Annotated in this window: 49 protein-coding genes and 1 pseudogene (1 of these 50 running past the window's edge); 15 read left to right on the top strand and 35 right to left on the bottom strand. The window is 30.9% G+C overall.

The window, feature by feature from the left end; genetic code table 11:
* Positions 1–219, top strand: the 3' portion of a protein-coding gene (locus tag CCE28_RS19450; RefSeq protein WP_095135512.1) for a sodium:proton antiporter. The gene continues 117 nt to the left of window position 1, outside the view; only the last 219 of its 336 coding nucleotides appear in the window; its start codon lies off the left edge, out of view; the stop codon is at positions 217–219.
* A gap of 1 nt (position 220) precedes the next feature.
* Positions 221–1,819 carry a complex I subunit 5 family protein gene (locus tag CCE28_RS19445; RefSeq protein WP_095135510.1) on the top strand — a complete coding sequence of 533 codons (1,599 nt, stop codon included), beginning with the start codon at positions 221–223 and terminating at the stop codon, positions 1,817–1,819.
* 85 nt (positions 1,820–1,904) lie between these two features.
* Here CCE28_RS19445 and CCE28_RS22380 read toward each other — a convergent pair whose 3' ends face one another.
* The 5 genes from CCE28_RS22380 to CCE28_RS19425 all read right to left on the bottom strand — a co-directional run bounded on the left by CCE28_RS22380 (position 1,905) and on the right by CCE28_RS19425 (position 8,988).
* Positions 1,905–2,078, bottom strand: coding sequence for a hypothetical protein (locus CCE28_RS22380; protein WP_176461928.1), 174 nt, complete (start codon positions 2,076–2,078; stop codon positions 1,905–1,907).
* A gap of 519 nt (positions 2,079–2,597) precedes the next feature.
* Entirely contained in the window at positions 2,598–3,914 is a 1,317-nt protein-coding gene (locus CCE28_RS19440; protein WP_095135508.1) for an ABC transporter permease, read from the bottom strand.
* Complete coding sequence (locus CCE28_RS19435) at positions 3,907–5,883, bottom strand: COG1361 S-layer family protein (RefSeq protein WP_095135507.1); 1,977 nt, start codon at positions 5,881–5,883, stop codon at positions 3,907–3,909. Before CCE28_RS19435 ends, CCE28_RS19440 begins: the two co-directional genes overlap by 8 nt.
* The gene (locus CCE28_RS19430; RefSeq protein ID WP_242973033.1) at positions 5,868–6,584 is read right to left on the bottom strand and encodes an ABC transporter ATP-binding protein; all 717 of its coding nucleotides are present in this window, start codon (positions 6,582–6,584) and stop codon (positions 5,868–5,870) included. The genes CCE28_RS19435 and CCE28_RS19430 overlap by 16 nt, the downstream gene beginning before the upstream one ends.
* 343 nt (positions 6,585–6,927) lie before the next feature.
* Positions 6,928–8,988 carry a YcdB/YcdC domain-containing protein gene (locus tag CCE28_RS19425; RefSeq protein ID WP_176461927.1) on the bottom strand — a complete coding sequence of 687 codons (2,061 nt, stop codon included), beginning with the start codon at positions 8,986–8,988 and terminating at the stop codon, positions 6,928–6,930.
* 291 nt (positions 8,989–9,279) lie between these two features.
* Between CCE28_RS19425 and CCE28_RS19420 the strand changes: the two genes are divergently transcribed.
* Positions 9,280–9,693: a protease complex subunit PrcB family protein gene (locus CCE28_RS19420; protein ID WP_095135503.1), complete on the top strand. Its 414-nt coding sequence runs from the start codon at positions 9,280–9,282 to the stop codon at positions 9,691–9,693.
* A gap of 60 nt (positions 9,694–9,753) precedes the next feature.
* Here the strand turns inward: CCE28_RS19420 and CCE28_RS19415 are convergent, their stop codons facing one another.
* The 3 genes from CCE28_RS19415 to CCE28_RS19405 all read right to left on the bottom strand — a co-directional run bounded on the left by CCE28_RS19415 (position 9,754) and on the right by CCE28_RS19405 (position 15,270).
* Positions 9,754–11,754, bottom strand: coding sequence for a methyl-accepting chemotaxis protein (locus CCE28_RS19415; RefSeq protein WP_095135501.1), 2,001 nt, complete (start codon positions 11,752–11,754; stop codon positions 9,754–9,756).
* Between the two features lie 204 nt (positions 11,755–11,958).
* Positions 11,959–13,956, bottom strand: coding sequence for a methyl-accepting chemotaxis protein (locus CCE28_RS19410; protein WP_095135499.1), 1,998 nt, complete (start codon positions 13,954–13,956; stop codon positions 11,959–11,961).
* Positions 13,957–14,136: 180 nt separating this feature from the next.
* Positions 14,137–15,270 (bottom strand): 3D domain-containing protein, encoded by a 1,134-nt coding sequence (locus CCE28_RS19405; protein WP_095135497.1) that lies wholly within the window; start codon positions 15,268–15,270, stop codon positions 14,137–14,139.
* Positions 15,271–15,456: 186 nt separating this feature from the next.
* Here CCE28_RS19405 and CCE28_RS19400 point away from each other — a divergent pair.
* Positions 15,457–15,747: pseudogene (locus CCE28_RS19400) on the top strand (glutaredoxin family protein); the annotation flags it as partial.
* 191 nt (positions 15,748–15,938) lie between these two features.
* On the opposite strand, the gene CCE28_RS19395 reads toward CCE28_RS19400, so the two are convergent.
* Genes CCE28_RS19395 through CCE28_RS19385 form a run of 3 tightly spaced genes read right to left on the bottom strand, consistent with a single transcriptional unit; the run spans position 15,939 to position 18,987 of the window.
* Complete coding sequence (locus CCE28_RS19395) at positions 15,939–16,772, bottom strand: YjjW family glycine radical enzyme activase (protein WP_095135493.1); 834 nt, start codon at positions 16,770–16,772, stop codon at positions 15,939–15,941.
* The gene (locus CCE28_RS19390; RefSeq protein WP_095135491.1) at positions 16,753–18,249 is read right to left on the bottom strand and encodes a YjjI family glycine radical enzyme; all 1,497 of its coding nucleotides are present in this window, start codon (positions 18,247–18,249) and stop codon (positions 16,753–16,755) included. The genes CCE28_RS19395 and CCE28_RS19390 overlap by 20 nt, the downstream gene beginning before the upstream one ends.
* 51 nt (positions 18,250–18,300) lie before the next feature.
* Positions 18,301–18,987 (bottom strand): DUF2225 domain-containing protein, encoded by a 687-nt coding sequence (locus tag CCE28_RS19385; RefSeq protein ID WP_095135489.1) that lies wholly within the window; start codon positions 18,985–18,987, stop codon positions 18,301–18,303.
* Between the two features lie 932 nt (positions 18,988–19,919).
* Between CCE28_RS19385 and CCE28_RS19380 the strand changes: the two genes are divergently transcribed.
* The 5 genes from CCE28_RS19380 to CCE28_RS19360 all read left to right on the top strand — a co-directional run bounded on the left by CCE28_RS19380 (position 19,920) and on the right by CCE28_RS19360 (position 24,869).
* Positions 19,920–21,029, top strand: a complete 1,110-nt coding sequence (locus tag CCE28_RS19380; protein WP_095135487.1) for an ABC transporter ATP-binding protein — start codon at positions 19,920–19,922, stop codon at positions 21,027–21,029.
* Between the two features lie 20 nt (positions 21,030–21,049).
* A complete protein-coding gene (locus CCE28_RS19375) occupies positions 21,050–21,703 on the top strand; it encodes an ABC transporter permease (protein WP_095135485.1) in 654 nt (217 codons plus the stop codon).
* Between the two features lie 12 nt (positions 21,704–21,715).
* The gene (locus CCE28_RS19370; protein ID WP_095135483.1) at positions 21,716–22,606 is read left to right on the top strand and encodes an ABC transporter substrate-binding protein; all 891 of its coding nucleotides are present in this window, start codon (positions 21,716–21,718) and stop codon (positions 22,604–22,606) included.
* A gap of 168 nt (positions 22,607–22,774) precedes the next feature.
* Positions 22,775–23,449 (top strand): response regulator transcription factor, encoded by a 675-nt coding sequence (locus tag CCE28_RS19365; protein WP_095135481.1) that lies wholly within the window; start codon positions 22,775–22,777, stop codon positions 23,447–23,449.
* Between the two features lies 1 nt (position 23,450).
* Positions 23,451–24,869: a HAMP domain-containing sensor histidine kinase gene (locus CCE28_RS19360; protein WP_095135479.1), complete on the top strand. Its 1,419-nt coding sequence runs from the start codon at positions 23,451–23,453 to the stop codon at positions 24,867–24,869.
* A 55-nt stretch (positions 24,870–24,924) separates the two neighbouring features.
* Here CCE28_RS19360 and CCE28_RS19355 read toward each other — a convergent pair whose 3' ends face one another.
* The 5 genes from CCE28_RS19355 to CCE28_RS19335 all read right to left on the bottom strand — a co-directional run bounded on the left by CCE28_RS19355 (position 24,925) and on the right by CCE28_RS19335 (position 29,754).
* The gene (locus tag CCE28_RS19355; RefSeq protein WP_095135477.1) at positions 24,925–25,602 is read right to left on the bottom strand and encodes an ABC transporter ATP-binding protein; all 678 of its coding nucleotides are present in this window, start codon (positions 25,600–25,602) and stop codon (positions 24,925–24,927) included.
* Positions 25,603–25,609: 7 nt separating this feature from the next.
* Entirely contained in the window at positions 25,610–26,131 is a 522-nt protein-coding gene (locus tag CCE28_RS19350) for a hypothetical protein (RefSeq protein WP_095135475.1), read from the bottom strand.
* A 15-nt stretch (positions 26,132–26,146) separates the two neighbouring features.
* Positions 26,147–27,331 carry an ABC transporter permease gene (locus CCE28_RS19345; RefSeq protein ID WP_095135473.1) on the bottom strand — a complete coding sequence of 395 codons (1,185 nt, stop codon included), beginning with the start codon at positions 27,329–27,331 and terminating at the stop codon, positions 26,147–26,149.
* An 18-nt stretch (positions 27,332–27,349) separates the two neighbouring features.
* Complete coding sequence (locus tag CCE28_RS19340; RefSeq protein WP_176461925.1) at positions 27,350–28,579, bottom strand: efflux RND transporter periplasmic adaptor subunit; 1,230 nt, start codon at positions 28,577–28,579, stop codon at positions 27,350–27,352.
* A 146-nt stretch (positions 28,580–28,725) separates the two neighbouring features.
* Positions 28,726–29,754: an FAD:protein FMN transferase gene (locus CCE28_RS19335; RefSeq protein WP_095135469.1), complete on the bottom strand. Its 1,029-nt coding sequence runs from the start codon at positions 29,752–29,754 to the stop codon at positions 28,726–28,728.
* Between the two features lie 316 nt (positions 29,755–30,070).
* Between CCE28_RS19335 and CCE28_RS19330 the strand changes: the two genes are divergently transcribed.
* The 3 genes from CCE28_RS19330 to CCE28_RS19320 all read left to right on the top strand — a co-directional run bounded on the left by CCE28_RS19330 (position 30,071) and on the right by CCE28_RS19320 (position 33,034).
* Positions 30,071–30,880 carry a motility protein A gene (locus CCE28_RS19330; protein ID WP_095135467.1) on the top strand — a complete coding sequence of 270 codons (810 nt, stop codon included), beginning with the start codon at positions 30,071–30,073 and terminating at the stop codon, positions 30,878–30,880.
* The gene (locus CCE28_RS19325) at positions 30,861–31,556 is read left to right on the top strand and encodes an OmpA/MotB family protein (RefSeq protein ID WP_095135465.1); all 696 of its coding nucleotides are present in this window, start codon (positions 30,861–30,863) and stop codon (positions 31,554–31,556) included. Before CCE28_RS19330 ends, CCE28_RS19325 begins: the two co-directional genes overlap by 20 nt.
* A gap of 77 nt (positions 31,557–31,633) precedes the next feature.
* On the top strand, positions 31,634–33,034 hold the full coding sequence (locus CCE28_RS19320) for a dihydrolipoyl dehydrogenase family protein (RefSeq protein WP_095135463.1): 1,401 nt from the start codon (positions 31,634–31,636) through the stop codon (positions 33,032–33,034).
* A 133-nt stretch (positions 33,035–33,167) separates the two neighbouring features.
* Here the strand turns inward: CCE28_RS19320 and CCE28_RS19315 are convergent, their stop codons facing one another.
* From CCE28_RS19315 to CCE28_RS19275, 9 genes are all read right to left on the bottom strand, one after another.
* Positions 33,168–33,824: a pentapeptide repeat-containing protein gene (locus CCE28_RS19315; protein ID WP_095135461.1), complete on the bottom strand. Its 657-nt coding sequence runs from the start codon at positions 33,822–33,824 to the stop codon at positions 33,168–33,170.
* Between the two features lie 32 nt (positions 33,825–33,856).
* Positions 33,857–34,318, bottom strand: coding sequence for a tRNA adenosine(34) deaminase TadA (tadA, locus tag CCE28_RS19310; protein WP_207652934.1), 462 nt, complete (start codon positions 34,316–34,318; stop codon positions 33,857–33,859).
* Between the two features lie 204 nt (positions 34,319–34,522).
* On the bottom strand, positions 34,523–35,380 hold the full coding sequence (locus tag CCE28_RS19305; protein WP_242973032.1) for a metal ABC transporter permease: 858 nt from the start codon (positions 35,378–35,380) through the stop codon (positions 34,523–34,525).
* The gene (locus tag CCE28_RS19300) at positions 35,340–35,999 is read right to left on the bottom strand and encodes a metal ABC transporter ATP-binding protein (protein ID WP_095135456.1); all 660 of its coding nucleotides are present in this window, start codon (positions 35,997–35,999) and stop codon (positions 35,340–35,342) included. Before CCE28_RS19300 ends, CCE28_RS19305 begins: the two co-directional genes overlap by 41 nt.
* Positions 36,000–36,010: 11 nt before the next feature.
* The gene (locus CCE28_RS19295; RefSeq protein ID WP_095135454.1) at positions 36,011–37,090 is read right to left on the bottom strand and encodes a metal ABC transporter solute-binding protein, Zn/Mn family; all 1,080 of its coding nucleotides are present in this window, start codon (positions 37,088–37,090) and stop codon (positions 36,011–36,013) included.
* 318 nt (positions 37,091–37,408) lie between these two features.
* Positions 37,409–37,612, bottom strand: coding sequence for a cold-shock protein (locus tag CCE28_RS19290; RefSeq protein ID WP_176461924.1), 204 nt, complete (start codon positions 37,610–37,612; stop codon positions 37,409–37,411).
* 281 nt (positions 37,613–37,893) lie between these two features.
* Positions 37,894–39,105 carry an ABC transporter permease gene (locus CCE28_RS19285; protein ID WP_095135452.1) on the bottom strand — a complete coding sequence of 404 codons (1,212 nt, stop codon included), beginning with the start codon at positions 39,103–39,105 and terminating at the stop codon, positions 37,894–37,896.
* Positions 39,106–39,147: 42 nt separating this feature from the next.
* Positions 39,148–39,825 carry an ABC transporter ATP-binding protein gene (locus tag CCE28_RS19280; RefSeq protein WP_095135450.1) on the bottom strand — a complete coding sequence of 226 codons (678 nt, stop codon included), beginning with the start codon at positions 39,823–39,825 and terminating at the stop codon, positions 39,148–39,150.
* Positions 39,826–39,844: 19 nt separating this feature from the next.
* Positions 39,845–41,077, bottom strand: a complete 1,233-nt coding sequence (locus CCE28_RS19275; RefSeq protein WP_095135448.1) for an HlyD family secretion protein — start codon at positions 41,075–41,077, stop codon at positions 39,845–39,847.
* A 155-nt stretch (positions 41,078–41,232) separates the two neighbouring features.
* Between CCE28_RS19275 and CCE28_RS19270 the strand changes: the two genes are divergently transcribed.
* Positions 41,233–41,931 carry a response regulator transcription factor gene (locus tag CCE28_RS19270; RefSeq protein ID WP_095135446.1) on the top strand — a complete coding sequence of 233 codons (699 nt, stop codon included), beginning with the start codon at positions 41,233–41,235 and terminating at the stop codon, positions 41,929–41,931.
* A gap of 3 nt (positions 41,932–41,934) precedes the next feature.
* Complete coding sequence (locus tag CCE28_RS19265) at positions 41,935–43,362, top strand: sensor histidine kinase (protein ID WP_095135444.1); 1,428 nt, start codon at positions 41,935–41,937, stop codon at positions 43,360–43,362.
* Positions 43,363–43,406: 44 nt separating this feature from the next.
* Here the strand turns inward: CCE28_RS19265 and CCE28_RS19260 are convergent, their stop codons facing one another.
* The 5 genes from CCE28_RS19260 to CCE28_RS19245 all read right to left on the bottom strand — a co-directional run bounded on the left by CCE28_RS19260 (position 43,407) and on the right by CCE28_RS19245 (position 50,333).
* Positions 43,407–45,011, bottom strand: coding sequence for a LysM peptidoglycan-binding domain-containing protein (locus CCE28_RS19260; RefSeq protein WP_242973034.1), 1,605 nt, complete (start codon positions 45,009–45,011; stop codon positions 43,407–43,409).
* Between the two features lie 130 nt (positions 45,012–45,141).
* Entirely contained in the window at positions 45,142–47,256 is a 2,115-nt protein-coding gene (locus CCE28_RS19255) for an ATP-binding protein (protein WP_095135440.1), read from the bottom strand.
* A gap of 253 nt (positions 47,257–47,509) precedes the next feature.
* Complete coding sequence (locus tag CCE28_RS19250; protein WP_095135438.1) at positions 47,510–49,018, bottom strand: DUF1846 domain-containing protein; 1,509 nt, start codon at positions 49,016–49,018, stop codon at positions 47,510–47,512.
* Positions 49,019–49,244: 226 nt separating this feature from the next.
* Positions 49,245–49,373 (bottom strand): hypothetical protein, encoded by a 129-nt coding sequence (locus tag CCE28_RS22800; protein WP_278277629.1) that lies wholly within the window; start codon positions 49,371–49,373, stop codon positions 49,245–49,247.
* A 27-nt stretch (positions 49,374–49,400) separates the two neighbouring features.
* On the bottom strand, positions 49,401–50,333 hold the full coding sequence (locus CCE28_RS19245) for a permease (protein WP_095135435.1): 933 nt from the start codon (positions 50,331–50,333) through the stop codon (positions 49,401–49,403).
* Between the two features lie 150 nt (positions 50,334–50,483).
* On the opposite strand from CCE28_RS19245, the gene CCE28_RS19240 reads away from it, so the two are divergent.
* On the top strand, positions 50,484–50,831 hold the full coding sequence (locus tag CCE28_RS19240) for a winged helix-turn-helix transcriptional regulator (RefSeq protein WP_095135432.1): 348 nt from the start codon (positions 50,484–50,486) through the stop codon (positions 50,829–50,831).
* 123 nt (positions 50,832–50,954) lie between these two features.
* On the opposite strand, the gene CCE28_RS19235 is transcribed toward CCE28_RS19240, so the two are convergent.
* The 5 genes from CCE28_RS19235 to CCE28_RS19215 form a co-directional block, all read right to left on the bottom strand.
* Complete coding sequence (locus CCE28_RS19235) at positions 50,955–51,845, bottom strand: DMT family transporter (RefSeq protein ID WP_176461923.1); 891 nt, start codon at positions 51,843–51,845, stop codon at positions 50,955–50,957.
* A 170-nt stretch (positions 51,846–52,015) separates the two neighbouring features.
* Positions 52,016–53,173, bottom strand: coding sequence for a PucR family transcriptional regulator (locus tag CCE28_RS19230; protein ID WP_095135428.1), 1,158 nt, complete (start codon positions 53,171–53,173; stop codon positions 52,016–52,018).
* A gap of 130 nt (positions 53,174–53,303) precedes the next feature.
* A complete protein-coding gene (locus CCE28_RS19225) occupies positions 53,304–54,095 on the bottom strand; it encodes a sugar phosphate isomerase/epimerase family protein (RefSeq protein ID WP_095135426.1) in 792 nt (263 codons plus the stop codon).
* Between the two features lie 383 nt (positions 54,096–54,478).
* Positions 54,479–55,849, bottom strand: a complete 1,371-nt coding sequence (locus CCE28_RS19220) for a transporter permease (protein ID WP_095135424.1) — start codon at positions 55,847–55,849, stop codon at positions 54,479–54,481.
* 186 nt (positions 55,850–56,035) lie between these two features.
* Positions 56,036–57,259 carry a DEAD/DEAH box helicase gene (locus CCE28_RS19215; protein WP_207652933.1) on the bottom strand — a complete coding sequence of 408 codons (1,224 nt, stop codon included), beginning with the start codon at positions 57,257–57,259 and terminating at the stop codon, positions 56,036–56,038.
* Between the last annotated feature and the right edge of the window lie 412 nt (positions 57,260–57,671).

The following is a 57,671-nucleotide window of genomic DNA, read 5'->3' as shown; positions in this document are numbered from 1 at the left end:
ATATTATTATTTTTAAATTTTGGCCATGTTGAGAATGGTTTTATTCCCATACTTTCTGAAGAAACAAAGGTTATGGTAGATCCCCTTCCCCAAGCCTTAATGATTACAACCATAGTAATAGGAGCTTCTATTACTGCCCTATCTCTTATGTTAAGTATAAAAATATTTCATTATTATGGTACTTTAAATTGGAAAGAATTGATAGAGAGGAAAGGTTAGTATGAAGTTTATACCGGTTTATCTAATATTTATTCCTATAATTACCGCAATGTTTATTTATCTAATAAACAATAAATATTTTAACTACTTAGTTTTCATATCCCAATCAATAATCACTATTCTAGCCATTTCATATTATCATGCTTTTAATAAGTTTATTGTGAATAATGTCTTATTACTTGGTGGCTGGGATAAAACAATCGGAATATGTCTAAAAAATGATAAACTATCTATTTCATTTATTTTTCTTTCAATATTTATATGGTGGATGATATTAATTTATTGCTGGGATAAAAGAAAGAAGGATTCTAAGTTTCTATTTTTCTTAATGTTCCTCGAGGGGACCTTTTTAGGATTACTTCAAAGCAATGACTTATTTAATCTATTTATCTTCATTGAGATAACTACCATAATTTCTACTATTCTTATAATATATAAAAAGGATGGCTATTCTGTACGCGCAGGACTATACTACCTATTATTTAATAGTACAGGCATGATCTTTTATTTATTAGGTTTAATATTATTATATGTTGTATCTGGAACATTAAATATGGATATAATATCTGAAAAAATATATCCTATAAAAAATTTTTCTATTATAAAAATATCATATATTTTTATAATAGCTGCTATAGGAGTTAAATCAGCCTTTTTCCCAGTATACAATTGGCTACCTAAAGCTCATGGAGCTGCACCCGCTTCCATATCAGCCTTACTTTCTGGCTTATTAGTTAAAAGTGGTTTATATATATTTATAAGAATGAATCAAATGTTCAAATTAGAAATTTTTTATAATCTATTCTTTTTATTTGGTTTTTTCACAGCCATATCTGGAATTATATTCGCATTAAGTCAGAAAGATATTAAGCAGATTTTAGCTTTTCATACTATATCACAGATAGGAATAATTTTGATGGGACTTAGTAGTATGGATGGAAAAACTTATGTTGGCGGTGTAATGCACATTTTCAATCATGCAATGTTTAAATCCCTATTATTTATGGGAGCTGGAATTATAATTAATAATTATAGAGTAAGAAGAATTACGGAAATAAGGGGGGTATTTAAAAACTTACCATTTACATCTTTATTTATGATTGTGGGTATGCTTTCTATAACTGGCTCACCATTTTTTAACGGCTTCGTAAGTAAAACAATAATAAAACATGGTGTTGCAGACAATAATCTGAAATTTATAATGTTATTTATTGTAAATCTAGGTACAAGTGTATCATTTATAAAAATGTCTCAAATATTTTTTGGAGAATCTACTATAGAGAGAAGTAGACATGCTGGAAGCAACATATCCATGTTTTTATTGTCCATCATGTGTATTATTCTTGGAAACTTCTTTATTCCGTTAACTAGAGAAATCTTTGATATAGACCTTTCACATATTAATATAATGAGTTTTGATAAGTTGTTAAATTATATAATGACTATGGGAATAGGTTATATAATTTATAAAAATTTTATTGCCAAGGATTATAAAATAATAAAAAAGATTAGACATTTTAATGTTTCCTTTGAAACAACAAATGTTATGCTGGTGACTTTTATATGTATTATGATTTTTTATAGTAAATTAGTGTCTTAAAAATTAAAATATGAATAAATGCGAAATAATAAAGGTTATAATTTAACGAAAGGGTTATTAAATATCTAATAACCCTTTCGCTATTTTAGTAATAATAATTATTTAAATTGTGCTTTTCTTCTATGTTTCTTCTTTCTTCTAAAACTTCGTTTATTTTTTCATTTTGTAATATATTCTTCTCTTCTATTAAAAGATTATCATCTTTTTTCTCTAAATCAACATTAATTTTAACTCTTCCTATTCTTAAACAAAAAGTCATTTCTATCCCTCCTATGAAATAAGTTCTCCTCTTTTAACTAAACATTACTTGAAGACTAGAATTTAATCATCCTTATCTACCTCCTTAAAAAACAAAAAAGCCCTAGGATAATCCCATGGCTTTTAACTAATAATTTACCTATTTCATGAAATGGTATATAAAAAAGCCATAAGTTGCAGGTGCACAACTTATGGCTTTAATAACATATATAAAAAATACAATAAATGTATTTAAATACTTCTATTTCCATTAAAGATCCTAAGTCGTGCAATTATTTTTTTTACTTGTAACGTATCTCTATCCACACATGTTACTGATTTAATATTTAACATTTACACGACCTCCTTTTCTTATAATTTAATAATTTATTTTAATCTATACATATAATATACATTAATTCCAAAAATTACAACCCATTTCATAACTCCGTAATGTTTTTGTAAATAAGTGGTAATGTAGTAATACTTATGTATTATTTCCAATAAAAAGACCACTATAATTAGTGGCCTTTAAAATAATTTATTCATTTTTAATTGCTTTAAGAGCACTTAAGTTCATGGCACGTCTTGCAGGTAAATATCCTGCCACAACTCCTATGATAAAAGAAAATACTAAGGCTCCTAGGGCTAGTTCTATAGATATGACAGAAATCTTTGTATCAGATCCACCACCCATCATTCCTCCTGCCACCTTATTCAATATAAAAGATACTAAATAACTGAAAGTCAATCCTGCTAATCCCCCTGTAAGACCTATCATACCAGCCTCTATTAGGAACAATTTTTTAATATCAGAAAGCTTAGCTCCTATTACTTTCATTACACCTATTTCTCTAGTTCTTTCATATATACTCATTATCATAGTATTTGTAATACCAATAGCGGCTACTAGTAAACTTATACCGCCTATACCCCCTAGTATTAACCCTATCTTTTGAGTTGTTTCCTTCATATTATTTACCATATCCGTTAAACTAAAAGTCTCATATCCCATATTCTTTATAATCTCTGCTACACCTTCTACACTTTCCACATCTTTAACTTTAACCTTTATAGTTTCATATTTATTTTCATCTTTATTTCTTCTTCTGTTTGATGAGTCTTTTCTTATTTTTTCGTCTTCTTCTTCTATTTTTAATAACTCTTCTATGCTCATGTAAGCCCTGTAACCATTCCTACCACCTTCTTCTAATACACCTACTCCCTTAGCCATATAATGCTTAGGAGCTTTGTAATCCGAAGGAGGTTTTGCATTTCTTTCTCCAAAGTATCTATCTGATGTTAATGTTAATTTATTTCCTAGTACATCTACAGTGGGAGGTTCTTCTTCATTTCTAACTCTAGGATTTCTAAAATAATTTAAAGTATCTTTACCGAATACTAAAACTTTCTTATCTCCTGAAGCTAATAACCTTCCCTCTTCCGCTTTAAAGCCGAATTCTTTCATAACACTTGGATCTATTCCCACAACACTCATATCAGCTATATATTTTCCTACTCCAATTCTCATATACATTCTTTTCTCAGGAGTTACAGCTTCTACTCCATCTATTTTCTTAAAAGTAGCTATGGCCGTATCATCTAGTTTAACATCTTTCTTGTCTCTACTATTAACTTCATTCATCGGCCTATATCCATCAGCATTAACTTCTATAACTGTTAAATCTCCCATTTGTCCCATACTTTTTTTAAATTCCGTATCTATGGCTATTCCTAGAGATACCATTACTACTATAGAAGTAGTTCCTATAACTACACCTAGTACGGTTAAAAAAGTCCTGGTCTTCTTTCTCCATAAGTTATTAAATGCCATTTTAAAGAGGTCTAAACTATTCATCTATACCCACTTCCTCTGTTTTCTTTTTACGCTTTTTATAGAATAAGAATCCTCCTACTCCTAAAATTACAAGACCTACAATCCACTTCATTTTAGAAGAATCTTTTTCCTCCGGTTCAGGCATTTCAGGCATTTCTATTTCTGGTTCCTTTTGGGCATTTATACTTATTTCCTTTTCTATTATCTGATGATTTCCAACCTCATCATCAAATTCAAATGTTACAGCACCCTTTGCTCCTCCTTCCTTTTCAGGAATAATAGTAGCATCATAATAGTTGTCACTTCCAGCCTCTAAATTTCCCACATATAGTGTTCCATTTTTGATTCTAAAGTCACCCTTTGTATTTATTATAAGGTTCCTAATTTGAGATCTTCCCATGTTATAAAAATCTACAGATATATTTGTTGGTGTATTTGCAAATACCTCATCTGGTAATTCCACATCAGATACTACTAGTCTTGAGTCTTGAATTACTGGTACCCCTATAGTCTCTTCAGCTGTATACTTACTTCCTGACCCATCTTCATACTCCATACTTACAACTATATTATAGTCCTGATATTTTGCATCAGGTTTTGTCTTTAACTTCATTGTCTTGGAAGCTCTGCTTTTACTTCCTATGTTTTCTATAAAGAAGGAGTTACTACTTCCTACCGGGGAGAATATTCCTCCTTCTGGCTTTAATGTTACCTTTATATTCTTAACTGTCTTAGCGGAATTTGTATTAAAGAAAGATAAATCTAAATTAAACTCTTCTCCAGCTTTTATAAAGTCATTTCCATAATTATAATTGTCTATTATTATTTTAGGATTTTGGCTCACACCCTTATCATCTACAAAAATTCCCACGTATTGTTCAAATGTCTGAGTTTTTTCTCCTGATATCTTATATTCTACACTTACTTTAACTGGGTAGTTCTTAGATTCTGCTCCATCCTTAGGAAATAACACAAACTCTAGTGACTGTCCTTTTCCTGCACCTAAAGTACCTACACTTTTAATAGATGATGACTTTGGTAATATGCTTTCTCCTGCATCCACTGTTACTTTCACAGATTTTGCATCATAAGGACTGTTGTTTTTTAAGTTAAAACTTAAACTAAAGTCCTCATTCGGAGAAACTTCCTTAGGGCTAGATATATTTTCTAAAGCTAAATTCAATTCCTGGTCGTCTTCTCCTGATACGGGTAGATATATGTTTTGTTTTTGTTCATACTCTTTATCGTATTTATCCTTATATTTCATTTCCAAAGTTAAACTATAAGTTCCCGATTCAACTTCTGAATCTACTTTTATATTGTATTTTACTTTTGCATATTCTTTAGCTTTTATGCTCTCTACTCTCTGAGTATCCACATAATCAGATAATGTTATCTTGTTATCAAAACCTGTAATTTTCACTTCTAAATCCTTAATATCTAGATCAGATTTATTGTTTAAATCTAATTCTATTCTACTTACTTTTCCTGATGGTATTTCTTTACCTGGAAGTTTCACATCTGCTATCTTAATATTAGGCTGTACCTTATCATTAGTAATTCTTATATAAAGATTTTGAGAATCACTATTAGAACTTCCATTTTCTGTTTCATAATCTACTTTAAAATTTATTGTATAGACCTTATCTTGGGCATTTTCTTTCACCTTGAAATAAAATGGAACTTTTTCACTAGACTGTCCACTAATAGATCCTACACTTCTTTTAATAGTAGCCTTATCTATTTCAAAGGGAAATTCATTTGGATCTTCTATAACTGGATACATTATTATGTGACGAGCCTTCATGGTAGAATCATTATCCAAAGGAATGGCTAATCTTACCTCTTCTCCTGCATTAAATACAGGCGTATCCATTTTCCTTCCTATAACTATTCTTGGTGAACTACTAGTTTCATAGGCAAAAACAGTAGTATTAACACTAACTAGCACTAGTAGTAATACTACTAACGCACTTATTCTTCTGTACATTCTCTTTCCTCCCTAGTTTCTATCTTTTGTATATTTCCATCTAATATATAGACAACCTTATCTGCATATTCTGCAATACTTCTATCATGGGTTACAATAATCAATGTTTGATTATTGTCCTTAGCTATTTTTAATATTAAGTTCATAACTTCCTCAGTAGTCCTAGAATCTAGGTTTCCCGTTGGCTCATCAGCAAAAACTATAGGAGGTTTACTTACAAAAGCGCGAGCGATTCCAACCCTTTGTTGCTGTCCTCCACTCATCTGAGTTGGCTTATGGGTTACATACTTCTCAAGTCCTACTGCCCTTAATATTTCCTTCCCATGCTTTTCCCTTACCTTTTTACTAAACCCTCTAAAAGTCAAAGGCAAGCTCACATTTTCAAGGGCCGTAAGAGAAGTAAGTAAATTATATGATTGGAATACGAATCCTATTTCCTTTTGCCTAAAGATAGCCAATTGCTCTTCCGTCATTTTATCAACTCTACGACCTGCTATACTAATAATACCCTTAGTAGGCTTTTCCAAGCCCGCCATCATATTTAACAAAGTAGACTTACCTGACCCGGATGTACCTAATAAACAACATACTTCCCCAGCTTTAACCTCCAATGACACATCATCTAAGGCCACAACTTTTTCTTCTCCAACTCGAAAAACTTTCCTAACGTTTTTAATATCTATAGCATTAATAAATACCACCCCTCAACTTTAACTTTCAAACTATATTATACCAACACCCTCTGGAAGATAATTAACCTTAAATTAACATATAAATAATATCATATTTACCTTAAAATAAACTTAATTGTTACTAATATGTAAGAAATTCTTACATATATAGACATAAAAAATACATACTTCGTATGCTTCGCTATGGAACCCTATGGTTCCCTTCGACGCAACTGAAGTTGCTGAGCACCCTCCTTTAAAGAGGCAGGGGAATCCTTCCCCTACAACCCCCTTAATTTTTTATCCACAAATTTCATGGTATTATAATTTCCTTAGGGATAAAAAATACGCAGCCAAAGGCTGCGTATCTAATCTATCTTGTTAAATAGTTGTATATCATATAAGCTGATCTTCCATTTGTTAAATCACTATTAGGCTTAAATTCATCCTTAATAATGCTTAACTTGTTAGCTATAGTAATATATCCAATATATTCTTCATCTACTGCATTAGGATTATATGGATACTTAAATATATCTCCTAATTTAGCTATCTCCTCATAGCCTAAAGCCCTTACTATAAACTTGGCTGCTTCTTGTTCTGTTACCATACCTTCTGGATTTTTTTCTTCTTCTTTAATAATGTTCTTATTCATTAACACTCTGTACATTTCATCCATATCATCTTTCTTATAATATTGTCCCACAGCGTTTAATGTTAACTTTAAAAAATCCTTTTGAAGTATTTTACTATCCGGATTAAATCCTTCTTCAATGGATAATATACCGTATTCACTTAACCCATTCATTTCTTTTTCATATTTATGCCCACTTATTGTTTTACTATTTTCTTCATTTTCTATTATTATAGGTTTACCATTATAGTCTAATAATTTGCCTGTTATACCATCATATATAACTGGATAATGACCTTTTATAGAATATACTAAGGCCACATTACAGTTTTTATTAGCAGGCATTAATTTAGGTTTTTCATATCTTCTTCTAAAATTCAGTTCCATACCCATTTCTTTAAACATAATATCATATGCCTCATCTAGAGATATGGTATTTCCTGTTGGGAATTTTACATCAAACCAATTTAAATTATATGACTGAATTTCTCCCGTTACATTGTTAAAGGTAACTCTTATGAAATTATCTCTTACAGGAATATTATTTACTAATCTTCTGTATGTAAAAGTATAGTGACCAGGCATTTCTATGTTTTCATATGATACTTCATCATACTCCTTATAAGCAGTGTTCTTATAATCTATAGAAAACTTTTCTAAGAATTTCTCCACCATCTTTTTAGCTTCTTCTTTTTCATATTTACCCTTTTCATTAGTGTATTCTCTACCTTTATAAAAACTTAATACCTTTCCATCCTTGGCATCTAAACTCACATTTACATAGTCATATTTTTTATCTTCTTCTTTTTTAAAGTATAACTCCCACTTGAATCTTTCATTTTGTGGATAAACTTTATATATGTTTGCATTTTCTAATTTATATTCACTTCCTATATTTAATTCGTCTATACTTCTAGCTATTTTTTCTGCCTTTTCCTTGCTCATTATATCCTTTGAAGAATCTACAGCCTTTTGCTCTTCTGGAGATAGGGAACGTACGGCTGCCTTATCTTCTTTCATAGTAACATTTCCATATCTTGGATAATCAATGTAGTAATAATCAGCTTTTACTACTTTACCCGTATTAGCATCTATGCTATTTTGTCTATCATACTTAAGTACATATGCTAAATAAGGTTTTACCACATCTTCTTCATACTTAAATTTATAAACTAGCTCTAACCCTAGATCTTTTTTAAATATTTCCTTAGCCTTATCTTCACTAATAATATTTTTATTGCTAGGGAATTTCATAGTATCCCACATTTTGTTGTAACTAATTACTTTACCCGTATCTGAATCTACACTTACTTCTATGCCATTTTCATAAAAAGGAATATCATCTATTACTCTATAGAAAAACATACTATATTTTCTAACTGGTAATTTTTCTTTTTTGTCATACTCATATTTCACTTCATCTAATAAGTTAGGATCCATTTCTTTTATGAAATCCTTAGCCTCTTTTATGGCCTCATCCTTACTATATCTAGGTATTTTATTTTCTTTGTTGTACTTTCCATCGTAATATCTATATGACACCATATCCCCATCTTCATTAACGGATACATGAATAGATTCATTAGTTTTTTCATTGACCCAATTCATTCCCCATATTTTTTTATCACTTATGGTGTACACATTGTAGTTAAATTTCTCGTACTGATTTGGTATATTCACTTTTTCTTTAGCTTTATGTATTGCTTCTTCTAAGCCCATATCTTGACCAAATGCCATGGTAGTACCAATACTAGTAAATAAAAGTATTAATACTAAAATCTTACATATTTTCCCCTTCATTTTCATCGCCCCTTCTTATAATTTCTTCACATAACTATCATTGTTCTTTAATACTTTCCACATATTTATGACGTATATTATATAAATAATGTTCCATTTTTTAAAATTATGTTTTTTTTAAATTATTTACCCAACAATTCCAATATTTAATTTTAACATTTTAATTATTGGGTAAATAATTTAGTAATATTTCTATAACATAATTTTAATCTATTTTTAAGTTTTTCCAGGAACTTTTTAAGTTATAATAAGTCTAACATATGAAGACGCAGTATAGGGGGGTACTTTATTATGAAAAAAACATTGTTAATTATAGGTTTAATACTTCTATCTACCGTATTAGTATTTGGTTGTTTTAAAGACAAATCTAAAAATAATCCTCTAGCTTATACACAATTGAAAATGGAAAAGTTATCTAATGAAGAACAATTATCCAAATGGATACTTAATAATAAGGATAAAGAAGGTTTATATTCTGAAGTCATAAATGGACAAACTTATCTATTAATAGTAGGTAGTACGCAAAATACGGTGGGATATAATATCCATTTGAAGGACTTATATAGTGATGATGACTATTTATATGTGGATTACTCCATAATAGAACCACCAAAGGACAGTGTGGTTACTACTGCACTAGATAATCCATTTTTAGTAGCAAAATTAAAAGGAAAACCTGAATTTCAACGTGCTATAAAATTTTAAAAAACTTAAGGGATGATTATTGAAACTTCAATAATCATCCCTTTTATTTTTATTTTAATCCTATATTTTAAATTTATTTACTTCATCTTCTAATTTATGAGCTAATTCCTTTAAGTCCTCTGCATGGGAAGACACTTGTTCCATAGATGCCAATTGTTCTTCCGTAGTAGCAGATACTTCTTGAGTAGATGCAGATGTTTGTTCTGAAGCCGCTGATATATTTTCTATTACATTAACTATGGCGTCCTTGTTAGCCCCTACAGCGTTTCCATTCTCCCTTACATCTTCTATTCTACCTATGAGATTTTCTATAGACTTAGACATTTGATTAAATATGCTATTAGTTTCTTCTACAGCCACGTCTTGTTCCTTCATAATCTCATTTACTTTTCCCACGGCTTCTACTGCATATTTGGACTCCTTTTGTATAGCTCCTATTAAATCCCTAATTTCATTAGCCGCATTAGATGATTCTTCTGCTAATTTTCTCACTTCTTCTGCAACTACAGAGAATCCTCTACCATGTTCTCCAGCTCTAGCCGATTCTATAGCTGCATTTAATGCAAGTAAATTAGTTTGTTCTGCAATTTGAGATATGGCCTCTGTTATCATCCCTATATTTTTAGCCTTTTCATCTACCATTTCAACCACATCATTTACTTTCACAGTTGCATCATAGGTTTCTTTTGATTTTTGAGTTAATTCTTTAACTTTGTTTAAACCTTCCACAGTTAATGAACCAGTCTCATTAGATATATCTTTCATGGTAGCTGTAGATTGGCCTATCATGTCTATTTCTTCTGCTAATTCATTTATCTTTATAACTCCATTTTCCGTATCTTTAGCCTGTTCATTCGCTCCAGTAGCTATTTCTTCTATGGTTCTTGCCACTTCTGTTGCTGCCACTGTAGTTTCATTAGTTATGGTACCTAACGCCATAGAAGATTCTAATACTACCTTAGACGATTCTTGAGTTCCTTTTATTAAATCCCTAATATTTTCAATCATGTCATTAACGGCATCTTCAATTTCACCAAATTCATCATTTCTATTAGTTTGCGCTTTAACCCTTAAATCTCCTGCTGCCACTTGACTAATCGTCTTCTTTAAAGAATTTAGTGGTTTAGAAATACCACTAGCAATCATTAAAGACACTCCAATGGCTAATAATAAGGTTATAGCAATAATAATTAATATAAACGTCTTAATGGCTGCTGTGTCCGATACTAATTCATCCTCATTAAGAGCACCAATAATCTTCCATCCCATTTTTTCGTTAGTTGTGAAGGCTGCAAACTTATCTGCTCCTTGGAATTCATACCTAATGAAATCACTTTTATTACTTTTTATATTATCCCAACATGTTAATTTAGTGGCGTCATCTTTTCCTATTAACTCTTTCTTCTTATGACTTATCATAATACCATCTTTATCTGTTATGTATATATATCCATCTTTCCCTATAGTCTTTTTGGCAACATTTTCAGATAGAGTTTTTAAATTTAAATCTATTCCCACAACTCCAATTACTTGACCATCTTTTTCTAATGCTTTAGTACAGGTTATTACGGTTTCTCCAGTTGTATCATCAATATATGGTTCTGTCCAAACTATTTTCCCTTTATTACTTACTGCATCCTTATACCAAGGTCTCATCCTAGGATCATAACCATCTGATAATTGGTCATTTGGTTCCATATACATATCCCCATTTTTAGTTCCTAGGTATAAAAACATTAAATCTTTATCACTTTGCTTAATATTATCTAACACATTTCTCACACGAGTTTCACCTTCCACACCAGGGTTATCATTGTCTGCTAGTTCATAGAATACTTCATCGTTAGAAATAATCATTACTTCACTTTCAATATTATCTAAATACATGTTTATTTGTTCATTTACAGCTTCAATGGCATATTTAGATGATAACGTAAGGTTATTCTCTAAAACATCTTCCGTTTTGCCATAGGTTAAGAACCCTAATGCAAGTAAAGGTACAATTGCCATAATCATAAGTATAACAATTAATCGATTTTTTACCTTCCCTCTTTTCTTCATATCTCCTACATCCACCTCCACAAAGTATATAAGTAAAGTTTACCATTTTTTTAACTACTTTGTAGCGAATAGTGTATTTTTTTGTAATTTTTTGTTTTTTTAGGTCTTTAGTCCTATCTTGCCGTGACAAGGCAGAATTATACGCACTTGTATATAAAGTGAAAAGAGGATCATTATATCTAATGATCCTCTTTTTGTTAATAATTATATTTTAAATTGTTCTACTGTTTCTTCTAACTTATGAGATAGTTTTTTTAGTTCCTGAGAATGGCTAGATACTTGTTCCATAGAAGCTAGTTGCTCTTCTACTGTGGCAGATACCTGCTGTGTAGCTGCCGATGTTTCTTCTGCTGATGCTGACATACTTCCTATACTCTCTACTATGTGATTTTTATTTAATACCACATTGTTACTATTTTCTTGTATCTCGTCTATAGCCTTTGTCAATCCTTCTATGGAACCATACATATTGTTAAATATTTCACTAGTTTCCCCTACTACTGCATCTTGTTCCTCTATTATTTCACTTACTTTACCCATGGCATTTACGGCATCTTTAGATTCCTTTTGAATGGATTCTATTAAACTCCTTATTTCATTAGCTGCATTAGAAGATTCTTCTGCTAACTTTCTCACTTCTTCTGCTACTACTGAAAATCCTCTTCCATGTTCACCAGCTCTAGCTGATTCTATAGCTGCATTTAAAGCTAATAAATTAGTTTGTTCTGATATCTGAGATATGGTATCTATTATTACTCCAATATTTTTGGCTTTTTCATCTACCATTCCTACTATTTCATTTACTTTCACTGAGCTTTCATAGGAATCTTTAGATTTATTTGTAAGTATTTTTACTTTATTTAAACCAGTTGTAGTTAACTTTTCTGTTTCACTAGATATGCTTTTCATGTTATTAGCTAAATTAGCTATGGAGTCTATTTGTGTACCTAATTCATTTACCTTTACAGCTCCATTTTCTGTATTCATTGCTTGTTCATTTGCACCAAGTGCAATTTCTTCTATGGTTTTAGCTACTTCTGTTACAGCTTGTACAGATTCTTCCGTTATGTTCCCTAAAGATTCAGATGAATCCATTACTACATGGGAGGATTCTTTCATTTCCCCTATTAAGTTTTGAATGCTTTCCACCATATGATTAAAGTCATCTTCAATTTCTCCAAATTCATCATTCTTGTGAGTTTTTACTCTCACAGTTAAATCACCCTTTGAAATCTGTGAAAAAACTCCTTTTAAAGTATTTAATGGTTTAGATATTCCATTTGCTATATGTAGTGATATGAATATACAGACTAATAATGTACCTATTCCAATGTATACCATAAACATTTTAATACCATTAGTACTGTCTAATAACTCCTTTTCACTTAAGACACCTACTATCTTCCACTTAGTTCTTTCAACTGTTTCAAAAGTAGCAAAATTCTTTTGACCATCTTCCTCGTAATCAATAAAATCACTATCATTATTTTGAATAGAATTCCAGGAAGCCCATTTTGTAGCTTCATCAGTTCCTACAATTTCTCCATTTCTATGGCTTATCATTATACCGTTTTTATCGGTTATGTACACATATCCATCTTTTCCTATGGTCTTTTTTGATAATTCCTTTGCTAACCTATTGATTTCTAGGTCTATACCTATAACCCCTACCAATTCACCATTGTATTCCACAGCTTTTGCTGGAGTTATTACTATTTCATCTGTAGTTGCATCAATATATGGTTCTGTCCAAATGACAAAGTCTTTATTTTTTAATGCATCTTGATACCAGCCTCTAGTCCTTGGATCATATCCAGTTAAATCATCTGCTGGATAAAGATACATATCTCCATCTTTAGTACCCATATAAATACTAACTATATTTTCATCGTTTTCCTGCATGTTTTTCAACATTTCCATAACAATTTCTTCATTTAATTCTATTCTTTCCTTTTTCTCTGCTAGTTCTTTAAAGTGTTTGTTGTCTACACCTATGTTTATAATTTCTTCAGTGTTTAATAAAAAATTTGATATACTTTCATTTATCCCTTCTATAGAATTTTTTGAAGATAGAACTAGGTTTTCCTTTAATACTTTTTCTGACTTTCCATATGACATTACACCCAGTAGCATTAAAGGACATAAGGTTATTAGCATAAGCATGGCTATTAACCTATTTCTTATTTTTTTTCTTTTTTTCATATGTATTCACCCCCACACATTTCATAATTTTATCACATTTTGAAAATATATGAAATTTATTATTTTCTTTAATATTGCGAAATAAAATGACATGGAATAATATGTATAAAACATATGAATTCCATGCCATTTAAATTTTTTATTATTATATTAATATAATAATAAAAATGTTTAGCTTATTTAATCTATAATGTATAATTTAACTTTGTAGGCTCTACCAAAATCTCTGACTTCTTTCATTTCTTTATTACCTATATCTCCCAAATATAAATCTACTGTCTTTCCCTTTACTCCACCACCTGTGTCTCCAGCTAAATATACACCATTATATTTCTTTCTCCAATCAGATTCATCAAACATAACTAGCACCTTACTTCCAAGTGGTATTACTCTTGGGTCTACTGCTACTACCATAGCATCTCCCCACTGCTTACCATTTAAATCTATACCTGACCTTGTAATTCCTCTATATTTAGCTCCTATGGCTTTACCACAAGATTTTATGGATAAGTCATAGGCTGTAGCTGTATAATCCTCTCCTAGTAGTCTACTACTTTCTATAATTTCTTTAAATACTTCTTGTGCTGTTAAATTCTTTTTTTCCACTTTGGATACAACAAAAGATTCCTTTATATAATCTTTATGTACAGTCTTAATATCTTCTGTAAGTATCCAACCTTCTTTTTCATCAATTTCTATTTTAAAGTAATTGTCTTCATAATCTTTTATTTTTACTATATCTCCCTTAGAAATATTAAATAGTACTTGTCCATCTGTGGAATTCTTGTCTAATACTTGAACTTGCTCCTCAGTAACCTTTCCCTCTGGATAAGAGGATGTGGTAATCAAATCATCATATTTTGTCCATCCTATGGGCTCATCTCCTAAGGATATATAGGCCCAATCATCTTTCTTATTTAAAACTGTTACCTTACTTAGAAATCCTAGTGTTCCTATCATATTGGAGTCTATATTAGGCTCCTTAAGGACAAATACACTTCCTGTATTCACTGTGGCATCTTCAAATAAAACTTCTTCTTCATTTATAATAGACACATTTTCAGAGTGAACAAATCCCCATCTACCTTCATCTGTAGATACCCTATACCATTTGCCCTCTGCTTTGTCTATATATACTTTGTCGCCTATACCAAGGTTTTCTACAATTTGGGACTTCATATTGGCTTTTAATTGCACTGTAGTTTCATTGTCTATTACAACTCCAACTATAGGGTCTTCCCCATATACAACTACAGTCATACTGAAAATAATTAGAACTATTAGCGGAATAATCCTCTTCAATTTTGATTTCAAGTCAATATCCTCCTTAAATAATACAGTTACATCAATTTTATTACAAATAAAAGGTTTATGTCAAATTTATGTTTTTATTCAAATGACTAGTTTTTATAGTATTTTTTAGGTAAAGTATAATTAGAGGAGGGGATTTTTATGAAAGAAGTATTTATGTTTACTAGCCCAAGCTGACCTCTTTGCAAGCCTGCAAAGGAAAGTCTCTTGGAGAGGGGCATTAATTTTACTGAAAGAGATATTAGCAAGGATATGGACGCTAGACGGGAATTAATGAAAAGAAAAGTAATGGGAGTTCCAGCTTTCATAATTGATGATGAGGTAGTAGTTGGACTTGACATGGATAAAATAGAATCTCTACTGGATTACACAGTAACACCTTGTTCTAATTGTGAAACTAAACTTAGAATCCCAAAGGATAAGGGTAAAATTGCTGTAACTTGTCCAAAGTGTGAAAACAAATTTGAAACAACTACATAATTCCATAAAACAAGCTCCCTTATAGGGAGCTTCAGATTGTAGACAAAGTCTACAAGATGATAGCCTTTTGACAAATTTGAAGTTCGAGGCGTGCTGAAACCGAGAGACCGCAGCGTATATAGACATACGTAAGGGTTCTTGGTTGAAGCAACAACGAAGAAATTCGAGTTTGTCAACAGTCTAAAGCTCCCTTATAGGGAGCTTATTACATTCTTACAACCATTTACCCTGGCCATATCCATTAACTTTTTCATATATTCATCTTCAGGAGTAGATCCTTTTAATTTATCTATTCTCACACCTAATGGTCTATATTTTATTAGCTTATATCTTACATTTTCATCTATATTGCTTATTATCTTGCTAATATTTTTCACATTATTTTCATTATCTAATAATTTCGGTACTATTACGGTTCTAACTTCATATATTTTTTTCTTCTCTAAAAGAATCTTTAAATTTTCTAATACGGAGTCATTCGCCTTTTTAGTTAATGCAACATGTTCTTCACCATTAAAAGACTTAACATCCAGCATAACCTTATCTATATTATCTAACAATTCTCTATCCTTCCAAATTGGCAGATAACCATTAGTATCCACAAACACAGTAAGACCCATAGGTTTCACCTTTTTAGCCAACTCTATTATAAAGTCCCTTTGTAAAGTGCACTCTCCTCCTGATATGGTGATTCCAGACAAAAATGGACCAACTACTTGTATTTGCTCTACAATCTCATCCACGCTCAATTTTGAGGCCTTAGGAGTGCTTCCATGGGCACATACTTTAATGCACTCATCACAATTTATACATTTATCTTTATCATAAAATACTTTTTGATCTTTTTTCAAAGCCCCTACTGGACATTTATCTACGCAAGAACTACAGCTTATACATAGATTTATAGTTTCTGGATTGTGACAGTATGAACAGTCAAAATTACACCCTTGCAAAAAGATAGAAAATCTATTTCCTTCTCCATCTACAAAACTAAAGGGAATAATTTTATTTACTAAGGCTTTCATTGCTTCTTACCCTTCTATTTAATATGCCATGGTTATTCACTGCACCCTTTCCTAAAACTACCGTATCTTTTAGGACTTGTTCTCCCCTAGATAATTTTTCTATTTCTGACTTTTTAACTAAATAACCAGTTATTCTTATAACATCACAATCACTAGAATGGATTGATATATATCTCATACCACTTCTAAATGATCCCTTTATAATATCTAATACAGATTTCAGATTTTCATTTACCGTATATTCAAGGGGGAAAATATCACCTATACCCGATGGAAAATACTTATGAAATTTAGCCGATTGAATTAAATGATTATACAGTTCAGGTTCTTCGCCTATAGGTATTCTACAACCTGGTGATATGCCCACATCTGAATCTATTCCAACTTGAGCATGTAATAAATGTTTACCACCTGTACATTTACAATAGGGATTACTATATTTATCTAATAGGTTTTCCATAGTTTCTACTATTTTAACCCCTAAATCATCTGCTTCTTTAGAGTGGCCAAATCTACTCTCTATTTTTTCTATTTTAAATAATCCATTGACACATTCAGCTAATCCTACCATTCCAAACATGCCTGTGAAAAGATCCCTATCTATGAACCCTTCCCTTACTAAAAAGCTGCTTTCAAAGAAATTACTTTCTTCAACTAAAAATCTAATTCTCTCGTCTATATAAGAAACCATATTTTCTACCACATGTGGTAATAGATAGCTAAAAAATTGGTCCATGCTTTCTGCTTTATTTACTAATCTGCCTAAATTTAACCTTACTAAGGTATAGGCTCCTCCACCTATCTTTAGACCATTATAACAACTGGCTATACCATAGTTTCCTAAATCTTTTCTAAACATTTCATCATTAGCCAAACTAGGTTTTGCCACCACCATGGCAGTTTTTATACTTTCTAGGGCAAGTTCATCTGGTGTATCCTCTCCATATTTTAAAGTTATGTTGGGAACACTGTTTTCAAGTTCCCTTTCTGCCTTTAGAATAAGTCTTGCCGCCTTCGTATCTTTTGGACCTATATTAGCATGACAAAAGGAATCTGTAATAGTTCTATCTATATGATTTAAAAACATTTTAATAGCTCTATAGGCTTCCTCTTCGTCCTTTATAAAGGGTTCTAGTAAATAATCTATATTCCCTATATATACGGGAAAAGAAGTAATTGATGGTATATGCTTATAAAAAATAAGTAAGTTGTTTACTGCCTCCCAAATATCCTTAGGAGGATTCAATCTTAAAAACTCGCTACCCTCTTTCATAAACTTTTCAAAATCCACCACTATATATCTAGGTCTATAAGGGGCATTTCCTTCATACAAGTCACAGATTATATTTTCTTCTCTATATTTTTTCACTTCGTCACTGATATTTAAAATATTTAATGAATTTTCTGCACATCTTGCTAAACCTAATACTTTTTGTTCATAGGTTAATACTTTATCTTTTACAATATCTAAGCACATATTAAAAACCCCCGCATAAAAAAAGTGTATACTTATATTATACACCTAATTTTACTTACTAACCTTTGTAATTTCCTGCCTTATATCTGACCACCTGTCTCTGCCCTTCATTACATATCTACTTCTATTTGGAAATTTGAACAATTGATTGAACCAGGATTTAGTGTTTATATATACGCCAATTCTATAGCTTAATTCAGCTAAAGTATATACTACAAAATCCTCTGGTACTGATTTATCCTTTATTTTTAAGTCTGAATTATTATAGGCCTTTTCAAAATGGGCATAGGCATTAGACAAAAACCTGCTTTCTTCCCCTACATCCTCTTTATATCTATTAAACCAAGCTATTCTTAGACATATGGGGGCTAATTTAATACTAGTTTCCTTTAAAGACTCACCAGCAACAAGGGCTAGTTTTGCCAGTCTTAACCCGTCATCTATATTTCTTTCTTCAAATAGATTTTCTACATTTCTCATCTTAAAAAATAACCTATCTAAAATATCTTTATCCTTTTGCTTAGTTATTTCTTCAAAGTGATCTGTAAAAACCATATGACAATGAGGGCATATATAAAACTCATACAACAAAGGATTGTCCAACTTATAGTAAGGACAGTTGTCCGTATCCCTCTTGTCTATCCTAACTGCATTACTTTTTACCTGGGGTGTCTTAAATTTTCTATGACATTTTATACATTTTTTGTCTCTATAAAATATGTTGGGATTATTTGCCATTTCAATCTCCTCGTTACATTCTACACATGCAATATTTAATACTTTAGAACTATGCTCAATAAGTTATATCTATAATCTCTTATTTCATTGTAAATTTTTACAGAATTTTGTACAAGTCCCATTTTTACTTATGTACTATTTAATATATCCTTTATATACTTTTATAATTTTTTATATAACTTAAATTAAATTTAGTCATATACTCCTAAAAATAGATTTTTACTTATATTCATGCTATATTTAATAATGATGCTCTTGCAAAAAAATAGAACAGGATTTCTCCTGTTCTATCTTTTAATGGATGTTTGTATTATATTAGATACTAATAAATATTCAGATAATTCCTTTTCATTCTTTGATAAAAATAAACTCTTTATATAATCTATAATAAAAGCCATATTTCCTCCTCCTCGTGCATAAAGTATTTTATCAAAATTTGTTACATTTTGTAAAGATACGTTTTTATGTGAAATTTTCTATAGTTAATATTCTTTTATATACACTCATTCCTCTTTTTCTAATCCCATTCTTATGATAGAATATAAATATTAAGTAAAAATTTCTTATCTTTCTAAGATTATCCAATGTACAACTTTTCTTTAAACATATCTAATAATGATTTTGTATTTTACCTTGGATATATTTATATACAGATTTTTATAACATTAAAGTATATTTAGCTTATTTTATGCAAACCTATAAGATGGACAGGTTCTTATAGAACATAAAAATCATACATCTTATATAATTTTTGTATTTTTTCTATGCAAAAAAATAGAATATAATCTTTTTAACTCTTTAGGATGAAGGGATAGTTTTTTATACCCCAAAATAGTTTTCATAATTTTAAGAAATTATTTTTTCCACAAATTTATTTTATTGTTCTTCCAACGAAGACTTTTTATATAGAAACATTATAAAGGAGGGGTTTTGTGATAAGATTTGAGAACGTGACTAAAATATATGAAGATGGCTTTAAAGCCTTAGACAATATAAACCTGCACGTAAAAGAAGGAGAACTATTGGTTTTAATCGGCCCTAGTGGCTGTGGGAAAACTACTACTATGAAGATGATTAATAGACTTATTGATCATACCAAAGGAAAAATCTATATGGATAATAAGGAAATAAGTAAAGTAAATCCAGTAGAACTCCGTAGAAACATAGGTTATGTTATACAACAAATAGGATTATTACCTCACATGACCATAGCTGAAAATGTGGCTTTAGTGCCCAAACTAAAAAAAATGGATAAGGAAAAATATATGAAAAGAGTGGATGAACTCCTGGATATGGTAGGCTTAGATCCTAAAATATACAAGAGCAGATATCCAGCAGAACTAAGCGGAGGTCAACAACAGAGGGTTGGAGTAATAAGAGCTCTAGCAGCAGATCCACCAGTAATCCTTATGGATGAGCCCTTTAGTGCCCTTGATCCTATAAGTCGTGAACAACTTCAAAAGGAATTAGTTAGACTTCAACAGGAAATAAAAAAGACCATTGTATTTGTTACTCATGATATGGACGAGGCATTAGAAATTGCAGATAGAATTTGCCTAATGAAGGATGGACAAATCATTCAATTAGATACTCCCGAAAAAATTTTAAGACATCCTGCCAATGAATTTGTAAGCGAATTTATTGGGGAGGAAAGGTTAAATAGTAAAAAGGCTCTTCCTCCAATTACTGAAGTTATGATAGAAGCTGTAACTACAAAACCTGACCGTGGTTTGGCAGAAGCTTTAAAACTTATGAGAAACCATAAGGTTACAAGCTTAGCAGTAGTGGATAAAAAGAATAAATTCTTAGGTTCTGTAGGAGTTTGGAATATTCAGAGAAACTTTTCAAATGAAGATTTAAAGGTAAAGGATGTAATGAAAACAGATATTCCTTTTATAAAAGAAGCTGACTCCCTAGAAGAAGCCATAGATTTATTTTTAAATACAGATATAAAATACGTTCCCGTATTGAATAATGAAAAGGCTCTAACGGGAGTTATAACTCACTCTAGCTTAGTAGAAATATTAGCTAGTAGATATTAATTATAAAGGAGTTGAGTTTCATGAATAATAATCTTTTTATAGAAGTAATTAATGTGTTTCAAAATCGTTCTTCAGATATATTATTGGCCCTAGGTCAACATTTACAAATAACTTTAATTGCCCTATTTCTCTCTGTATCTATTGCAGTTCCAGTGGGTATACTATTGACCCGCCGAAGAAATATTTCAGATTTAGTTATAGGCTTTGCATCTGTTTTTCAGACAATTCCAAGTTTAGCAATCCTAGGTTTTATGATACCCTTCTTAGGTATTGGAAAAGTTCCTGCAATTGTGGCTTTAACCATATATGGACTAGCCCCAATTTTAAGAAATACATATACAGGTATAGTAGAGGTAAACCCAGCATCTATTGAAGCAGGAGTAGGTATGGGTATGACTTCCAAGCAAGTATTATTTATGGTAGAGCTTCCTCTTGCTTTATCCATAATAATGGCAGGTATTAGAACATCCACCGTATTAATAATAGGTGTTGGTACTATTGCAGCCCTTATTGGTGCTGGTGGATTAGGAGATTTACTATTTAGAGGTATCCAAACAGTAAACCCTGCATTAATATTAGCTGGTGCTATTCCAGCGGCAGGTCTTGCTTTGACTTTTGATTTCTTACTTAAGAAATTAGAATCTTATGCTACACCAAGGGGATTAAAAAAATAAAGGAGTGATTTAATGAAAAAGTTAAGTTTATTTTTAGTTTTAATTTTAGTACTTTCTGTATTTGCTGCATGCGGAACTACAAAAGAAGAAAAAACTGTAGTTATAGGTGGTAAAAACTATACGGAACAAGAAATTTTAGTTTATTTAATGAGGGATATAATAGAAGCTAAAACTGATGTTAAAGTAGTAACTAAGCCCTTCTTAGGTGGAACTCAAGTTGTATTTGCAGCCATGAAAAAGGGAGACTTAGACATATATGCTGAATATACAGGTACAGCTCTTTTAAGTATATTGAAACAAGATTTAGATACGGATACGGACAGAGTTTATAATACGGTAAAAGACTTAATGGATAAGGATCATGGTCTTGCCGTGTTAAAACCTTTTGGGTTTAACAATACTTATGCCCTAGCTATGAAAGCTGAAAAGGCAGAAAGTTTAGGAATAAAAACTTATTCAGATTTAGCAGCTAAATCTGGAGATTTAGTTATAGCAGGAACCCAAGAGTTCTTAGAGAGAAAAGATGGTTATATGGGATTAAAAGAAACATATGGTATGAATTTCAAATCTACTAAGGGTATGGATCCAGGTCTTACATATGCAGCCGTTAGAGATGGTCAAGTTGACGTTAATAGTGCCTTCGCTACAGATGGCAGGATAGCTGCATTTAATTTAACAGTATTAGAAGATGATAAGAATTTCTTCCCACCTTACTATGCAACACCAGTAATTAGAAAAGATACTTTAGAAAAATATCCAGAAGTAAAGGATGCCCTTGAACAATTGGCAGGTAAATTAGATGATAAGACCATGTCTGACCTTAATGCTCAAGTTGACTTGAATAAAAAGGACGCTAAGGTCGTAGCTAATGAATGGTTAAAATCACAAGGTTTAATAGATTAATTATGAAGGTGAATTATAATTCACCTTCTTTTTTTATAATTTTACTAATCAATTGTGATGGTTTTGTGTTCATTCTTTGAATGTTTAATAAAGATAATGATTACCCTATAGTTAACGGAAACCTTTTATGTTATGATGATTTCAATAAGGATAGAAGGGAGCAATTTTATGATAAAAATATTAATAGCTGAAGATGAAGATAAAATGCGCCAAGTCATAAGAAAGTATGTTGAAAAAGAAGAATATGAAGTGACAGAAGCTTGTGATGGTCGTGCTGCTTTAGAAATATTAGAAACAGAAAATGATTTTTCCTTAATAATATTAGATGTGATGATGCCCATAATAGATGGTTGGACCGTGTGTAGGAAAGTACGAGAAAAATTAGATACTCCCATAATAATGCTAACTGCCCGTGGTGAAGAATACGATAGATTGTTTGGATTTGAATTGGGAGTAGATGATTACATAGTAAAGCCCTTTAGCCCTCGGGAGTTAATAGCTAGGATAAAAGCCATATTAAAAAGAAGTTCTAAAACTGTAAAAAACGATGTATTAGACTATGGAAATATAAAGATTTCTCCATTGGAAAGGATTGTGTTAGTAGATAATAAAGAAGTATACTTAACACCAAAGGAATTTGATTTATTATTATTTTTAACTACTAATAACAAGCAAGCCTGTTCTAGAGAAATGCTTTTAAGTAAAGTATGGGGTTATGATTTTATAGGAGATTTAAGAACAGTAGATACCCACATTAAACAATTAAGAGAAAAACTTTCTCCCTATAAGGGATACATAAAAACCGTATGGGGAACAGGATATAAGTTTAAGGTGGAAGAATAATATGAAAAATATACGAAGTAAACTTTGGATATCTATTACAGCACTTATTCTCCTCATATTGGGAATATCCTGGCTATTTCAGGTATATTTCCTAAATGACTTTTATATAAATGCCATAACCAATTCCCTAGTAGATAGCGGTAAAGAAATAGCTGCTATTGTGGAGAAGGAAGGCATAGAATCTGAAAATTTATCAGAAAAAATCCACGAAGTGGCCTCTGATTTAAATGGTCGTGTAAATATAATCGATAGGCAAAACAATATTAAATATAACAACCTATTAGCAGAACGAGGATTTAAAGACCTGAAAATACTAGGCCAAAAACCTCACCGTGAACTTGAACGATTTTCCTTTAAACAAGATCTTTATATAAATCGTCTAATACAGAAAAAGGATGGAAAAGACATTGTAAGACACTTAAATGTGGCAGTTCCCATAAAAAAGGGAGATACAGTAATAGGTAATGTATGGCTATCTTCTGGCCTTTCTTCAACTAATTCTATTACTTTTGTATTAAAGAGGCAATTATCTATAATAAGTGGAATTTCCCTGCTAGTTGGGACTATATTATCCTTATTTCTATCTAAAATGTTTGCAAAGCCCATAATAAAAATAACAAATGCTACAAAGGAAATTGCAAAGGGTAATTTTGATTGTAATATAGACGTAAAAGGTGAAGATGAAATAGGTATCCTTGGGAATACAATAAATAAAATGGCTGAACAATTGAGTCAGATAGAAACTTTCAGGCGAGAATTCATAGCTAATACTTCCCACGAATTAAAAACTCCCATAAGTTTAATAAAGGCTTATGCAGAACTCACCCTGGATATAGAAGGAGAAGAAAAGGAAAGTAGGGAAGCAAATTTAAAAGTAATAATAGATGAATCTGACAGACTTACTAATATGGTAGAAGATATTTTATATTTGTCTAAAATGGAAGCTGGATATTATGATCCTACTACGGAACCTTTCATAGTAAACGATATATTAACTAGGGTCATAGATAAATTAAAGTATTTTGCTAAGGAAAAAAATATAGATATATTATTTAACTATAACAAAGAATTGTTTATAGAAGGAGACGAAAATAAAATCTTTCAAGTATTTTTTAATATATTAAATAACTCCATAATTCACTCATTTAAGAATAGTGAAATTCAAATTAATCTACTAGATAATAAAAATTCTATTCGAATAGAATTTAAAGATTTTGGATCAGGTATCCCTAAAGAGGACCTTCCCTATATATGGGAAAGATTTTATAAGGTTGATAAATCCAGAAAAAGAAATAAATCTGGTACAGGATTAGGTATGTCTATAGTAAAAAATATATTAGAAGCCCATAATTATGCCTATGGTATAGAAAGTGAAGTAAATAAAGGTACTTTAGTATGGATAGAAGTAAAAAAATCTTAAATATAAAAAAATAATACCAGCTAGTTCTCTAGCTGGTATTATTTTTTCTATTTTTTTAACCTTCATGGACTTTACCGTCCCTTACGTTAATTATTCTCTTTGCCTGCTGAGCCACATGTAAATCATGGGTAATCAATATGATGGTATTACCTTTTTTATTCAGATCTAAAAACATATTAATTATATCTTCTCCTGATTTAGAATCTAAGTTTCCTGTAGGTTCATCTGCAAGTAATATTTTAGGGTCTCCTATTAATGCTCTAGCAATGGATACCCTTTGTTGTTGCCCACCTGATAGTTCTATGGGCTTATGGTCTATTCTATCCCCAAGGCCCACCTGAACTAATAAATCCTCTGCCTTTTCAAAAGCTACGTTTCTCTCTACCCCTCTCAATAGAAGGGGTAAGGCTACATTATGTTGAGCTGTATATTTAGGAAGTAGATTAAACTTTTGAAATATGAATCCAATCTCCTTATTTCTTATGTGAGCCAATTCATTTTCAGTTTTTTCTTTAATAGGTTCTCCACCTAATATGTATTCACCACTATTGGCTGTATCAATACATCCAATAATATTCATAAGAGTTGATTTTCCCGAACCAGATGGTCCTAGTACGGCTACAAATTCACCCTTATTTATTTTTAGTGAAATTTCATTTAATACTTGAACCTTTTGTTTTCCTAAATCATAGGCTTTTACTATATCTCTCATTAAAAGTACTGGTTCACTCATAATATCACTACCTTGCTATACGAACTTTTACTACATCTCCATCTTCAACCCAAACTTGCAGCATAGAATCTACACCTATGTTTTCTAAGTCAACTTGAGACGCTCCACCTTGACCTCTCTTTTCAATAGGTACTCCCACAGGAATTATAATATCTACCGTTTCTCCAGTAAATTCTATCTTTCTATTTTTCATTTTTTCTTTCATTTCTTCTCTACTGATTTTTTCCCTATTCTCTTTGGATATTTGAACTGGTTCAGGCATTTTTGCCAACATTAAAGTAACTTCATTACCTACTATTTTTTGCACCTTTCCATACATGGTAGGTCTATTTATTTGTGGTTTCTTTTCTCTTATTTCATCAACTGATTCATTTTGAGAGCTATCTGGTTTTTGCACCTCTGCAGCAACTTCCCTTCTCACTCCCTCTTTTCCTTCCACAACAGTCTCCTCTACTACTACTTTATCTCCACAAGCTGTAAACATTAATACTGCCCCTATAGCTAAAATTAATAATTTTATTTTTTTCATTTAATTCATCTCCCTTTATTCATAGTTAAGTGCATCTATAGGCTTTAAAGTTGCCCCTTTAGAAGCTGGATAGTATCCAAAAAATGTTCCTGTAACAATGGAAAATATGAGAGCTATCACATTTCCTTCTAAGGATGGAATAACCCTAACACTCCCATACTCTGCAAGAGGCATTAAAATTATGCCTAATACTATGGCTATAATTCCTCCTCCCGCACTTATTATTATGGCCTCTAGTAAAAACTGAAGTAATATGTCCCTTCTTTTAGCGCCTATGGCCTTTAATATACCTATTTCTTTAGTCCTTTCTTTTACAGATACAAACATAACATTCATTATGCCTATACCACCAACAATTAATACTATAGTTCCTATGGCCATTAATAATATTGACATACTTTTTGCTGATTCCCTTGCCGTAACTAATTTTGATCCAGCATCCCTTATCATTAAATCATCTTCTTTGTATTCTTTAGACAATATTTCTTTTATGTCTTCTATGGCAGGATCCACATAGTCTATTCCTTTAGCTAGTACAGTAATATTAGGTTTTGACTTTTTTCCTATTAAATAGCTGGTAGCCGTTTCATAGGGTACTATGACTCCTTCATCAGGATTAAAGCCTCTCATTCCCGTGTCACCAATTTGTTCTAATATACCTACCACTTCGTATCTCTTACCTTTTATAGTTACATATTCACCTAGTATGGATTCTGTCACCTCTTCAAAGAGTCCTTCTGCTACATCATATCCCAATACGGCTATCTTAGCTCTCTTTATGTCTTCATCTGATATGAATCTGCCATACTTTATATTCAAATTATTTGTATCTTTAATATCTTGCGTACTTCCTAGTGTAGATGCAGACATACTTTCTCCATTTCCTAATACAGAAGTAGACGTTGTTACTGATATTACTGCTTTATCAATATTTTGTGTTTGTTCTTTAATTCTTTCTAAATCCTCTTTATCTAAAGGTTTTACATTTGGAGATGCCCTAAAATTAGTCATCACATGGATAGTTCCTACACTTAAACTTTTAAATTGTTCTTCTACCTCTGCTTGACTTCCCTTACCTATACCAATGACAAATATAATAGTAAGGGATCCTACTATTATGCCAAGGGAAGTTAAAAAAACTTTAAACTTATTGAGTTTTATATTTAACAAAACTCCCTTGAAAATTTCTTCTATTGCCATACTTTCACATCCATACTTTTATTTTTCTACTAAGATTATTTCTCCAATTTCTATGCCCTTTGTAACTTCCACAGATTTACCATCTGTAAGACCTGTAGATATTTTTCTTTCTTCTACAGTTCCATCTTCTTTCTTAACTTTCACATATTGTTTCTTATCTTTAATATAAACAGCCTTATTGGGAATAGTAATTACGTTTTTTCTCTCTTTTAAAATAAAAGCTGCTGTACAAGTCATGCCAGATTTTAACTTATCGTTATTTTCATTTAATCTAATGTTCACATCATAAGTTACTAATCCACTAGAATCTATCTTTGGAAGTTCTTCTATGTATGTTACTTTTCCTTGGAAACTTTTATTTAAAAATGCCTCAAATTCCAAATTTACATTTTGGTCAATTTCTATATTTGATAAATCAATTTCTGATACGGGTACTATTACTTCCATACTTCCACTATCGGATAATACAACCACATGGGTACTATCTGCTGTAGTTGTATCTTCATCTTTAGTAACTTCCACTACAGTTTCCCCTGGTTTATAGGAAGTGTATAATACTTTACCATCTATAGGTGATTCAAGGACTGTATTTCTAAGGTCATCCTCTGCTATTTTTAAATTTAATTCTGCTTGCTTTATGGCCACTTGTTCCATTTCTAAATCTAAATTAGTATTAGATAATGTATTATATCTTTTTAACTGATTTTCATGAGCAAGTTTTGCCTTTTCGTATTCTATCCTCTTTTTTTCTATTTCTGATGCTGGATAATATTCTTTCATCTTTGTCATAGGTTCGTACTCAACTTTTAAAGTATCTAAGGCGTATTTAAGATTATCTAACTTTTCCTTTTCTGCTATTAAGTTTAATTCCTTCTGTTCTTTCGCCTGTTCATATTTTAATAGGGCTTGCTCGTATTGTCTTTTGCTGGTTTCTGCCTTATTGCCATAATCCGTATCATCTAAAGTTGCTATAATATCTCCCTTTTTAACAGCACTGCCTGGCTCCACAAATAAATCCTCAAGTTTACCTGTAATCTCAAAGTCCAAATTTACTGTTGGAATTTCTAATTGACCATCTCCCACATACTCTATACTTAGATTAGACTTTTGAACAGTATATTCTGTCACTACCACATCTTCTTTTTCTTCAGAGTTTGCATCTATACTTTTATAAAAACTAAATCCTCCTAGTAGACCTACAATTACTGCCCCTATAAGAATATTTTTTTTAATAAATATATTTTTCAATATATGGCCTCCCTTCCTTATGATCTATTTAATCTTTATTACAATTATTAAATTAATTGTTTCTCTCTTATTAATTTTATTTTACAAATGTGATGAAAGTTTGAGGAAAGTGTAAGTATAGTATGCAAATTAAAAAAGCTAGGTAATTAATTACCTAGCTTAAAATTATCGTCTGTTAAATTAAATTTGCCCTTTATTCCACTACTTGAATATACATTTCTGTCCTCTGTAACGATTATGCATTCCACATTACTAAGAGACTCTATAAGCTTCATTCCCTCTTCTAATCCAAGTAAATATATGGATGTGGATAAAGCATCTGCACTTACGCCATCGATCGTTATTATGGTTGTACTTATAACACCATTTTCTGCTGGATATCCACTTTCAGGGTCTAATATATGATGATATCTCTTTCCATCTTTTTCAAAATACCTCTCGTAATTTCCTGAGGTTACTATATTAGTTTCACCTGCTTGGATAACTCCTATATGGGAACCTCTGGGACTTTCTGGATTTTGTACTCCCACTTTCCAATCGGAACTATCTATCTTTTTTCCTACTAAAGTAACATTTCCACCTAGACTAACTACAGCAGAATCTATACCATCTTCTTTAAATATTTTTCTCACTTCATCGCCTATATATCCTTTAGCAATACCACCTAAGTCAATTCCCATTTCCTTAGATTTTAAATATACTTCATTAGTTTCATCATTCACTTCCACATTTTTGTAGTCTATATTTTTAATTAGATACTCAATTTCTTCTTTAGGTGGAATCCTTTCCTTATCTGTTCCTATATTCCAAGCCTTAATAAGGGGTAGTATTGTAACATCAAACTTTCCATCAGATATTTTTCCAAATTCTAAAGCTCTTTTTATCACATATATAGTATCATCACTAACCTTTACCCTTCTTTGCCCAGCATACTTATTTACACTGCTTATTTCTGATTCTCCAATATTTGTAGACATATTTTTTTCAATTTCATTTATTCTTGATATGGCCCTATCTATAGCCTTATTAGCCTTGTCTTCATCTTCTTCAAATAGAGTAAAATCTATAATAGTACCAAGAGCATAGGTCTGTCTTTTTATAGGTTCTACTTTTTTACTACAACCACTAAAAATAATACTTATACCTATGATTAAAAGTATTAATCTTTTATACACCGAATCACCTCATTCAACCATTTTATTGAAAATCATTATCATTTATTTCAATAAATTTCATTATATCATATGCCCTTACAAATTAAAAGCTGGTCATGTACCCAGCTTATACCTTAAACTTACTAACATTATAATGAGTGAATTATCTATACTTAAAAATGTTTCACCCTAGTATTATAGAAAAAAATTGTCCCATATTCCTATTTTACCAATTCTTTTGTGTTTTTAATAAAAATAGTCCTATAAGGTGTCTAATAAAGTCTATTTCTTTTGTGCTATAATTTAAAATGATGGAACTATTAATTAGGAGGAATCTATGAAAAGTTTAAATCTAAATACCAAAAAGAATTTAATCCTCATACTTTTATCAGGCGTAGTATTTCATTCCCTGTTTACTACAGTGCCTACTAAAGCCCTTTTAAATATAACTGCTTTAGAAATAATAGTTGGAGGAATCGCCTTGTCTATTCTCATAAGCTTTCCCTTTCATGTCCTAATGGATACTGTAAAAATCATAAAAAATAGTATTCAAACTCCCATAGATTATGAGAAAGATATTTTAAAATTATATGATTTAAGTATTAAAGTAAAAAAAGATGGCCTTTTAGGAGTATCTTCTTACTCTGATGTGGAATCGGATATATTTTTAAAGGACTGTTTAGTTTTACTTAGGGACTATAAAAACACTGCATCCATAGAGAATGTAATTATAAAAGATATTGAGTCTAGAAAAATGAACTTATATAAATCTATAAATATATTAAAAATGATTTCCCATGTTTCACCTGCCTTTGGTCTTATTGGTACTTTACTTGGTCTTATTGGCCTTTTATCTAATATGGGCGAAGTAAATATGATCATAACTAATATGGCATCAGCTTTAGTAAGTACCCTTTATGGAAGTTTAATAGCAAATTTCATAGCCACACCTTTAATGGGTAGGGTGAAAAATTATATAGATAATATTATTCTCAGATACACTATTATTAAAGAGGGCATCTTATCTATATCTGAAAATAATTCACCTAGAGATGTATTTGATAAAATGAACGTTATGCTCAAAGAAGATAAACGACTTGCTTATCCAGCTAGAAGGGGGACTTCTTATGAAAGACTCATATCATGATGATTTTGATGTTTCATCTAATTGGCTTATTACTTATTCAGATATGGTTACAATAATCCTTTGCTTTTTTATTATATTCTTCAATTTATCTGAAGAAAAAACAAATATGTTATACTCCATGAAAAATGCATTAAAGGAGGAAGTGGCCACCTTATCTGAAGAAAATGAAAAATTAAAAACTACTAATAAAAATTTATCTGTGGAACTTTTCAATCTTAAAAATATAGAAAAGGATATACATACTTCAGAAGAGGAGTTTATAAAATTTTTACGTGATAATGACATGTTAGATAAGGTTAATATTCTTCAAAATGAAAAGGGGATAGCCATTAGATTTAAAGATAATGTCCTATTCTCCAGTGGAGATTCAGCCATGTCTGAAGAAGGTCAATTGGCCCTTAGTAAAATAGGAGACAAGTTAACTAAAATAGAAAATAACATTATAGTAGAAGGTTATACGGATAACATTCCAATTCAAACGGATAAGTATCCTTCCAATTGGGAATTATCTGTGGCTCGGGCCATAGAAGTAGTAAAATATTTTACAGAAGTAAAGGGAATAGATAAATCTCGCATGTCTGTTAGCGGTTATGGAGAACTTAATCCCATAGATACCAATGATACTCCTAAAGGACGATCTAATAATAGAAGGATAGAAATAACAATTATTAATTAAAATTTCAATAGTAAAGTGATAATAACCTCCTTTTGAGGGTATCATTAATATATGATTCCCACAAAGGAGGTCTTTTTATGAAGAAATATGATTATGACATAGTAATAATAGGAGCTGGTGGAGCAGGTATTACGGCCTCATTTACTGGAAATGGATTTAAAAAGAAAGTTCTATTAGTGGAAAAAAATAAAATAGGTGGAGAATGTACACACTCTGGGTGTGTTCCTAGTAAGGCCCTTATAAAAGCTGCTAAGCTGACTTATAATGTGACTACATTGAAGGATTATAGTATAGATTTAAAATATAAATTAAATACGGAAAATGTAATGGATTATGTGAAAAGCATAGTAAATAAAGTATATGAAGAAGAAAAACCCCATAGCTTCGAAGAAAGAGGAATTTCTGTATTAAAGGGACATGCTTCCTTTATAAATTCAAATACTATCTCTGTTAATGGTGAAAATATTACAGGGAAAAATTTTATTATAGCTACAGGAACTAGTCCGAAACTTCCTCCCATAAAGGGGATAGATTCTGATTATATACTTACTAATGAAACCATATTTAACTTAGAAAAATTGCCTAAATCCATGGGAGTTATTGGTGCTGGAGCCATAGGTATAGAGTTGGCTCAAGCCCTAAATAGATTGGGAGTTTCTGTAGATATATTGTTACGTGGAGATAGGATTCTAAAAAAAGAAGAAAAAGAAACATCTAAAAGGATAGAAGATATTCTTTTAGGAGAAGGAATTGAAATACACAAAAATGTAAAGCTCAAAAAGATAGAGGATGGCACTATACACTACTTAGATAATGGTAATATGGGTTATTTTTCATCCTTTGAAAAAATATTAGTTGCCACAGGTAGAAAGCCAAATTTAGATAATATGAATTTAAAGAAAATAGGTGTAGATTACGATTCTAATAAAATAATAGTCAATGATAAGCTTCAAACTAGTGTATCTAACATTTATGCTGCTGGTGATATTGCAGGTCCCTATAGATTTAGCCATATGGCTGAATATCAAGGTTTCATAGCTGCCTTTAATTGTATATTCCCAGTGAAGAAAAAAACTGATTACTCCCAAGTTTTATGGACTACCTTTACAGATCCTGAAATTTCTCACATAGGATATACGGAAGAAGAAGCCCATAAGAAATATGATAATATTAAAGTATACACAGAAACTTACTCCCATTTAGATAGGGCAATTACCGATAATGAACAGGGGTTTGTGAAAGTCATATGTCATAAGGATAATATAGTAGGTGCCCATATTATAGGTAATAGGGCAGGAGAACTCATCCATGAAATTCAAATGCTAAAAAAATTCAATATTCCCATAAAAAAAACTGCAGATATGATTTATGCCTATCCTACCTATTCGGATATTATAAGGAAAATTGGTAAGAAGGCCTATTTAGATTACTTGAATAATAATTTAATAGTGAAAACCATAAAAAATATATCTAAATAAAATCAATTCACTATATGAATAGTTAAGAGACTTGTAAATCTTATACCTGAGTTATTTTTTTATAAAATAATCCTTTACTTTTATTCATTGTTATAAAACATCTAAATAAAAGCAAAGGATTATTCACCTTCAATTATATTTTAATAATAAGACCCATTAATTTTGAAAGTGATACCGCTTGCATTGGAGAAACTTCCACTCCAGATAAATCTTCTATTCTTATTCCTAATCCTTCTATTTCACAACTACTGAAATCAATTCCCTTTAATTTGGTTCCTGACATTTGAGCCTGTTGTAGATTACATTCTTCAAATCTAACCTTAGCAAAATTAGAATTTTGGAAATTAGTACTTTGTAAAAGAGAATTATTAAAATCTACTTGCTTTAATTTTGAAAATGAAAAAAAAGAATAACGTCCATTACAATTCTCAAATTTTACATTTTGTAAGGATGACTCACTCAAATTAATACCTACAATCTTACAGTTTATTAACTCCACCCTATGTATGATAGCTCCATAAAAATCTACGTTTGATAGATCACAGTTTTCAAACCTAATATCTGTTAATTCTATAAATTTAAATGATACCTCTTTGAAATTAACATTTCTAAATATGATTTGTTTAAACTCTACATGTTCTGCCATCTCATTTTCAATCTCACAATCACAAATCACTTTCATAGATATAAGATCTTCATCTTGGATATTTGGATCTAATGATATGTATTCTTCTAGATTCTTTGGTATTTTAGGAGCTACGATTTTATATTTTCCCTTTTTCTCACCCATGTTAATTCCCCCTATTTTAATTTAAAATCCATTTATATCTTCTTTTTATTTTTCCTCAGATTCCTAAAAAATTCTTTCATGGTATTTGAACATTCTTCTTTAAGTACATCTCTCGTTACCTTTGTTATATGATTATATCTTTCATCTTCAGGAATATTTATTATAGATCCACAAGCTCCACCCTTTGGATCCATAGTTCCTATTATTAGATTATCTATTCTAGATAGCATGATGGCTCCTGCACACATGGGGCAAGGTTCTACTGTCACATACATACTACAACCTATCAGCCTCCATCCACCTAAATTTTTAGACGCCTCCTTTATGGCAATCATTTCTGCATGGGCAGTTGGGTCCTTGTCTATTTCCCTTCTATTGTATCCTCGTCCTATTATTTCATTATCTTTTACTATTACCGCACCAATAGGAACTTCACCTATTGAAGCTGCTTTCCTAGCTTCCTTTAAGGCTTCTTCCATATAAATTTCATCCATTAATTTCACTCCCATTTTTCCTAACATACTTACTATATTATATTATTATTATTTATTTAAGTAAAAATTATATTTCACTACCTTGCATTATACAATCCGGTGTATTATATTGAAATCATAGTTTATGAGGCTGGAAAATCCAATAATAAATTAGTTGTACAAACTACTTCCCGTGATAATAAGTAAAAAATAAAGAGCTGAATTTTATATAAAATTCAGCTCTTTATTTTTTATTACTTTCACGCCAATATTTGTAAGTATATATGCAAATATTGATACCAATATAATCGTTGCTCCCGATGGAATATTATATTCATAGGATATATATAACCCACTAAGGCTATATATAACTCCAAATATGCTTGATAAAATCATTACTTTTTGTAAATTATAAGTAAGTAATTTTGCTGTAGCAACTGGAATAGTTAGTAGTGCTATAACTAATATGATACCTACAACCTTTATAAGTATAACTATACTAAACGATATTAATACATATAATAATTTTTCCAGATTTAAAATATTAATCCCTAAGGATTTGGAAAACTCTTCATCAAACAAATAGGCCTTCCAGTGATTAAATATACTGCCAATAGCCCCTAATATAATAACAGTTAGGACTATCATCATATTTATATATTGAGAAGAAATAGTGAGTATATCTCCAAATAAATAGGATGTCATATCTGGTGGGTATCCTGGAGTCAAGTTAATAAATAATATTCCAAGGGCCATTCCTAATGACCAGAACATGCCTATTAAAGTATCTGCTTTAGTATTACTACTTCTTTTTATGGCCGTTATCCCTAAAGATGCCATTGTGGAAAATATGAGGGCTCCTATCATGGGCTCAATACCTAGATAATATCCCAGGCCAATTCCTCCAAAGGAAGCATGAGTTATACCTCCACTCATGCTCACTAAACTCTTCTCAACTATGATAGTACCTATTATTCCGCACACAATACTTGCTAAAAAAGCTCCCTTAATGGCATTTTCAATGAACTCATATTGAAATAAATCATAAAACATGTCTATCACCTCTTTGAATTTTTTCTTCATCCATTGTTTTACTAAGGTGAACGACCCTATCTGCATAATTAAATATGTGATTCATATCATGGCTAACCATTATAATGGTTTTTTCTTTATTTAACTTTTTTAACATATCATATATATTCTTTCTTCCCTTACTATCTAAACTCGATGTGGGTTCATCTAAAACCAATACATCTGGGTCTCTCATTAGGGCCCTGCCTATTAATACCCTTTGTAATTGGCCTCCTGATAATTGGCCTATTTGCCTATTTTTAAATTCTATTATATTTAATTTGCTCATTATATTTTCTGCTTTAATCTTATCTTTTTTATTATATTTGTGAAACAGTCTCAATTTTTCAGGTAATTTTCCCATTAATATTACTTCCATCACACTTATGGGAAAGGTCTTATCGAAGTTTCTAAATTGAGGCACATATCCAATAGATTTTTCATTCAAAGAAACAGTACCCTTAGAAGGTTTTATTAAATTTAATAGAACTTTGATTAAAGTACTCTTTCCTCCTCCATTAGGGCCTATAATTCCTAAAAATTCTCTATCCTTAATAGTCAGGTTTATATTATCTAGAGCACATATAGAATCATAATATACGCTTAAATCTTTTATGCTTATTTGATTCATATACGTACCTCCTAGTTTAATCCTCTATTAAACTTTTCTGCCATATTTCTCATATTATCTATATAATTTGGAGCTAAAGGAGATACCTCAATCACTTCTGCACCTATTTCCTTTCCTATGGTCTCTGCTTGTTCACTATGGAATTCTTCTTGGTAGAATATAAATTTTATATTTTCATCTTTAGCATGATCTATAATTTTCTTTAATCTCTTAGCTGTAGCTTCTTTTCCATTTTCTTCTATAGTTATCATATTTAAATTATAATCATCTGCAAAATAACCAAAGGAAGGATGATATATGATGAATGATTTTTCTTCTGTTCCCTTTAAACTTTCTTTTATTTCCTTATCCACTTTATCTAGTTTTTCAATATAGGATTTAGCATTTTCTTCATATATATTTTTATTTTGTGGATCTACTTCTATTAAATTATCCTTTATGGTATTTACCATAATTTTAACTCTCTTTGGAGATAACCATATATGAGGGTCTACCCCTTCATGGTTATGATCTTCATGTGTTCCCTCTTCTTCATGACTTTCATGGTCATGGTCTTCATGTGTGCCTTCTTCTTCATGACTTTCATGGCCATGGTCTTTATGTGTGCCTTCTTCTTCATGACTTTCATGGCCATGGTCTTCATGTACACCCTCTTCTTCATGACTTTCATGGTCATGTTCCTCTTCCTCACTAAAGTTTCTATGTTCATATACCTTTCCAACTTCATCTTGTAAATTAATAATTTTAATATCTTCGTTTAAATCCTCTAGCCTAGTTAATATGTTAGCCTTTTCAGTAGGTACACCTATGGCAAAATACATACTGGCATTACTAAGACCTATCATTTCCTTAGGCGTAGGTTCATAATTAGCAGGGCTATGTCCTGGAGGTATCATAGTAGTTACCTCTACTAAATCTTTACCTACTGCTTTTACAAAGGTTTCTTGAGGAATTATAGATACAGCTATTTTTACCTTTTCATCTTTCACTGTGTTTTCAGAATTTGCATTTTCTTCTTTTTTACTACAACCACCTATTAATAATAGGGTGGTCAATATTAATGATAGCACAATGTATTTATTATATTTCATTTCTTCACCTCATCTAATTGATTATCATTCTCATTATATAGTATTTTATAATATTGTCAATGACAATGACCCATATTATAATATTGGCAAAAAATTGTAATAAAATACAAAAAAAATCATACTACGTATGATTCGTTATGGAACCCTATGGTTCGCCCTGGCAATCTGAACACCTTTCGTCAAAGAGTCAGGGGAATTCTTCCCCCACACCCACTTATTTTATTGCTTATCCACAGTATCAAAATATTATAATTTGTTAATAAGCAATAAAAAAAAGCCTAAGGATAAATCCTTAGACTTGTTTTTTTATAGTTTAAATTATCTAACTGGAGTTACTTCTTCAGCTTGAGGTCCTTTTTGACCTTCAACAACCTTGAAAGTTACTTCTTCGCCTTCTTCTAAGCTCTTGAATCCATCTTTTTGAATTTGAGAGAAGTGTACGAATACGTCTTTTCCGTCTTCTCCTGTAATAAATCCAAATCCTTTTTCTGAGTTAAACCATTTAACTGTACCATTCATCATGTTAATATACCTCCAAAATTTTTATTACCTTGAATCTTTAGAAAAATACTTAATCAACAAAAATTTTAAAAGTATACATGCTACAGTTAAATTACTACGATCTATATACTTAAAACTTAATTAATTATTTTTACTGTAAATCAAAGTTCTTTACTATTATATCTTATTATTAATCAAAAGACAATGATTTTATTCTTAAAATATTTATTTTTTTGAAAATATTTTAAGGATAAAATTCAAATCCCTTCAAAATTTATCATAAATGTAGTTTCTTATTATACCTATTCATACCTTAAAGCATCAATTGGATTTAAATTTGCAGCTTTATTTGCTGGGTACAATCCAAAGAATATACCTATGGAAGCAGAGAATGCAAATGCTATACATATGGTATTTAAACCCACCTTAGGAGTTATCTTAATAAATGATCCAACTGCATATGCTAGTCCTGAACCTAAAGTTATTCCTATAAGACCTCCCATACCTGACACAATTATAGCCTCTACTAAAAATTGAACTAAAATGACTTGTTTATTTGCTCCTATTGCCTTTCTTATACCAATTTCTCTCGTTCTCTCTGTGACGGATACGAGCATAATATTCATTATTCCTATACCACCAACTAAAAGAGATATGGCTGCAATGGCACTTATGAATGTGGTCATGGTACCTGTAATTTTGTTTACCATCTTCATTTCACTTTCAGCTGAATAAAAAACATATTTATTTTTGCCTACCACATCATGTCTTTTTTCAAGTAATTTTACAATACTATTCATAGTCTCTTTAACATTTTCTCCACTTTTAACATTTACCTCTAGGGAATTATAGGTTGTCTCTCCTGTAATTTGTTCCACATTAGTATAGGGTGCATATAGGTTAAAAGTCTCCTTTCCTCCCCCCATCATCATACGACTCTTTGGTTTTTCATATACACCAACTATCACATAGGAAAGGGTTTGACCATCCACGTCAAAGGTAAGCCTTTTTCCTAATGGATTCATGGAAGGGAAAAATTTCTTAGCCAATTTTGACTCTATTACAGTAGAATACCTCCCAGCTAACACATCACCCTCAATTAAAAATCGCCCCTTTGTGATTTTAAAATTATCTATTTTATTATAATCTGAACTAACTCCTGATAAATTCATATTATAAGTTTTTCTGCCTAAATTCATAGTTCCAGATAATGTTTGCTCGAAAGATACTGCCTCTATTTCATTTCCATAAATTCTTTTAATTGCATCTAAATCATTATGATCCATATTAATTTCTTCACTTACATATTCATCCTCATTAATATATATGGTTGCTCTATTTACACCAATATTTTTAAATTCCTTATTCATGGACTCCTGACTGCCTTTTCCAAGGGCCACTAATGTTATTACGGAAGAGATTCCTATTATTATTCCTAACATGGTTAGTATGGTTCTCAACTTGTTTGAGCGAACAGACAGAATAGCCATTTTTATACTCTCTAAAATATTCATATTATCACCTTTTACTTTAATATTTTTAAGTAAATCTATTTTTTAGTTATTATATATATCTCGAACAATTAAACCATCTTTTACTGTTATTACCCTTTTAGCTTGAGCAGCAATTTCAGGTTCATGGGTGACCATTACAATAGTATTCCCGCCTTCATTTAGTTCCTTTAATATGCCCATTATTTCATCCGTTGTCTTAGAATCTAGATTTCCCGTAGGCTCATCGGCTAATACAACGGATGGATTAGTTGCAAGGGCTCTAGCTATGGCAATCCTTTGTCTTTGACCACCAGATAACTCACTAGGTTTATTCTTTTTTTTATCTAATAAACCCACACTGGAAAGGGATTTTTCTGCTCGTTGGGTTCGTTCCTTTAGTGGTACTCCCAAGTATATTAGGGGTAATTCCACATTTTGAAGTGATGATAACCTGGGAAGCAAGTTGAATGACTGAAATATAAATCCTATTTCTCTATTCCTTATTTTTGCCAATTCCTTATCATTCATCATACTAACATCATTATTATTTAAAAGGTATTCTCCAGAAGAAGCTCCATCAAGACACCCTAAAATATTCATTAAAGTAGATTTCCCCGACCCTGAAGGACCAATGATGGCCACAAATTCTCCTTTTTTTATGTGCAGATCAATTCCTCTTAGGGCTTCAAATTCAATACTTCCAGTTTTATATGTTTTTCTTAAACCTGTAATCTTAATCATAAAAGCCTCCTATTTACACCTAGAATAGTGTCATTCCTTCTTCTGCGTCTTCCACATTTCCATAATCTTCGTTCATTAACAAATTATCTCCAACCTTTATTTCATCACTAATAATTTCCACATACACGTCCCCTTCAATACCAATCTGAACTGGGACTTTTTTTGTGCTTCCATCATCCTTTAATATATTTACAAATTTATTTCCTTCCAGGTCAGAACTAATGGCTTCAAATTTCACAACCTTGGCATTTTCCTTCTTTGCAGTATTTAATACTAAATTCACTGAAAATCCCGTTCTTAAATCAGGAACATATTCATCTAATGTGATTCTAATCTCCACATATGCTTGCTTTTTTCCTTCTACATTCTTGGTCCCAGGGGCTATCTTAGACACTTTCCCAAACAAGGTCTTCCCCTTAATGGAATTTCCTTTGATTTTCACCCTTTGACCTATTTTTACTTTATTGATGTCCGCTTCTGATATATTGGCTACAATTTCATTTTTCTTAAAATTTTGTACATAAAACATATAATCTTCCCTTTTGAATGCCATGCCACTTTTTATCTTTAATTCTGTCACAGTTCCATCTATACTGCTTTTAATAGTAGTTTTTTCTAAATCCTCTTTTAATTGATTAAGTTCTAATATTGCCGATTCTATTGTTTTTCTTTGCACATATATACTAGATGGAGTATTTGAATTTTTTAATTTAAATTCTGCTTCTTCAAAATTATTTTTAGCTTGATGAAAGGCTGTTTTTAACTTTTCCAGTTCAGTTTTATTAACTGCCCCAGCTTCGTATAATATTTTGTTTGAATCATAATTTCTCTTTGTTTCTTCCAACTGAAGTTTAGCATTATCTAATGCAATTACTAAGGATTTATCTCCTTCTTTTACCATTTGGTTCAATTTAGATTTCTCAATTTCAATTTGTATGTTTTTTAATTTAATATTATTTTCCAACTGATCTGATTTTAGTTTAGCCAACACTTGACCAGCTTTTATCTCATCACCTTTTTTCACAAAGATTTTTTCAACTACGCCTGTTCCATCATAATTTATCTTTGTTGCTTCATCTGTAACTACAGTTCCATTTGTATATATATTACTTTCTAAATTCATATTTTCTACTGTTAGGGTTTTAATCTCCTCTTTAACATTATCCTTAGCACCAAATACTTTAAAACCAAGGGTGATAAACATTATTATTACTAGTATAGAAATTATAGGAACTGCTATTTTTTTATTCATTCTCTTTCCCTCCAAAACAATTATTCTTTGTATTTATAATAATTGTTTAAACTTACATAACCTTTATTAAAGAATTAAGAAACTATTAAATTTTCCTAGGAAAATCATACAAAAGAAGTTTCATTTGATATTATATTTGTAAGGAGGGGAATGAAATGCACAAGGAAAAAATTTTAGTTGTAGATGATGAAATTGAAATTGGAGAAATCATAAAAGATTTTTTAGAAATGGAAGGATATGAAGTTATATTAGCCTTCGATGGAGAAGAAGCCTTAGAAGCTTTTAACATACACAATCCAAAATTAGTCCTATTAGATATTATGCTTCCGAAAATAGATGGAATGGAAGTATGTAGAACCATTCGTTCCACATCCACAGTGCCCATACTCATGTTAAGTGCTAAAAGTGAAGATGTAGATAAAATATTGGGTCTTGGATTTGGAGCAGATGATTATATAACAAAGCCTTTTAGTTCAGGAGTATTAATTGCAAGGGTTAAGTCTCACTTAAGAAGATATACTAAATTTTCAACTCCTAATTTAAATACTAATAATACTTATGAATTTGATAATATTAGGATCTCTTTTACTTCCCATTCAGTTCTTATAGACGATGAAAATATTCCTTTTCCAGCAAAGGAATTTCAACTTCTTAAATATTTAATATTAAACGAAAACAGAGTACTAACTAAGGAACAGATTTTTAGTCATATATGGGGATATAATGACTATGGAGATATAAATACAGTTAATGTTCATATAAGAAAAGTAAGACAAAAAATTGAAAAGGATCCTGCTAACCCAAAATACATAAAGACCATATGGCGAGTAGGATATAAGTTCTCTAGGGAATAGATTATGAGAAAGAAAATATTAACTGCCTTTTCTCTATCCTTAATTATCCCCATAATTATTAATATTTCATTGTTTTATCTTATTAACAATTCTACTGTAATTAATAATTACCTAATTTCCGATGTGAAATTAAATGAGAAAACCATAAAAGACATTGAAGATATTGAAATATTCCTAGATAAATTCACATTAAAATTAGAAGATAATTATTCTAATATTAATGATTATGATACCTTTTACAAGGAAGTATTTAAGAATAATAAGAAATATATATATAATGTTCAAATTATAGATTCTAAAAATATGGTATTATTTGATGCTTTAAATAAAAATCATATTAATAATAAACTATTTACAAAAGAAGAAATAACACCTTTTACGGAAGATGATAACTATAGAACAGCTACATACATATATAAAGATAATGAAATAGTAGCTACTGCATTAATAAGTCTAAAATTTAATTTAGGTTCATACTTTGAGAAATATGCTTATATTACCCTGTCCATATCAATATTTTCCCTATTGATTTTAGTAGGATTAATAATATTTTTTTCTTTTAAAATATCTAAGAGTATATCAGAACCAATTAAATCCTTGCATTTATCAGCAGAGGCAATTTCACAGGGGAATTTTAATGTATCAGTTCCTTATAATGAAAAAAATGAAATAGGCAAGTTCTGTAGTGTTTTTGATAATATGAGAATTGAACTTAAAAACTCCTTTGAAGAAAAAAAGAAATATGAAGAATCTAGAAAGGAATTGTTTGCTTGTATCTCCCATGACCTACGTACACCAATCACATCTATAAAAAGCTACGTGGAAGGATTAGAACAGGGATTAGCTACAAATAAAGAAAAACAGGATAGATATTTATCCGTAATTAAAAACAAAACTAACCAGTTAGATAAAATGATAGATGATTTATTTTGCCTCTCTCAGCTCGAAATCGGTAAATTCCCCATGGATTTTCAAGTGGAAGATAGCAATGAAATCTTCACAGATATATTCAATACTTTTGAAATTGAATTTAAAGATAAACCTATAAATTTCAAAATAAATAATCCTATTCCATCTGTTAAATTAAAGTGTGATAAAAGAAGGATATCTCAAGTAATATCAAATATAGTTGAAAATGGAAAAAAATATGTGGGTCATGATGGACTCATTCAAGTATCTACTGTACTTGAAGATACTTCTTTAATTATTTCTATAAAAGATAACGGATCTGGTATAGAACCTGACAACTTACCTTATGTATTTGACCACTTTTTTACAGGTGAAAAATCTAGAACAAAAAAACATGGGGGTACTGGTCTAGGATTGGCTATCTGTAAACAAATAATAAAAGCCCACGGTGGACACATATGGATAGAAAGTACTGTACATATAGGTACTACTGTTTATTTCAAATTACCCTTTATAGTTTAAAAAGCACACCTTCTGTAAATGAAGGTGTGCTTTTCTTATTAAATTCACTTTGCTGCCTTTTGAACCATCTTTTCATGGGACTCACTAGGCATTCCCGTATTATGTGAGAGGCTATTTGATAAGTATAGATCAAAATGTCCTGTAACATTATTATTGGCAACTGTATCTTGCGCATGGGGCATACCGGCTAAAGATGCTGCTATATTTATTCCATCATGAAAAATTACCACAGATCTAGGTGCCCATGTCCAAGTTCCAAATAGTTGTTTCATAACTTGCGTATCAGCAGCAGTTAATGGCTCAATATCAGAATGATTATACCCTCCCATCATTTTAACTTTAAATTGTAAACCCGTATCCACATCTGTAATAGTAAAAACATCATTTCTTTTTATTAAGTATTGTCCTTCCCTAAACCAATCTACAATTTTTCCCTTCCTTAAAGGAGCAGCCTCTTGCCCTGGAGTAATTGTATAATTCCTTGGAGCATAGGCTGAAACTGAAATCGTTTCTCCTGCGCTGAGTAATTCATCACTATCCATATAATTGTACTTTAAAATATTTTCAGGAGATGTTCCTACTTTTTTTGCAATACTATTCACCGTATCTCCTGGTTGTACTATATAGGTTGCCACATTATCTGTAGTTGGATTTGTCTCTGTAATAGTAGGATTAGGAATAGATAGTTTTTGACCCACTTGAAGAAAATCACTCGTTAAATTGTTTGTAATCTTAATCATATCTATTGATGTATTAAATTTATTTGCAATTTTCCAAAGACTATCACCAGCTTGTACTGTATAGGTTTTCATATTTCCTGTATTTCCTTCATCATCTCTTTCAGGATTTGAGTCTGGTTTTTTAGGAAGAGCTAATTTTTGACCCACTTGAAGAACATCACTTGTTAAATTATTAGTACTCCGGATCATATCTATTGATGTATTAAATTTATTTGCAATTTTCCAAAGGCTATCACCTGATTGTACTGTGTAAGTTTCAGTGGCAATATGTCCTCCTGTAGTTAAAATAACTGTCTTACTTTCTCCATCCCATCCAACATTTAGCCCTAGGATTTCACCTATAAATTTTACAGGAACCATTGTACTATCATTTATACTATAATGTTCTGGCATGGGAATGGATTTTCCATTAAGTCTAGCTGTACTAGATCCCATAACAAATGCAAGTTTTACATCACCCTTATTAACACCTATAGTTTTGCTTTCTACATTGGACCAAGTGGTGCCACCCACAGATTTAGTTATTTCTCCTAAGGGAACATAAGCAGTTCCATTAATCACAAAAGGATTTTGGCTGTAGTGTTGAATTTCATTGTCTAATTTAACGTTAATTATTTGCTCCTTACTTATACTTTGTTCAAGAACAGGGCTATTAGCAAAGGCTGATACATTTGCAAAAGGAATTGAAACAAGTAATAATGAACCAACTACCAATTTAACATTTGCTACTTTAAGATTAGAAAAATTTTTCTTTACATATTTATGTATCCTATCATATAGGGATTCATCTTTTTCATTATCTCCATGTTCAAACTCCTTAGCAAACTCAACTAAGCTTTTATTAGGATCTAATTGTAAAATAATATTATAACCATCTTCAGTTCCTTCTAGCTTATGACCTATGAACATATTCAAAGTAAAACCTCCCTAAACTACTTCATAATTATATGGTTTCCCATAAACTATAGATAATATTAAAAAATAAAGAGATAAACAAAATTTTGTTTATCTCTTTTCTTAACTTCTATTTATTTTTAATTTATAGTCCATATATATCTGAGAATTCAATGTTTATCATCTCTACTTTATCTTCTTTGCAAGGTTCATCTTGAGATAAATCAGATTCCTCTTCGCCTTTTATATTAGCAGGAATTTCAATTATAAACTCACTTCCATTCTCATACTCACTATTTAAATATATTCTTCCCTCATGAAGTTCTACAATTGATTTTACAAGAGAAAGGCCTATTCCACTACCTTCCCTTTCCCTGTCAAACAAGGGTTGTGCCTGTCTAAATCTTTCAAATATTATCTGTTGTTTTTCTTTAGGAATACCTATACCCGTATCCTTTACAGAAATACATACCTTATCATCTCTATCATATACATTTACATATATGCTTCCCCCAGGTCCAGTAAACTTAATGGCATTGGAAAGGAGATTTAGAATTACCCTTTCAATGTTGTCTGCATCACAAGAAATTAATTTTTCTTCCGTATCCGTATCAAATATTATACTTACTTCTTTACTCTCAATATACGCAGCAACGGATAAGGTGATATTTTCAACAACTTCCACAATATTGTGATTCTTAAATTTCATCTTTAAGAAACCTGAATCTATTCTAGTAATATCTATTAAATTATTAATAAGCCTAATCTGCCTATAACAATTTTGCTTCATTATATCTGAGTACTTCTTGTAATATCTATAATTTAGTCCCTGACTATTGTTATTATAAGTGCTATTAAGAAGTTGAATACTGCCAAGTATAATATTTAAAGGAGTTCTAAACTCGTGAGATATATTTGAGAACAATTCTGTCTTTAATCTTTCATATTCTAAGGTTTCTTTCAGTAATCGCTGTTCTTCTTCTGCTATTTTTCTCTTTTTTTCTTCTTCCTTTTTTCTCTGTGAAATATCTCTAATAATAGTTAATGTGGCAGGTTTTCCCTTATGGGTAATTGCATTAGTTGACATGCCCACATCAATTAACTCTCCATTAGTTTTTATTATTTTTTCTTCCAAAATACTAAAGGTAGTCTTTAATTTTTGCACATCATCAAATCTCTTCTGTACAACCTCTTTGTAGTCTGGATGAACAAATTCTAAAAATCTTTTATTTATTAGATTCTCCACATTTCTTTCACCTAATATTTTTCCTACGGCTTTATTCACAAATACAATTTTACCTTCACACTGAACAAAAATACCATCGGGAGAAAGTTCCACAAGACTTTTATAACTCTGTTGACTTTCTTCAAGTCTTTTAACGTTTACTTTGACTCTATGTCTTAGATAAAGAGTATTTATTAGCAAAATAATAATAATTATTATACTTACTCCTAAAACATAATTTATGGCACTTTGTCTTGTAAGGTTTATTGTAATGTATTGCCACTTAGATTGTACATCCTTTAATTGATTAACGGACATTTTCTTTATTCCATCATCTATAAGAGCTAATAATTCCTCATTTCCTTTTTTCACCCCTACTCTTAAGGGTTTTATGTATATGGTACCTAAAAGCTGAAATTCATTTAATTCAGGATAATGAAGGGCTGTATTTTTCAAATCCTTATAATAATCTACAGATAAGGCCTTAACTTTTCCATCTTTAACTGCATCCATTATGTCCTTATTGCTAGGATATACGGATAACTTTACATGAGGATAATTTTTTTGTAAATAAAATCTAGCATTATTACTTTTGCTAACACCAATGCCTATGTCTTTAATATCATTAATATCCCATGCATTTATATCCTTTTTTACAAATATACCTGTCATTATATCCATAAATGGAATACTAAAGTCCATGTACTCTGCTCTATCATCATTGTAAAATAGACCTAAATGTACATCTGCTTCTCCATTTTTAACCATATCTAATGTGTTTGCCCAGGATGTCATTTTAAATTCTATATTTACTCCATTAGTTTTTCCCCAAGCTTTCCAAAAATCAATTAATATTCCTTCAGGCTCACCTTCAATATTCACATAGCTAAAGGGTTTCCAATTGTTTTCACAGGCTATTTTTATTTTTACGGGATCTTTTGATTCCCTTTGTAAGCAACCAGTGAAGCTAATGCTTACGGCTATTATTACAAGTAGTGTATATTTAATTAATCTATTCCTAATTTGGTTTTTCATATATTAGTTTGCCCCTTCCAACAAATTTGCTTATATTTTAGCCTGAAAACCTATTGTATGAATTATCAAACTAATACTTTTATATACCTTCCCATATAAATTATCATCTATGGACATTATACAATATTTGGCTTTCACATGAAAGAATTTGTCAGAATAAATCAAATTAAGTCCTTTTGTGTATATACAAAAGCCTATACCTTCCTATTCAGCAAGAGAGCTGATAAGTTTTGGTATAGGCTTATTTTTTTAATTAGTTATTATAATATAAACTGTTAGAAGAATACTCAGGATCCGATGTAACATCAATACCAAGTTTTCTAAATGTCTGTTCATCAATTGTACTTAAAATAGTTGTAGAATGGGCTTGACATCCCTTAAGCATGGCTAGTTTTTCCATAGCCACTTGAGCCGTAGGGTTAGTTGTCATACTAATACTAAGTGCAATTAAAATCTCTTCACAATTTAAAGCTGTACTCTTGCTACCAAATGTCTTTGACTTTAAGTTTATAATAGGCTCAAGAATCGATGGTGAAATTAAGTGAATTTCATCTGAAATATTTGCAAGGTGCTTAATTGCATTTAATGTAACTGCTGCCGATGCATCCATAGTGCTTGAACTCTTACCAGTTAAGATAGTTCCATCGTGAAGTTCAAGTGCCACTGCTGGACACTTTTCATTCTTGCCAGATGCTTCTCTTAACTCAGCTGACTTTTCCCTAGCTGGTGTAACTACCTTACGATCTTCACCCTTAAGATTAAGTTCTTCCATGATTAACTTTGCTCTTTGAGCAGTCTCTAAATCAATATATCCCTTTTTATACTCACATCCAGTTTTAAAGTATCTTCTAATAATCTCTTGTCTAGAAGCTTCTTTAACTGCTTCATCATCAATAATACCAAATCCAACACGGTTAACACCCATATCTGTAGGAGACTTATAAACAGATTCTTCACCTGTAATCTTTTCAATGATTCTCTTAAGTACAGGGAATGCCTCCACATCACGGTTGTAGTTTACAGTAACCTCATTGTACTCATCTAAATGGAATGAGTCAATCATGTTAACGTCCTTTAAATCTACTGTTGCCGATTCATAAGCAATATTTAAAGGATGCTTAAGTGGCACATTCCAAACGGGGAATGTTTCAAACTTAGAGTATCCCGCTTCGCGACCAAGCTTATGCTCATGATATAGCTGACTTAAACAAGTGGCAAGTTTTCCACTACCAGGACCAGGTGCTGTTACAACCACAATAGGTTTTGTAGTTTCAATATAAGGGTTCTTTCCGTAACCCTCATCACTAACAATAGTATCCACATCTGTAGGATATCCCTTTGTAGAACGATGGGTATATACCTTAATTCCTCTTCGCTCTAGTTTGTTCATAAATACTGTAGTGGCAGGTTGATTGTCATATCTAGTGATTACAACACTATTAACATCTAAATCATAAGATCTAAACTCATCAATCAATCTTAAAACATCCATATCGTAAGTTATACCAAAGTCTCCACGAATTTTATTTCTTTCAATATCCCCAGCATAAACACAAATAATAACTTCAACTTTTTCCTTCAACTTATGAAGTAGTTTAATCTTGGCATTTTCTTCAAAACCTGGAAGTACTCTTTTTGCATGTAAATCACATAAAAGTTTCCCTCCAAACTCTAAATAAAGCTTGTCATAATCATTTACTCTTTCAAGTATGAACTTTGATTGTTCTTCTAAGTATTTTTTTGGATCAAATCCTGTTTTCATAATCAACCTCGCTATTCTTAAATATTCTTTGACTATTTTATCATCAAATTGACTTAATTGAAATGACAACTATGAATTTTTTTTATTTTTTATAATTAGTTTAGAAAAATATGAATACTAGTATAAGTAACCATATATAACTTATTCCAATTGTCCCTTACAACTATAGTATTTTTATTTTGCCTTTCATCCATACTAAAAAATAGAAGATGATAAAAATCATCTTCTATTTTTCTTTATTCTTCTTATCTTTTAACTTTTTCTCATCTTTTTCTTCAACTATTTCAACGCCACAGTTGCATCCACCTGAACCGCCAAATAGTTTACCTAAGATTGATTTTTTGTCCTTACTCACAAATTTCACCTCCCTTAGATCAATAGGTTATTGTATTACATTAAATATATTGAAAATATAACCAGTAATTGTGGCTACTGAGAAAACTGATACAACAAAAGCTATAACCATTTTTTTCTTAAATATTGTATTAAGCAATGTAACCTCAGGTATACTTGCTCCTGCTCCTCCTATAATAAGTGCCATTATTGCACCCATACTCATACCTGATGCATTAAGCGCCTTTGCTATTGGAATCATAGTTTCTGTTCGCACATACATGGGAACTCCAATAATTGCTGAAACGGGAACAGCAAATAAATTATCAGGTCCAGCAACTTTCACAATAAAACTTTCGGGTACAAATCCATATATAAATGCACCTACACCTGCTCCTACAAACAAGAATGGTAACACCTTAACAAATAATGAGAATGTATCTCTAATAGAAAGTTTAAAAACTTCCATGTGCTTTTCCATAGGTGTTCCTTCTAGCACATCATAAGTTATTTCTTCATTATGGCCACCTTTGATTGCAACATTTTTTACTTGATTTTCCATTCCAAGTTTTTCTAATAATGTTCCTATTAAAACTGCAAATACGAATGTAACCACTGAGTAAATTATAGTAATTTTAACTCCAAAGAATTTCATGAAAAGTATAATAATCATTGGATTTAGTACTGGTGAAGTTATTAAAAATGAAATAGTTCCTCCAAATGGAGCTCCACTTTTAAACAGGCCCACAAGAATAGGTATTGTAGAACATGAGCAAAATGGAGTTATGGCGCCTAGTGCTGCTCCCATTATGTTTTGAAGGCCCTTATGAGGCTTTGTCAAAATCCTTTTTATTGTTTCTTGAGATATATACCTTTGAAGTAGTGCTACCAAGAAACTTATTGCAATAAATAGGACAACAAGTTCTCCTGCAATATGTTTAAAAAATCCTAACGCCACAGTAAGATTGTTTGCTTGAGACATTTTTCCTTCCTCCTTTTTTATTTGATTTCTTTTGACTATGGGTTTATTATAATTTATATAGTTTAAAATAAAAGTACGCACTTTAAAGTTACTAGTTACTTTTTAGATACTATATTTCAATTAAAATCTATGAAAATGGAGGGATTTATCATGAATAAGGATTTAGAAAAAATTGAAAATCTAACTAGCTCCGAATGCGGTATAGAATTTACCCTATCTATTATGGGAGGAAAGTGGAAACCATTAATCCTATGGTTTTTAGCAAAAAAGGGGATAAAGAGGTATGGAGAAATTAAAAGATTTATACCTTCAGTTACTAATAAAATGCTAAGTCAACAATTAAAAGAATTAGTAACCGATGAATTAATTCATAGAAAGGATTATAAGGTAATACCACCAAAAGTAGAGTATAGTATAACAGAAAAGGGAAAAACATTAGTCCCAGTATTAGATTTTATGTGCTCCTGGGGATATGAGCATGAAAATAAGAAGAAATAGGATAATATACAAAGTTAAAATTTTGTATTTAAAAAGAGAAAAACATTTTACATCATAGTAAAATATTTTTCTCTTTTTATTCAAAAGGGACATAATAGCTTAGTTTATTTTTCATTTATAATTTTATTGTTCTGCCTGAACAATCCTACCTATTTTATTAATCAATATACCTATATTTGGCATAGCCACACTAATTATAATAACTATGGCACCAATGAATGTTTGTAATCCCATAGTTTCAGATAAAAATATCCATCCAAATACAGCTGCAAAAATTGGCTCCAAAGTATATATAAGGGCCATATTAGAGGCAGGAATGTACTTTTGAGTTACATTTGCCAATAAATATGCAAAAGACGTACATACAATTGCTAAAAACAACATGCCCTTCCAAGTTTCTGAAGGCAGATTTATAGTTGGTGTTTCTATAATAAAAGATAATATTAAACTTAAAACTCCAACAACACTAACTTGAATAGCTGAAATTACTGTTGCATCATACTTTTTAACGTACTCTTCCACTAGAATAATGTAATAGGCCAAAATTACTGATCCTCCTAAAGTCATTAGATCACCAAAATTAACTCCACCTTGGCTACCTTCTAATGTTACTAATCCAAGACCTAGTATAGCCAAACAAGTTCCAACCCAAATAAGTTTAGGCTGTTTTTCCTTTTTTATATAAGTTGCAATAAAAGGTACAAACACCACACTGCTGCCAACAATAAATGCATTTTTAGCAACAGTTGTATATTTTAATCCAATGGTATGAAGTGTAAAGGCGAGAAACAAAACTCCTCCTGTGATTACTCCTCCAACCAATTGTTCACGTATGATCTTCCTATGTCCCAGTAAAAATAATATTGTGGACAATACACATCCACCAATCAAAAATCGAAGGGCCATAAAATTAAATATTCCAATATTATCAAGTATTGGCTTAGTTAAACTATATGACAACCCCCAAAGTGCCACAATTAATATCATAAGAAATTCTGCTTTCCATTTTTTCATGACCATCCCTCCTCTTTATACTGGTTTATTACTCTAAACCCACTTGCTGTTCTCCAACAATTATATATTATTCATATAAATGGTAGCATTTCAATTAATACAAAAAAAAGCTACTCAATTTGTATATTATACAAATTGGTTAGCCTTTAAAAAACATATTTTTACTTAATTTATAATAACTTAGAGTTAATTAAATATAATCGAATAGCCATAGCTAGGGTCTCATAAGTCATGCCTTTTAGTTGACTAGTCTCTAATATTTCATTAATTTTTCTAATACGATAACGTATGGTATTCGTATGTTGAAATAAGTTTTTAGATGTGGTTTGTATATTCCCTTCACTCTCCACATAGGCAATGGCAGTATTTAAAAGGTCCGTTCCCTTATTATTATCATAATTAGTGAGTTTTTCAATTATACCCTTATAAAATGAATAAACCCAAGGATTATTCATAATTGGAATCAACAATTGGTAAATTCCCATATTCAGAAATGAAACTTCATTCATATCATAAAGATATGCAAAATCATAGGCATATTTACTCTCGTCAATCGCTCTGCCTAAAAGTCCTAAACTATTCTTGATTTCGCTAATTCCTAATCTATAGGTACCGTCCATTAAACCAGAAGATTTTAGGGCCGATTCAGAAACTTTTTTAATATATTCATGATCATCCTTATCATATGTTGCAATGATTAAATATCCATTTCTGTAGGAAATAACTAAAGAATTCCCACCTAAAAACTGACTCAGATTGTTTGGATTAAATAGTGGTGTATTAGTTCCTCCATGTACTTCTATTTCTGTTGCAAAGTAAACAATAAAGTTTTTCTTAAAATTCCTATTAATCTGGTAAGCCAGGTCACGTATGTGAAATTCGTTCAGGTTACTCTCTGTAATTTGATCAATAATCAATTTTATATGTTCTTGGTGATTTTTAATATTAATAGCTTTATCAATTTCTAGGATTATGGTCTCCACATAGGTTTCATCAAATAAAAATAGGGGTAATCCATGTTCATGAGCTAATTCTATAGCTTCTTTAGGGATTTCCTTAAAATAAATGGTTTTAATTGCAAAACATGCTGCTTGTGCATCAATTAAATTTCTTACAAAATCAACAATCATCTCTGGTTGATCCCTAATAGCAAGTAGATTACTAAAGATAAATTCTCCCACTTGAACTGAATTAAGAATTTGTTCTCCAACCTCATGATCCAATATTCCAGCTCTAGTTATTTTCCTATCCAATCCACTCATCCCTGCAACGAGCCTAAATCTTTTTAATGCATCTAATTTCAATGCTTCATGAACTGTTAATGCCATTTATTCACCCCTTAGATGGTAAATTATCTGAATACTTAAGAATATTATACATTATTTTTATGTATCTTTTTACTCAAATGAATTAGAATAACTATCCTACATATAATTTCAAAGCCTTCTGGTAATGATATTAAATCAATATTTCTTTTAGTTTTTCTAAGGATTTTACTGCATTTTCTCTTGGTCTTACCTCAATAATATGGTAAATATCTGCACTTTTCATTTTGTCCATATGCCACTGAAAATCCACATGGCCATTACCTATTATTTGATGATCACTTTTTCCATTATTGTCATGTAGGTGACAAGTCCTTATTTTATCTATATGTTTTAAGAAGAATTTTACTTCATCGTATTTGTTCTCATATGAATGGCCTATATCCCAAGTTAAATATAAATTTTCCTTTTTAAGAACCTCTTCTAATGTATCTTGAACAATTTCTTTAGGAAATCTTCCTGAATTCTCAACGCAAATCATTATTTTATTTTTAGCATAATCACTTAATTCCATTAGATTTTCTTTTACTACCTTCTTATATTCCTCAATATAAATTTCATCTAGATATGATTTTCTATCTGTAAGGGTAAAGCAAACTGAGCTTCCAATATGCATTGTCATTCTACTTGCTCCTATATCATATCCAAAATCTATAACTTCCTTTAATCTATCCATGGTAGCCCTTCTAATACCCTCTTGAAGCTGAAGAAGTGTTATGTCTTCAGGTGCATGAAGGGTGATTTCTATATGATTTTCATCCTTAAAACTCTTTATTTTTTGCCGTTCTTCCTTTGTGAATTTCTCAGGAAAGAAAATAGGCATGTTTATATTCAACTCAACACAATCAAATCCTTTCTTCTTCGTATATTCTAAAGTATCAAATATATCAATTTCTCCACTAGATGCTGCATATCCAATTTTCATATGAATCCTCCTAACTTAAATTTATCTAATGTATATTCCATGTTCTTTTTTTATGGTTATTTTACATATTAACATAATTAAAAATATCTTTGCATCTTTATTCACTATCTTATATGGTGAATCCACTAAATTATATAAAAAAGGCATACTTCTTATGCTTCGCTAGGAAACCCTATGGTTTCCTTCGACGATTGCTATCGCAATCTGAGCACCTTCCTTTAAAGCGGGCAGGGGAACTCTTCCCCTACAACCCCTTACTTTTTTACTTATCCGCAGTTTCTAAAATTTATAATTTCCTAGTAAGTAAAAAAAACCTGTTTTCTTCATTTTTCAAAGAAAACAGGGTTATATTTATAACTTATTTTAATATGCTAATCTATATTTTATATAATAAATATTGCAACAATAGTAGTTACAACCATACCTATCATTACAGGTATAAAGTTTCTTTTTGCAAGTTCCATTGGTGATACTCCACAGATTGCGGCTGCAGGTATTAATCCCCAAGGAACTATAGTTCCTCCACCAACCCAAATTGCAGTGATTTGACCTAATGCGGCTAAAACAGATGCTTTTACTTTAATGGCTTCACCAAATACTTTAGCTAAAGATCCTGCTAAAGATATGCCAGAAAAACCTGATCCATCTAATCCTGTTATTGCCCCAATAGTACTCTCTATGGAACATACCATTACTTTGTTCATAGGTATGGAGTTAGACAATGCAATTCCTATATCTGATAATATACCTTGAGATGCCTCTGGTAAAAAACTTCCTCCTATTGCTTCTGCAAAGGGACCTAATTGGCCTAAATAGAAAAATGCTGCTATAGGAATAATGGGACTAAATATTTCTATTCCAAACCCAAATCCACCTTGAATATAAGTTGTTATTTTTTCTAATGATTTTTTCCCATAGTTAATTAATGTAATAAGTATTAATAGAAGTACAGCAGTTCCACCAATCAAGGCTGTAGCATCTCCGCCCTTTAAATCAAATATAAACATACATACAACATCAGCCATAAACCCTAATGGCACTAAAAGAGCTGATATTTTTGTTTTCATAGTATATGTTTCATTTTCATGTATTTCTATTCTATCTGTAATTTCTATTTTCCCCTTTTTCATATCCCTATCTAGCATAAAATACCCTATGCCAATAGAAACTATGGCCATAACCCAATATAAGATCATACCATCATTCATTATGTCAGACACACCAACTCCAGCGGCGGCGGCTGTTATGGTAGGAGCCCCTTGAATTACAAAGTCAGTAGATAATGCTAATCCATGACCAAATAAATTTATTGCCATAGCTACTCCTATGGCTGGAAGTCCTGCTTTTATTGCGATAGGCAAGAAAATTGCCCCAACTAATGCCGTAGCAGGAGATGGCCAGAAAAACCAGGATAGAATTAACATTACAACTCCTACTGAAAAGAATGCACTAGTTCTATTTTTTATTATTTTAATAAATGGAGTTACCATTAATTGTGTAGCTTTTGTTTCTTCTAAGGCTTTAGATAGGGCTACTATAATAGATATAACCAATATTATACCTATTAGTTCTTTTGTGGCTACTACAAAGGAGTTAAATATACCTCCTATGGAGAATACAATGTCCTTACTAGCATATAGGGCCATACAAAATACACCTAGTATACACGGTATGAGTGTATCTCTCTTTAGTGCCATTGTTATTAACACAATTAGTATAAATAGAATATAAGTATAGTGGATACCTGTCAACATTTTTACTGCCTCCTTTCTCTTAATTTTCATATTATGAATATGTAACATATTTGGTGAGGAGTTGGGACAGTATATGGTGGTTTTCCATCTTATAATCTTTTCATTTCAATAAAAAATACTACTCATTTTAGAGTAGTATTTTCATTAATTGATGCTTGTAGCTATTTACTTTACTAGTTATTTCAATTATTTTCTTTTGGCCTTATATTTAGAATTACTATTTTTCTTATTTCCATAATGCTTCTTTTCACCATACTTTTTAGGTTTATTATATACTCTTTTTTCACGCCTTTTAAATTCGCCTGTATTTTTTTCGTTTTTAATGGTCATTTTTATACCTTTTTCAATAGAACGCAAAGCTTCTATAGTTTCAGGTGTAACGAATGTAACTGCAGTTCCACTCTCTCCAGCTCTACCTGTACGTCCTATACGATGAATGTGGAGTTTAGTATCATTAGTTATCTCATAATTAAATACATGAGTTATACCTTCTATGTCAAGACCACGGGCCGCTAAATCTGTAGCCACCAAGAATTGTAATTCAAGTTTCCTAAAAGCTTTCATTACTTTTTCACGTTTACTTTGAATCATGTCTCCATGAAGTTCATCACAATTGTATCCTCTTTCGCCTAATTGTTTATTAAGCTTAATTGTAGCACTCTTTGTATTACAAAATATAATTGCCATAAAAGGATTATTTTCATCTATGTACTTACAAAGTGCACCTAATTTTCCTTTTTCAGTAGTTTCAACTACTACTTGCTCTATTTCATCTAGTACGATCTTTTTATTTTCTGTTTTTATATGTAATGGATTTTTCATATATCTAGACGCTAGCTTACGTATTTGTTCTGGCATAGTTGCAGAAAAAAACATTGTTTGACGTCCTTTTGGTGTATTACGCACTATGTCTTCTACATCTTGTAAAAATCCCATATGAAGCATCTGATCCGCTTCATCAAGTACTATCATTTTAAGTTTACCAAAGTCAATACTTTTACGTTTTAAATGATCAATTAATCGCCCTGGTGTAGCAATGACTATATGTATATCTCCCTTTAACCTTTTTACTTGTCTCTCTACATCTTGTCCCCCATAGGCTGATAGTATATTCACACCCTTAGCTTCTGCAAGCTTTTTAGCTTCTGCTGTAATTTGAATAGCCAGCTCTCGAGTAGGGGTAATAATCAATGCTTGTACACAAGATTTATTAGGATCTACATTTTTCATTATAGGAAGCAAAAATGCAAGTGTTTTTCCTGTTCCCGTATGAGCTTGTGCTACAACATCTCTTCCTTTTAATAATGATGGAATAGATTGCTCCTGTATCTGGGTTGGTTGTGAAATGCCATTTTTTTTCAATATATCTTTTAAGTCTTTTCCAATGCCAAGATCTAAAAAACTACTCATAGTATTCATTCCTTTCATCTTACTATTTATTATTATCATCAATTATTGAATTCATCCTGCTATTTTATCATGAATAAAGGTAGTTAACAATTTTAGTTTAAAAAAACATCCTAATTCCTTTAAATAAATATATTTATTTAAAGGAATTAGGACAGTTAATCATAGCCCTAGATATGTGATCATCTATATAATTTAAAAAAGGCCATTGGAGAATATCCAATAGCCCAATTCTTGAAATAACCCTAAATAATTATTTAGGTCCTACTCAATTATATATTAAATCTCTGTATAGATTCCTGAAGTTTACCTGAAAGATTTGCAAGTTGCTCTGCCGACGCTGATAACTGCTCAATGGTAGCCGTTTGTTCTTCCGTAGAAGCTGCCACCTCTTCAGTTCCAGCAGCATTTTGTT

The sequence above is a fragment of the Anaeromicrobium sediminis genome, assembly GCF_002270055.1.
Lineage (GTDB): Bacteria > Bacillota > Clostridia > Peptostreptococcales > Thermotaleaceae > Anaeromicrobium > Anaeromicrobium sediminis.
Note: the sequence above shows the minus strand (reverse complement) of the source record. Positions and strands in the feature narration are given on the sequence as shown.

What these genes read in the sequence shown, in the direction of transcription:
- CCE28_RS19445 (WP_095135510.1), top strand. Translation starts at nt 221, where the DNA reads ATGAAGTTTATACCGGTTTATCTAATATTTATTCCTATAATTACCGCA.
- CCE28_RS22380 (WP_176461928.1), bottom strand. Translation starts at nt 2,078, where the DNA reads ATGACTTTTTGTTTAAGAATAGGAAGAGTTAAAATTAATGTTGATTTA.
- CCE28_RS19440 (WP_095135508.1), bottom strand. Translation starts at nt 3,914, where the DNA reads ATGAATAGTTTAGACCTCTTTAAAATGGCATTTAATAACTTATGGAGA.
- CCE28_RS19435 (WP_095135507.1), bottom strand. Translation starts at nt 5,883, where the DNA reads ATGTACAGAAGAATAAGTGCGTTAGTAGTATTACTACTAGTGCTAGTT.
- CCE28_RS19425 (WP_176461927.1), bottom strand. Translation starts at nt 8,988, where the DNA reads ATGAAGGGGAAAATATGTAAGATTTTAGTATTAATACTTTTATTTACT.
- CCE28_RS19420 (WP_095135503.1), top strand. Translation starts at nt 9,280, where the DNA reads ATGAAAAAAACATTGTTAATTATAGGTTTAATACTTCTATCTACCGTA.
- CCE28_RS19415 (WP_095135501.1), bottom strand. Translation starts at nt 11,754, where the DNA reads ATGAAGAAAAGAGGGAAGGTAAAAAATCGATTAATTGTTATACTTATG.
- CCE28_RS19410 (WP_095135499.1), bottom strand. Translation starts at nt 13,956, where the DNA reads ATGAAAAAAAGAAAAAAAATAAGAAATAGGTTAATAGCCATGCTTATG.
- CCE28_RS19395 (WP_095135493.1), bottom strand. Translation starts at nt 16,772, where the DNA reads ATGAAAGCCTTAGTAAATAAAATTATTCCCTTTAGTTTTGTAGATGGA.
- CCE28_RS19390 (WP_095135491.1), bottom strand. Translation starts at nt 18,249, where the DNA reads ATGTGCTTAGATATTGTAAAAGATAAAGTATTAACCTATGAACAAAAA.
- CCE28_RS19385 (WP_095135489.1), bottom strand. Translation starts at nt 18,987, where the DNA reads ATGGCAAATAATCCCAACATATTTTATAGAGACAAAAAATGTATAAAA.
- CCE28_RS19375 (WP_095135485.1), top strand. Translation starts at nt 21,050, where the DNA reads ATGAATAATAATCTTTTTATAGAAGTAATTAATGTGTTTCAAAATCGT.
- CCE28_RS19370 (WP_095135483.1), top strand. Translation starts at nt 21,716, where the DNA reads ATGAAAAAGTTAAGTTTATTTTTAGTTTTAATTTTAGTACTTTCTGTA.
- CCE28_RS19365 (WP_095135481.1), top strand. Translation starts at nt 22,775, where the DNA reads ATGATAAAAATATTAATAGCTGAAGATGAAGATAAAATGCGCCAAGTC.
- CCE28_RS19360 (WP_095135479.1), top strand. Translation starts at nt 23,451, where the DNA reads ATGAAAAATATACGAAGTAAACTTTGGATATCTATTACAGCACTTATT.
- CCE28_RS19355 (WP_095135477.1), bottom strand. Translation starts at nt 25,602, where the DNA reads ATGAGTGAACCAGTACTTTTAATGAGAGATATAGTAAAAGCCTATGAT.
- CCE28_RS19350 (WP_095135475.1), bottom strand. Translation starts at nt 26,131, where the DNA reads ATGAAAAAAATAAAATTATTAATTTTAGCTATAGGGGCAGTATTAATG.
- CCE28_RS19345 (WP_095135473.1), bottom strand. Translation starts at nt 27,331, where the DNA reads ATGGCAATAGAAGAAATTTTCAAGGGAGTTTTGTTAAATATAAAACTC.
- CCE28_RS19330 (WP_095135467.1), top strand. Translation starts at nt 30,071, where the DNA reads ATGAAAAGTTTAAATCTAAATACCAAAAAGAATTTAATCCTCATACTT.
- CCE28_RS19325 (WP_095135465.1), top strand. Translation starts at nt 30,861, where the DNA reads ATGAAAGACTCATATCATGATGATTTTGATGTTTCATCTAATTGGCTT.
- CCE28_RS19320 (WP_095135463.1), top strand. Translation starts at nt 31,634, where the DNA reads ATGAAGAAATATGATTATGACATAGTAATAATAGGAGCTGGTGGAGCA.
- CCE28_RS19315 (WP_095135461.1), bottom strand. Translation starts at nt 33,824, where the DNA reads ATGGGTGAGAAAAAGGGAAAATATAAAATCGTAGCTCCTAAAATACCA.
- tadA (WP_207652934.1), bottom strand. Translation starts at nt 34,318, where the DNA reads ATGGATGAAATTTATATGGAAGAAGCCTTAAAGGAAGCTAGGAAAGCA.
- CCE28_RS19305 (WP_242973032.1), bottom strand. Translation starts at nt 35,380, where the DNA reads ATGAAGAAAAAATTCAAAGAGGTGATAGACATGTTTTATGATTTATTT.
- CCE28_RS19300 (WP_095135456.1), bottom strand. Translation starts at nt 35,999, where the DNA reads ATGAATCAAATAAGCATAAAAGATTTAAGCGTATATTATGATTCTATA.
- CCE28_RS19295 (WP_095135454.1), bottom strand. Translation starts at nt 37,090, where the DNA reads ATGAAATATAATAAATACATTGTGCTATCATTAATATTGACCACCCTA.
- CCE28_RS19290 (WP_176461924.1), bottom strand. Translation starts at nt 37,612, where the DNA reads ATGATGAATGGTACAGTTAAATGGTTTAACTCAGAAAAAGGATTTGGA.
- CCE28_RS19285 (WP_095135452.1), bottom strand. Translation starts at nt 39,105, where the DNA reads ATGAATATTTTAGAGAGTATAAAAATGGCTATTCTGTCTGTTCGCTCA.
- CCE28_RS19280 (WP_095135450.1), bottom strand. Translation starts at nt 39,825, where the DNA reads ATGATTAAGATTACAGGTTTAAGAAAAACATATAAAACTGGAAGTATT.
- CCE28_RS19275 (WP_095135448.1), bottom strand. Translation starts at nt 41,077, where the DNA reads ATGAATAAAAAAATAGCAGTTCCTATAATTTCTATACTAGTAATAATA.
- CCE28_RS19270 (WP_095135446.1), top strand. Translation starts at nt 41,233, where the DNA reads ATGCACAAGGAAAAAATTTTAGTTGTAGATGATGAAATTGAAATTGGA.
- CCE28_RS19265 (WP_095135444.1), top strand. Translation starts at nt 41,935, where the DNA reads ATGAGAAAGAAAATATTAACTGCCTTTTCTCTATCCTTAATTATCCCC.
- CCE28_RS19260 (WP_242973034.1), bottom strand. Translation starts at nt 45,011, where the DNA reads ATGTTCATAGGTCATAAGCTAGAAGGAACTGAAGATGGTTATAATATT.
- CCE28_RS19255 (WP_095135440.1), bottom strand. Translation starts at nt 47,256, where the DNA reads ATGAAAAACCAAATTAGGAATAGATTAATTAAATATACACTACTTGTA.
- CCE28_RS19250 (WP_095135438.1), bottom strand. Translation starts at nt 49,018, where the DNA reads ATGAAAACAGGATTTGATCCAAAAAAATACTTAGAAGAACAATCAAAG.
- CCE28_RS19245 (WP_095135435.1), bottom strand. Translation starts at nt 50,333, where the DNA reads ATGTCTCAAGCAAACAATCTTACTGTGGCGTTAGGATTTTTTAAACAT.
- CCE28_RS19240 (WP_095135432.1), top strand. Translation starts at nt 50,484, where the DNA reads ATGAATAAGGATTTAGAAAAAATTGAAAATCTAACTAGCTCCGAATGC.
- CCE28_RS19235 (WP_176461923.1), bottom strand. Translation starts at nt 51,845, where the DNA reads ATGAAAAAATGGAAAGCAGAATTTCTTATGATATTAATTGTGGCACTT.
- CCE28_RS19230 (WP_095135428.1), bottom strand. Translation starts at nt 53,173, where the DNA reads ATGGCATTAACAGTTCATGAAGCATTGAAATTAGATGCATTAAAAAGA.
- CCE28_RS19225 (WP_095135426.1), bottom strand. Translation starts at nt 54,095, where the DNA reads ATGAAAATTGGATATGCAGCATCTAGTGGAGAAATTGATATATTTGAT.
- CCE28_RS19220 (WP_095135424.1), bottom strand. Translation starts at nt 55,849, where the DNA reads ATGTTGACAGGTATCCACTATACTTATATTCTATTTATACTAATTGTG.
- CCE28_RS19215 (WP_207652933.1), bottom strand. Translation starts at nt 57,259, where the DNA reads ATGAGTAGTTTTTTAGATCTTGGCATTGGAAAAGACTTAAAAGATATA.